Origin of the sequence: Pseudomonas sp. D4002, assembly GCF_013385665.1 — a bacterium.
Lineage (GTDB): Bacteria > Pseudomonadota > Gammaproteobacteria > Pseudomonadales > Pseudomonadaceae > Aquipseudomonas.
In genome coordinates, this window is record NZ_JACAPN010000044.1 from 134,097 (window position 1) to 190,687 (window position 56,591).

Here is a 56,591-nt window from a genome sequence, read left to right on the forward strand (position 1 = left end):
TGTGGGAGCGGGTTGTGAGTTAGAAGAAGCCCAGCGGATTGATGTCGTAGCTCACCAGCAGGTTTTTGGTCTGCTGATAGTGATCAAGCATCATCTTGTGAGTCTCACGGCCCACACCGGACTTCTTGTAACCACCGAACGCGGCATGCGCCGGGTACAGGTGATAGCAGTTGGTCCATACACGCCCGGCCTTGATCGCCCGGCCCATGCGGTACGCGCGGTTGATGTCGCGGGTCCACAGGCCGGCACCCAGGCCGAACTCGGTGTCGTTGGCAATCGCCAGGGCTTCGGCTTCATCCTTGAACGTGGTGATGCTCACCACCGGGCCAAAGATTTCTTCCTGGAACACCCGCATCTTGTTGGTGCCCTTGAGCAGGGTTGGCTGGATGTAATAGCCGGTGGCCAGATCGCCGGTCAGCTTCTCGACCTTGCCGCCAGTCAGCAGCTCGGCGCCTTCGCCCTTGGCGATTTCGAGGTAGGACAAAATCTTGTCGAATTGCTGCTCGGACGCCTGGGCGCCGACCATGGTGTCGGTGTCCAGCGGGTCGCCACGTTTGATCGACTCGACCTTCTTCATCACCACTTTCATGAAGTCGTCGTAGATCGACTCTTCCACCAGCGCGCGGGAAGGGCAGGTGCACACTTCGCCCTGGTTGAAGAACGCCAGCACCAGGCCTTCAGCGGCTTTCTCGATGAATTGCGGTTCGGCTTTCATGATGTCGGCGAAGAAGATGTTCGGCGACTTGCCGCCCAGCTCAACGGTGGACGGAATGATGTTCTCGGCGGCCGCGTGCATGATGTGCGAGCCCACTGGCGTGGAGCCGGTGAAGGCGATCTTGGCGATGCGCTTGCTGGTGGCCAGGGCTTCGCCGGCTTCTTTGCCGTAGCCGTGCACCACGTTCAGCACGCCCGGCGGCAGCAGGTCGCCGATCAGTTCCATCAGCACGTTGATACCCAGCGGGGTTTGCTCGGCAGGCTTGAGCACCACGCAGTTACCGGCGGCCAGGGCTGGCGCGAGTTTCCAGGCGGCCATCAGCAGCGGGAAGTTCCACGGGATGATCTGGCCGACCACGCCCAGCGGTTCGTGGAAGTGGTAAGCGGCGGTGTGTTCGTTGATCTCGGCGCTGCTGCCTTCCTGGGCGCGGATGCAGCCGGCGAAGTAGCGGAAGTGATCCGCGGCCAGCGGGATGTCGGCGTTCAGGGTTTCGCGCACGGCCTTGCCGTTGTCCCAGGTTTCGGTGATGGCCAGCAGTTCGAGGTTCTGTTCGATGCGGTCGGCGATTTTCAGCAGTACCAGCGAGCGGTCCTGGGCCGAGGTCTTGCCCCAGACGTCAGCGGCGGCGTGGGCGGCGTCCAGGGCCTTGTCGATATCCTTGGCAGTGGAGCGCGGGAATTCGGCGATGGGCTTGCCGTTGACCGGCGAGGTGTTGGTGAAATAGTTGCCATCGACCGGCGCGACAAACTCACCGCCGATGTAGTTGCCGTACTTGGCCTTGAACGAAACGATCGCGCCTTCAGTACCGGGGTGTGCGTAACGCATGGTGGGTATCTCCTGGCTTTTTGTGTTTATTGGAGGACGCACGGTTGTGCTTGTTAAAGCGTAGAGCAAAGGTCGGGCCAGTGCCTCGTAGAGCCTGTAAATCAAGGGTTTAGAGGTTGTTGCAAACCGTTGCTGTGGCAAGCTTGGTACAGCCTGGGTGACAGTTTGTGCCATAAGCGGTACAGCCTGTGACCGGTGGGTCTGCCCGGGATTGCATTGGTCGGGAGGCTGGAGGATGCTGGGCACTCGCGCGCGGTGTACTTCACGCAGGGAGAATAATAAGAACATGCAAAACGATCATTTCAGTCGCCATGCCCAACAAGTCCTGACGGTCACCCGTGGGCAGGACCCGCTGCATGGCCCCGGCAGCGATCCGTCCATCGCCCGCTCCTGGCTGCGTTGTCTTGAGGACTATCACCTCGACCCCGCACTGACCATCGCGCCCACGGTGCTCGAACATGGCCGCCTGCTGGAAAGCCGCGAACGCCTGCAACAAGTGCTGAGCATCGCCGGCAATGAAATGAACAGCCTGCATCAACAGCTCTCCGGCGCCGGCCATGCGGTGCTGCTGACCGACGCCCGTGGGGTGATCCTCAACTGCGTCACCGCCCCCAGCGAGCGCAAGATCTTCGAGGGTGCCGGGCTGTGGCTGGGTGCCGATTGGAGCGAGGCCTGCGAAGGCACCAACGGCATCGGCACCTGCCTGGTGGAGCGCCAGTCCCTGACGATTCATCGCGATGAACACTTTCGTGGCCGACATACCGGCCTGACCTGCTCGGCCAGCCCGGTGTTCGACCCTCATGGCGAACTGCTGGCGGTGCTGGATGTGTCTTCGGCCCGGGAGGCGGTGTCGCGCCAGAGCCAGTTCCACACCATGGCGCTGGTCAATCTTTCGGCGAAGATGATCGAGAGCTGTTACTTCCTGCGCCATTTTGAGCACCACTGGTTGCTGCGCTTTCATTTGCAGGCAGAGTCTGTGGGCCTGTTCAGCGAAGGGCTGCTGGCGTTCGATGGTGAAGGGCGCATTTGTGCGGTTAACCAGAGTGCGTTGAACCTGCTCGGGCAAATCCGTGGCGGGTTGTTGGGGCAGCCGGTCGAGGCGTTTTTCGATTGTTCGCTCGATGAGTTGCTCGGGCGTGCCAGCGCGAACGCCAGCGCCAGTTGGCCCCTGCGTACCCGCGATGGCCGTGGCTTGTTCGCGGTGTTGCGCGGCCAGCCACGCAGCGTACCGGTGCCGGTGGCCCACGCCTTGCCGGAGCGGCCGCGATTGCCGGGCATTTGCCTTGGAGACGCGGCGCTGCAAAACGATTTCCGCAGAGCCTTGCGGGTGTTCGAGCGTGATGTGCCTTTGCTGATCCAAGGGGAAACCGGGTCTGGCAAAGAGGCGTTTGCCAAGGCCGTGCACCATGCAAGCCTGCGCGCAGATAAAGCCTTTGTGGCCCTCAACTGCGCAGCCATCCCGGAAAGCCTCATCGAAAGCGAGCTGTTCGGTTATCGCGGCGGCAGTTTTACCGGCGCCCGCAAGGAAGGCATGCGCGGCAAGCTGCAGCAGGCAGATGGTGGCACCTTGTTTCTGGATGAAATCGGCGATATGCCGCTGGCTTTGCAAACCCGGCTATTAAGGGTGCTTGAAGACCGCTTGGTGGTGCCCATCGGCGGTGAACCGCAAGCGGTTGATGTCAGAATTATCAGCGCTACCCACCGTAATCTGCTTGATCGGGTGCAGGACGGTAGTTTTCGTGAAGACCTGTATTACCGGCTCAATGGCCTGGAAGTGGCCTTGCCGCCGTTGCGCGAGCGCAGTGACAAGTTGCAACTGCTGGACTTCCTGTTGGCCGAAGAAGCGGGAGATCAGGCGGTGCAGCTTGACGGCGAGGCCCGCCAGGCCCTGTTGGCGTTCGCGTGGCCGGGCAACGTGCGGCAGTTGCGCACGGTGTTGCGCACCCTTGCCGCACTGTGTGAGGACGGGCGGGTGAGGCTTGATGACCTGCCTGCACAGATTCGTGCCGTGCAAACCCTGCCGGTGGCGATGAGTGAACCGGCAAACTCATTGCTGGATGCTGCCGAGCGCCAGGCATTGCTGGCAACATTGGTGCAGCAACGCTGGCATATGACGCACGTGGCGACGGTGCTTGGAGTCAGTAGAAATACGCTTTATAGAAAGTTACGTAAGTATGGTATAGCGCGTCAGGTGTAATGATGACGTTACCTGTTCTGGCTGTGAGTGATCAATCTGTGTTGTGGGCGACTGTGCGTTAAATAATGGCGTCGCACCGTATTAATGTTTTGTCATGTATTTTCGTGTGTGGGTGACTGTCTTCTGGAACGTTCATTATCTGTTTAGTTACTAAGTTGGCGGTTGTCGATTGTCTCGATAACTCGCTAATAGCGCTTATGGGTAAATAGTAACAACAAGTGAGATAATAATCATGAATAGTATTAGAGTTCGGCCCAACACGGTCAATCTACCTCCAGTGAATAAACCACCGGCCCCGCGCAATGGCGGTGTAACGCCTCCGATAGTACGTCCCGGTGGCCAGGGCAGCTCCCCTCCAATAGCTCCCCAACCTAAACCCCGGTTAGGGAAAAATCCGGCCACAGACACCTCCACAACGCTACCCAAGCCCGAGAAACCCAATAATTTTCAAACGCTGACACAACAAAAATTGATGAACCAAGGGCCTGCCAACCGGCCGTTCAAGCCTCAGGCCAGCGCAGATCCTAAAGATTTGGCACAGGTGACTCAAAACCTGATGGTTGCTGATCGGCTGGTCAAGGCCGGGGTGTTCAACACCTCGCCCCAGGCGGCAACGGTAGCCCGCGACGCCTTTGTCAGTGCGGGTATAAGCGGATTGGTCAGCGCTCCCCTGAGTATTGGTACCTACGCAGGCTCGGTTTGGTCTGGCGAGACAATCAAGGCGCAGTTTACAAACAATACGCCACTGCTCCCTCCGGCTCACCAGCCGGCTCCAAGCACGCAGGTGCCTGCCGCGAAAACCGACGGAACAACATCGGTCGTCGCCACGCAGGACACCGACACGGGTGCCACGACCGCGCGCTTGGGCCTGGCCGAGTTGCGCATGGAAGTCATTGCCAACAATATTATGGCAATGCGTCAAGGAACGAATGCTCCGGCACTTAAAATGAGCGACTCCTCGTCGCGTACGCCAAGCGAGCGCCTGGAAACGCTTGAGGCCTTGTATAAAACTGCGGAGGAACAGCTTAAAAAACTGGCGGACGAAAACGACATGGTATTCCGGCCTTACATTGCCACTCCCGCAGACGGCACCGATGACAAAGGCCGTCTGGATGTTATTGATAAAAAATTCGACGCATTAAACAAGTTCATAGGGAAGTTGTTGCACATGGGAACGCTGTCATTACCGGCAGAGTCTGCCGAAACAAAAGTCGTGTGACATAACCCCGCGTAAACTTTCGAGTCATGGATGATGCTCAGTCAAACTGGCGATGGGTCCGATGCCATGCATGCATCCTGTGGCACCGGACTTATCGAATATTCCCCTACGCTCTGACAAACAATGGCGGCTACCCCCCAAGGCCTGCGTGCTACAGCTAAAGAGTGCGATTTTCCCTTCCCTGCGCTAACCTGCCTCGATGTTTTACGAGGTCGACTATGCACATTCATATTCTCGGTATTTGCGGCACGTTCATGGGCTCCATGGCGGTGCTCGCCAAAGAACTGGGCCATCATGTTACTGGCTCCGATGCCAACGTTTACCCACCCATGAGCACGCAACTGCAGGCCCAGGGCATTGAGCTGACCCAAGGTTATGACCCGGCGCAATTCGACCCGGTCCCGGACCTTGTCGTGATCGGCAATGCCATGGTGCGCGGTAACCCGGCAGTCGAATATGTACTGAATAAAGGTTTGCCGTACGTGTCTGGCCCGCAATGGCTGGCCGATCATGTGTTGCAAGGCCGTTGGGTACTCGCCGTTGCCGGTACCCATGGCAAGACCACTACCAGCAGCATGCTGGCCTGGGTGCTGGAGCATGCGGGCATGAGCCCGGGCTTCCTGATTGGTGGCGTGCCGCAGAATTTCTCGGTGTCGGCGCGCCTCGGCGACACCCCGTTTTTTGTCATCGAGGCCGATGAGTACGACAGCGCGTTCTTCGACAAACGCTCCAAGTTCGTTCACTACCGCCCGCGTACGGCGATCCTGAACAACCTGGAGTTCGATCACGCGGACATCTTCCCTGATCTGGCGGCCATCGAGCGGCAGTTCCACCACTTGGTGCGCACCATTCCCAGCGAAGGCCTGGTGATTCACCCCACCACCGAGCCTGCCCTGCAGCGAGTTATCGAGATGGGCTGCTGGACCCCGGTACAAACCACCGGTGCTGGCGGCCAATGGCAGGTCAAGCTGCTGAGCGAAGATGGCTCCAAATTTGAAGTACTGTTCGAAGGCGTCGCCCAAGGCATCGTCGATTGGGACATGACCGGCCAGCACAACGTCGCCAATGCCTTGGTCACCCTGGCGGCTGCGCGGCATGTCGGCGTGGTGCCGTCCATGGGCATTGCGGCCTTGAGCGCGTTCAAAAGCGTCAAGCGCCGGATGGAAAAGGTCGCCGAAGTGAATGGGATTACCATCTATGACGACTTTGCCCACCACCCGACGGCCATCGCCACTACCCTGGATGGCTTGCGCAAGCGTGTGGGTGATGCCCAGGTGATCGCGATTATCGAGCCGCGCTCCAACTCCATGAAGCTGGGCGCCCACCGTGATGGTTTGCCGGAAAGCGTCAACGATGCCGACCAGGTTGTGTGGTACGCGCCGGCCAACCTCGGTTGGGACCTGCCTGCCATCGCCGCGTTGTGCACGGTGCCGTCGATTTGCCGCGACTCACTGGAAGGCATCATCGAACACGTGAAACACCAGGCCAGGCCCGGCACTCACGTGGTGATCATGAGCAACGGCGGCTTTGGCGGCCTGCATGGCAAACTCGCCGAGGCCCTGAAGTGAGCGGCCCGGAACGCGTCACCCTGGCGATGACCGGCGCGTCCGGCGCGCCCTATGGCTTGCGCCTGCTGGACTGCCTGGTGCGCGAAGACCGCGAGGTGCACTTCCTGATCTCCAAGGCCGCGCAACTGGTGCTGGCCACCGAGACCGATGTGGCGTTGCCGCCCAAAGTGCAGATGATGCAGGCCTTCCTCACCGAGTACACCGGTGCGGCGGCGGGGCAGATAAAGGTCTATGGCAAGGAAGACTGGATGTCACCGGTGGCGTCGGGCTCTGGTGCACCGGCCGCGATGGTGGTGGTGCCGTGTTCCACCGGGACCCTGTCGGCGATTGCCACGGGCGCCTGCAACAATCTGATCGAGCGCGCGGCGGACGTGACCTTGAAGGAGCGTCGCCAGTTGATTCTGGTGCCGCGCGAAGCGCCGTATTCGAGCATCCATCTGGAGCACATGCTCAAGCTGTCGAACATGGGCGTGACTATCTTGCCGGCGTCGCCGGGCTTCTATCACCAGCCGCAGACCATCGATGACCTGGTGGACTTTGTGGTGGCGCGGATTCTCAACCTGCTGAACATTCCCCAGGACATGCTGCCGCGCTGGGGCGAGCACCATTTGAGCAGTGATGAATAAACTATTGATGGTGCTGCTGGCGCTGCAACTGACCGGGTGTGCGACTGCGCGAACCCTGGACGCCGCCCAGCCCGGCGCGCCGGTGGTGTATGCCGGCACGCGGCTGGACATGTATGCGATTCAGGGCGGGTGCTGCGCGATGGACCGTTTTGGGGCCGAGGCGCCGAGCTATCCCCATGTCGACCTGCCGGCCAGTGCCTTGCTCGACACGCTGCTGTTGCCGCTGTCGGTGCTGACGGTGCTGGGGGTTGGGTTTAACGCGACGGGCGGGCTTTAGTACTTATCCCAGTATTAACAGAAATCCAATGTGGGAGCGGGCTTGCTCGCGAATGCGGTGGATCAGTCACTGTATCATTGACTGATCCACCGCATTCGCGAGCAAGCCCGCTCCCACATTTGGATGGTGTCCTGCCTGGAATTACGTGTTATTTGCCGAGCTTGCGCAGCTCGTCCGACTCTATAACCCGCACCCCATCCTGCTCTTCCAGCGCCAGTCGCCACATCGCCCGCGCCAGTTCGCACACTTCAATGCCGTGGTACTTGCCCGGAATCAGCCGCGACAATGGCCCGGCCAGTTGCTCGGCCAGCCGCGGTTCCAATCGCTCACCCAACAACAGCGAAGGTCGGACGATGGTCAACTGCGGCCAATCCTGGGCTTTCAACGCCTGTTCCATCTCGCCCTTGACGCGGTTGTAGAAGATCGAAGATTTCGGGTCGGCGCCGATTGCGCTGATCACGATCAGGTGCCGCGCCCCCATTTCCCGGGCGCGCTTGGCAAAGGCCACGACCATGTCCAGGTCGACGGCGCGGAACGCTTCTTCGGAGCCGGCCTGCTTGATGGTGGTGCCCAGGCAGCAGAAGGCGATGTCCACCTGGCCGCTCAGTTGCGGCAGGAATACTGCCGGGTCGCCCACCGGGTTTTCCAGGTGTGGATGCTCGGCCAGAGGCTTGCGGCTGGGTGCCAGCACGCGGGTCACGGTCGGCTCGTTGAGCAGGCGGTCCAGCAGATGCTCCCCGGTCAGGCCGGAGGCTCCGGCGAGCAAGATATGCTGAGGCGTCAGGTACATGATGTTTCCCCCTTGATACAGATTCAGCTTAGTTGCTCTTGGCTTCCTTGCTATTCATTGAGACGCTTTCGAGCGCCTTTCGTGCCTGCTGTTTGCGTAATAATTGCCAATGGGCGATTACGCCTTTGGGGGCCCAGATCTGCGGTTCGGAGGCTTCGAAGTTGTCCGCCTGTTCGCGTTCGGCCACGTGGGTCTGTGCCAGCTTGAAGGCTTGCTGCAGGTCGTCGGTCTGGTTGAAGGCCTGGGCAAAGAGGGCGTCGCCGAAGTAGGTGAAGTCGGCCTCTTCGGAGCAGCCGAACGACACCCGATCGGCGCGCGAGGCGGTCATGATCAGGGTGTGTTCGTCCTTCAGGGCCGGGATGAACCCGCCGGAGTAGCAGGCCGAAATCACGATGATCTTGTCGCGGTTCTTCAGCGGTGCCAGCACGGCGGCCAGCTCATCGGCCGGCAGGTCGGCCAGCTCCATGCGCGGCTGGTCGAGCACCAGTTCGTGCTCGTGGGTGCCGTGGCTGGTCAGGTAGATAAACACCAGGTCTTGCGGGCCACTGCGTTCGGCCAGGGTTTGGACTGCGCGGCGCAGGCTTTCGCGAGTGGCCATCGGGCGGTCGGCAATATGGTCGCGATGGTTCACCAGGCGGATCTGGCCGTAGGCGCCGAAGCGCGTGGCAAGCATGTTGCTGACGTAGTCGGCTTCGCGCAGGAACACGCTTTGTTTGCCGTCGCCGGCCACCACCAGGGTGTACAGCTCCACCCCCGATTTGGACGCGGGCACGGCGGCGAGGGCGGCATCCAGCAAGTGGCCCTGGGCAAACAGGCCGATTTCCAGCGGGTCAGGCAACAATTTGCCCTCGGCGTCGCGCACGCGCATGCCGTTGACCCAGGTGCCTGCCTGCACGGTGCCGTCGGTGAGCACCAAAGTGCCACGACCTTGATAGCTGTCGCTGTCGAAGCCGCCAATATAGAAGCTGCCGTCGGTGAGGTTCAGGCGGCCTGTGCCTGTGAAGCGCCAGTCGACGAACTGGCCGACGTAGTGGCTGCCATCGACGCCGATCAGTTCGCCCTTGCCGCTGAGGGCGCCTTCCTTGAATTCGCCGATCCATACGTCGCCGTCGGCGTTTTCGTAGCGGCCCTTGCCGTTGAGCTGGTTTTGTTTGAAATGGCCGATGTACATGTCGCCGTCGGCGCTGTTGAAGGTGCCGTTGCCCTCCAGCTGGCCATCGACGAAGCGGCCGCTGAACTGGTTGCCGCTGTCGTCGTTGCGCTGGCCTTCGCCGTTGGGCTTGCCGTGGGCGAACTGGCCCTGGTACTGGCTGCCGTCGGCCAGCTCGAGGCGGCCGAGGCCGGAATACTGGTCGTCCTTGAATTCGCCGCGATAGGTCATCTGCCCCTCTTTGAGGGTGCCTTCGCCGTTGCGCTTGCCTTGTTTGAAACCGCCGACGTAGCTGTTGCCCGACGTGGTCAGGCTGCCCTGGCCGTCGAACAGGCCCTGCTGGAACTGGCCTTTATAGACCTCGCCGTTGCTGCCATGCCATTCGCCCTGGCCGTGCCACTGGCCTTTATCGAACTGGCCCGCGTACCAGCTGCCATTGGGGTAATCCACCCGGCCCTGGCCTTGCAGCAAGCCATTGACCACGTCGCCACGGTAACGACCGCCATCGGGCAGCCGCGCATCGGGCGGCAACAGCGATTCGCCGTCGCCGCACGCGGTGAGCAACAGGACAAGAGCAAGGGGAGCGAGTGGGCGCATAGCGGGATCCGGATAATTGAGCGCCGAGTATGCCGCAGCTGCGAGATCTATACATAAATTTACATGAATTGTGGTGAGCGGACGGGCTCACCACAGCCAGGCTTCATACGAAGCAGAGTGACAACGATTCTGCAATGTAGGCCGGTTTGTCCTGGCCATCGATTTCCAGGGTGCAGGTGGCTTTAAGCAACCATTGCCCAGGTTTTTTCTCGGTGGCGTCGGTCAGGGTCACGGCCAGGCGCACCCTGGAGTCGACCTTCACGGGCTGGATGAAGCGCACGCTGTCCAGGCCATAGTTGACCGCCATCTTCAGGCCTTCGGGCATGATCAGGATGTCTTCGATCAGCTTGGGTATCAGCGACAGCGACAGGAAACCGTGGGCGATGGTGCCGCCAAACGGGGTCTGGGCGGCTTTCACCGGGTCGACGTGGATGAACTGAAAATCGCCGGTGGCTTCCGCGAACAGGTTGATACGTTCCTGGTCGATGGTGAGCCATGCAGAACGTCCCAGTTCCTTGCCGACATATTCTTTGAGTTGCGCTACGGGTACTGAGGGCATTGCGACTCTCCTTCTTTGCTCGGTTGGCTTCATCGTTTTTGTAGTTTTGGACAGGTCCAGAGAACCAATGTAGATCATCACGGGCACTTGGCCCGGTCAACCCACCATGCTTTTGGCGAATGCCGCTCCATAGAGGCAGCGTGCTTATAATGCCGACACGCTTTTGGGGGGAAGAACGGATGCTGTTACGCGGTCTGACATGGCTGGTGCTGTTTCAATTACTCGGCACGGCGATCAATCATTTGTTTGTCCCGGTGCTGCCGGGGCCGATTATCGGGCTGCTGCTGATGCTGGCCTTCCTGGTGTGGCGCGGCGAAGTCGGTGAACCCCTGAGCCTGGCGGCCAGCAGTCTGCTGCGTTATTTGCCATTGCTGCTGGTGCCGCCTGCGGTCGGTGTGATGGTGTATGCCAAGGACATTGCCGCCGACTTCTGGGCCATCGTCGGCGCGCTGGTGCTGTCGCTGGTGATCGCCATGGGCTTTGTCGGCGTGCTGATGCAGAAACTGGTCAAGCGCCAGGCGCAGCGGGAGGACGGCCAATGACACTGGACTGGCAGGGCGCCTGGGCCGCCGTGATTCATCACCCGTTGTTCGGCATCGGCATCACCCTCGGCGCCTATCAGCTGGTGCTGGCCGGTTTCGAGAAAACCCGCTGGATTTTCCTGCAACCGGTGCTGGTGTCGATGCTGTTGGTGATCGGTGTGTTGCTCGGCTGTGGCCTGACGTACGTCGAGTACCGCAAGAGCACCGAGATCATGAGCATCCTGCTGGGCCCGGCGACGGTAGCCCTGGCGGTGCCGCTTTACCTGAATCTGCGACGAATTCGCCAATTGTTCTGGCCGATTTTTACTACGCTGGTGGTGGGAGGCGTATTGGCCACCGGCCTGTGCGTGCTGTTGGGCTGGTGGTTTGGCGCCGAACACATGATGCTGATGACCATGGCACCCAAGTCCGTGACCTCACCGATTGCGATGCTGGTGGCCGAGCAGATCGGCGGCGTGGCGGCACTGGCGGCGGTGTTCGTGCTGATCACCGGGGTGATCGGCGCGATGATCGGTCCGGCGTATCTGTCACGGCTGGGCGTGCACAGCCCCGAAGCGCGCGGTATGGCGCTGGGCATGACCGCCCACGCTGTAGGTACGTCGGTGGCCTTGCAGGAAAGCGAAGAGACCGGCGCCTTTGCGGCGCTGGCCATGAGTCTGATGGGCGTGGCCACGGCGGTGTTCCTGCCGTTGGCCGTGTCGCTGGTTATTTAAGTCGGGTTTAAGGAAACCTTTATGAGTCTGGCGCTTTTCCCGCTCAATACCGTGCTGTTTCCCGGGTGCACCCTCGACCTGCAGCTGTTCGAGGCGCGTTACCTGGACATGATCAGCCGCTGCATGAAAAAGGGCGAAAGCTTTGGCGTGGTGTGCATCCTCGACGGCAAGGAAGTGGGGCTGGCGCCGGATGGCTATGCGTTGATTGGCTGCGAGGCGCTGATCCGCGACTTCAAGCAGCAGGACAATGGCCTGCTGGGGATTCGGGTCGAGGGTGGCCGGCGTTTCCGCGTGCGTGATGCCGGTGTGCAGAAGGACCAGTTACTGGTGGCCGAGGTGCAATGGCTGCACGAGCATCCCGAGCAACCGCTGGAAGAGGAAGACGCTGACTTGCTGGCGTTGCTTCATGCCCTGGCCGAGCATCCGATGGTGGCGTCCCTGGATATGGGCACCCACGCCGATGGCCAGCAAGCCCTGGGTAATCAGTTGGCCTATCTGCTGCCCTTTACCGAGGCCGACAAGATCGACCTGTTGCAACTCGATGACCCGCAACAGCGCCTGGACGCGATCCAGTTGCTGCTGGATGAGTTGCAGGGCGAGCTGTTCACCTGACCCGCGAGTGTCACTCGGACTTGTCCTTCCCGGTCTTCAGATTTTCCGTGGTTGTCCTGATCCCGTTGCCTGAAATAGTTGGCAGTCACGTAACGATGATCAGGGGGAAAGGATGATTCGGCTTTCGCAATCGGAGCAAGTCGTGTGGGATGCGTTTTTTATGGCCGTCACCACGCAAATTCTTCATATGAACGACGGTCGCGGCGCGGAGTACATCGCCGAACGCGCCGCGGAGATTGCTGACGAAATGCTTCTGGAGCGGCGCGAGCGCAGCGTCGAACGCCGCGCTGCACCCCTGGATTGGCTGGGGCCTGCCTAGTAGGCATACCTCAGCAGCGCGTGGGAAGTGCCGGTAAACGCAATGAACCCGAGCACCGCGCCACACACCGGCAGGATCAGCCACCAGACTCTCGGCGGCATCGGTGGCAACAGGCTGCGGTGCTGGCTTAACGTCAGGCTGAAGGCGCACACCGTCATTGCCAGCAGGGTGCCGGCCAGGATGTCCGTCGGCCAGTGTGCACCCAGGTACACCCGGGAAATCGCGATGGTGGCGGCGGGAATGCAGCCAAGCACCAGCCAGGTCAGGCGCAGTCGTGTCGGTTGACCGCGACCGGCAAGCACTGCCAAGGCCAGGAAGAATGCAAACGAGCCGGACGCATGGCCGCTGGGCATGCTGAAGCTGGTGAGTGGGTCGGTCAGCACTTCGGGGCGCATCCGCGCAAAAAACAGCTTGGTCCCGGTATTGATCAGCGCCGCGCCCAGCAGGGTGGCGCCGACAAAGATTGCCTGGCGCCATTGCCGCGCCACCACCAGCAGGCCGGTCAGCACCGCGCTGGCGACAAACATCTTCTTGAACTCGCCGAGCTGGGTCACCATCACCATTGCCCGGTCGATCGCCGGGCCGCGGTGTTCCTGCACCAGTGCCATCAAGCCCTGGTCAAAGTCGTTGAGGTAGGGATAGCCGATAAACAACGCGATCAACAGTGTGCCGCCAATGCAGCCAATCCATAGGGTGGCGCGCCGATGGCCGCGCAGGCTGCTGTTGAGGCTTACGCCGATCAACACTGCGAGACAGGCGGCGACAATCCCGGCCTCCGGCCAGAAGCCTTCGGGCAATGGCAGGCGGAAGGCCGCGCCGGTGGCCCAACCCGGCAACAGATACGCCACCGACCAACCTGCGCCGGCCAGCAGGCTCACGGCGGCAAAACGTGGGAAGGGCATGTCGCACATGCCCGCAACCATCGGCAACATTGGCCGCAGCGGGCCAATGAAGCGGCCTACCAACAGGCTGGCGATGCCGTACTTCTGGAAGTAGGCCTCGGCGCCGCTCATCCATTCCGGGTGATGCCGCAGGCCGGGAAGGCGCCGGATGTTCTGGTGGAAATGGCGACCGAGGAAGTAGGAAACAACATCGCCCAGCACGCCGCCGAGGAAGCCCAGCAACAGGGTTTCTCCCAGTGACAGTGCGCCGCTGCCGGCCAGGGCGGCGATGGCAAACAGCAATACCGTGCCAGGTACGATCAGGCCGGCAATGGCCAGGCACTCCACGCACGCCACGATAAACACCGCCACGGCCAGCCATTGCGGGTTCAGGGTCAGCCAGCCGGTAATGCTATCGAGCCATGGGCCCATACAATCAACTCCCTTTTGTAGATCGTCCTTGTGGGAGCCCGGCTTGCCGGCGATGGCGTCCTTGAGTCCGCTATCGCCGGGCAAGCCGGGCTCCTACAGGTTTATGTATGTTTTCAAATCAAAAAATAGTCGCGGCCTTCGACCTGGCCCCGGCGCAGCGGGTTCCGTGTGCAATACGGCGCATAACCGGCATCGACGAAGCGGTACATCAGGTGTTCATCGCGCCCACCGGGAATGCCCAGGCGGGTGGTCTGGATGATCTGCGCTGGCGCCACCCCTACGTCTTCCACGTAGAGCAGTTCCTGGTCAAAGCGCTTGGCGTCCCACATCGGCACCTTCAAACCCAGCGCCTTGCACAGCAAGGTCTGGCCGGCGCACAGCTTTTGCGAGGGTCGTGGCCTGCCGCTGGCGTCCGGGTTATTCAGCAGCATCTGCGCCAGGCTGGCCGGGCCGGAGACTTCGTCGACCCACGGATAGGCTGATTTGATCAGCACCGCATTGCCCGGACCGTGGGCGCTGAAGTTCAGCGAATCACCGCCGCGGGCGTAGTACATATAGATGTGCCCGCCATCCAGAAACAAAGCCTTACGCTTTTCTGTGTAGCCCAAGGACGCGTGGCTGCCTTTTTCGGCGAGGTAATACGCTTCGGTTTCGATAATTCGTGCCGACAGCCACAAATCACCAACACGATGGCGAATGACTTTTCCGAGCAATTCGCGCGCGAGCAGTTGCGCGTCACGGTCGAAAAAGCCGTCGGGCAGGGCGTTGGCGGGGATCAGCGGCGAGAAACTGGACATGGCGATCAAAGGTAATACGGCTAAATGTGACAGGATGATAACAACTCCAGCCTTAATTCCCGCTGAACGTCGGGTTTTTACAGTTCATTTCGACCATCCGCCCCTCACCGCTGTCCGTAGGACGGCGTCACAGCTATAATCTGCCGCTTTCCTCTTTGCCAAGACCCCACCAGACCATGACTGAGTCCGTTCTTGACTACATGACCCGCCTGGGTCGCGCTGCCCGTCAGGCCTCGCGGTTGATCGCCCGTGCGAGCACTGCGCAGAAGAACCGCGCCTTGCTGGCAGCCGCCGACGCTCTGGATGCTTCGCGCTCCGAGCTGAGCGCCGCCAATGAACAGGATTTGGCCAACGGTCGCGCCAATGGCCTGGAGCCTGCATTGCTGGATCGCCTGGCGCTGACGCCGGCGCGGATCGACGACATGATCGAAGGCTTGCGTCAGGTGGCCAAGCTGCCTGACCCCATCGGTGAAATCCGCGACATGCGCTACCTGCCATCGGGTATCCAGGTGGGCAAGATGCGCGTGCCCCTGGGCGTGATCGGCATCATCTATGAGTCGCGCCCGAACGTGACCATCGACGCCGCAAGCCTGTGCCTCAAGTCGGGCAATGCCACCATCCTGCGGGGCGGTTCCGAGGCCATCAATTCCAACCGTGCCATCGCTGCGTGCATTCAGCAGGGCCTGGCCGTGGCCGAACTGCCGGCCGAAGTGGTGCAAGTGGTCGAGACCACTGACCGCGCTGCCGTTGGTGCGCTTATCACCATGCCTGAGTTCGTCGACGTGATCGTGCCACGGGGTGGCAAGAGCCTGATCGAACGCGTGAGCCGTGATGCCAAGGTGCCAGTTATCAAGCACCTGGACGGCGTCTGCCACGTGTTCATCGACATCGCCGCCGACCTCGACAAGGCGATCCGCATTGCCGACAACGCCAAGACTCACCGCTACGCCCCGTGCAACACCATGGAAACCCTGCTGGTGCACGTCGGCATTGCCGATCGCGTGCTGCCGCCGCTGGCTGCCATCTACCGCGACAAGGGCGTTGAACTGCGTGGTTGCGAGCGTACCCGGGCGATCCTCGGCAGCGACGTGATCGAGGCCACCGAGCAGGACTGGTACACCGAATACACGGCGCCGATCCTGTCGATCCGCATCGTCGACGGCCTGGACCAGGCCATCGAACACATCAATCAATACGGCTCCAAGCACACCGACGCCATTGTCACCGAGCATTTCAGTGATGCCCGGCGTTTCCTCAACGAAGTGGATTCCGCTTCGGTGATGGTCAACGCCTCGACGCGCTTTGCCGACGGCTTCGAGTACGGCCTGGGAGCGGAGATCGGTATCTCCACCGACAAGCTCCACGCACGCGGCCCGGTTGGCCTGGAAGGGCTGACCAGCGAGAAGTACGTGGTGTTCGGTGACGGTCATGTGCGCACTTGATGGGTAAACGCATCGGGCTGCTCGGCGGCACCTTCGACCCCGTGCACATCGGCCATTTGCGCAGTGCACTGGAAGTCGCGGACGCCCTCGGGCTGGATGAACTGCGCCTGGCACCGAATGCCCGGCCGCCGCATCGCGATACGCCGCAGGTGTCTGCGCAGCAGCGCCTGGAGATGGTCCGCCTTGCTGTGGCCGGCATTGCACCGCTGGTGGTGGACGACCGCGAACTCAAGCGCGACAAACCGTCCTACACTGTCGACACCCTGGAACTGATGCGGGCCGAGTTGGCCGCGGATGACCAGTTATTTCTACTTTTGGGCTGGGACGCGTTTTGCGGCCTGCCCACTTGGCATCGCTGGGAAGAGTTGCTCCAGCATTGCCACATCCTGGTGCTGCAACGCCCGGATGCCGACGCAGAATCGCCGGATGCCTTGCGCAACCTGCTGGCGGCGCGGTCGGTAAGTGACCCTTTGGCCCTGACCGGGCCGAGCGGGAATATTGCATTCGTCTGGCAAACCCCGCTTGCGGTGTCTGCCACCCAGATCCGTCAACTGCTGGCCAGCGGGAAGTCGGTACGTTTCCTGGTGCCTGACGCGGTCCTGGCCTACATCGATGCGCACGGGCTTTACCGTGCGTCGAACTGAAAAGGCGCGCTTGAACGCACGAACAGTCGTGCAGCGAGCGCCCGAACATACGAGCAAAACGAGTTTTATATGACGAACAAAGACGTAAGCAAAGTTAAGCGCAAAGGCACGTTCAAGAGCGCTCCTCTGCCAGTAGAAGCCCACACCGGCCCTGAGCTGGCCGGCGAAGAGCTGGTGAAGGTTGCCGTGGCTGCCCTGGAAGACGTGAAGGCCCAGGACATCCAGGTCCTGGACGTGCGCGACAAGCAGAGCATCACCGACTTCATGATCATCGCCACCGGTACCTCCAACCGCCAGATCGGCGCGATGCTGGACAAGGTTCGCGAAGCGGTCAAAGCCCAGGGCGTCAAGCCATTGGGTGAAGAAGGCAAGGGCGACAGCGACTGGGTACTGCTGGACATGGACGACGTGATCGTTCACATGATGACCAGCAACGCCCGTCAGTTCTACGACCTGGAGCGTCTGTGGAAAGGCGCCGAGCAGAGCCGTGCCGCCGATGGCAAGCACCACAGCCCTGAAGTCGGCCACGCGCACTTCGACAAGCTCAACAAAGACCAGGAATAAGGAACGGCTGTGCGCCTGCGTCTGATCGCTGTCGGTTCACGCATGCCCAAGTGGGTGGAAGAAGGCTGGCATGAATATGCCAAGCGCCTGCCATCCGAATTGGCGCTGGAACTGGTGGAAATACCGCTCAATACCCGGGGCAAGAACGCCGACGTGGCCCGCTTTATCCGTCAGGAAGGCGAAGCCATGCTGGCCAAGGTCGGGCCCAACGAGCGGATCGTGACCCTCGAAGTGCACGGCAAGCCTTGGAGCACCGAGCAGTTGGCGGTGGAACTGGATCGCTGGCGCCTGGATTCGCGCACGGTCAACTTCATGGTCGGCGGCCCCGAGGGGCTGGCGCCGGAAGTGTGCGCGCGTGCGGACCAGCGCTGGTCGCTGTCGCCCCTGACACTGCCGCACCCGCTGGTAAGAATTCTGATCGGTGAACAGCTGTATCGCGCCTGGACAGTTCTGTCCGGGCACCCTTACCACAAATAATCTGCGCCCTGCCTGATGACCCAGCCGATCCGCATCAAGGACCACGAGAAAGACGCACGTCTTGTACGCGCGCGGGTGGTGTTTGGCGCGATTTTGGTGGTGGCATTGCTGGGGGTGCTGATTGCGCGCCTGTATTTCCTGCAGGTGATCCAGTACGACTATCACTCCACATTGTCGGAAAACAACCGGGTGCACGTGCAGCCGATTCCGCCGACCCGTGGGCTGATTTTCGACCGCAATGGCGTGGTGGTAGCGGATAACCGGCCCAGCTTCAGCCTGAGCATGACCCGCGAACGCTCCGGCGACTGGCAGCAGATCCTCGATGTGATCGTCGAGGTGCTGCAACTGACGCCGGAAGACCGGGTGATTTTCGAAAAGCGCATGAAACAGGGGCGCCGGCCGTTTGAGCCGGTGCCGATCCTGTTCGAGCTGACCGAAGAGCAGATCGCCCGGATCGCGGTGAACCAGTTCCGGCTGCCGGGTGTGGAAGTGGTGGCGCAGTTGGTGCGGCACTACCCGCAAGGGGCGCACTTTGCGCATTCGGTCGGCTACATGGGCCGGATCAACGAGAAAGAGCTGAAGGCCCTCGACCCGGTCAACTACAGCGGCACCCACCATATCGGCAAGACCGGCATCGAGCGTTTCTACGAGCCGGAACTGCACGGCCAGGTGGGTTACGAGGAAGTCGAGACCAACGCCCGTGGCCGCGTGCTGCGGGTGCTCAAGCGTACCGACCCGGTGCCCGGCAAGGACATCGTGCTGAGCCTGGACATCAAGTTGCAGGAAGCGGCGGAGATGGCCCTGGGCGGGCGTCGGGGTGCCGTGGTGGCACTGGATCCGAGCACTGGCGAAGTGCTGGCGATGGTCAGCCAGCCAAGTTTTGACCCCAACCTGTTTGTCACCGGGATCAGCTTCAAGGCCTACGCCGAGCTGCGTGATTCCATCGACCGGCCGCTGTTCAACCGCGTATTGCGCGGCCTGTATCCGCCGGGCTCGACCATCAAGCCGGCGGTGGCGATTGCCGGCCTGGACTCGGGCGTGGTCACGGCGTCGAGCCGGGTGTTCGACCCCGGCTACTACATGCTGCCCAACTACGATCACAAATACCGTAACTGGAACCGCACCGGCGACGGCTATGTGGACCTGGATACGGCGATCATGCGTTCCAACGACACCTACTTCTATGACCTGGCCCACAAGCTGGGGATTGATCGGCTGTCGGCCTACATGGGCAAGTTCGGCCTTGGTCAGAAAGTCTCCCTGGACATGTTCGAAGAATCCCCTGGCCTGATGCCGTCCCGCGAGTGGAAGCGTGCGACCCGGCGCCAGGCTTGGTTCCCGGGCGAAACCCTGATCCTGGGGATCGGCCAGGGCTACATGCAGGCCACGCCGCTGCAACTGGCCCAGGCCACCGCGCTGGTGGCCAACAAAGGGGTGTGGAACCGCCCGCACCTGGCCAAGACCATCGAGGGCGAACGCCCGGTGGACGAAAACCCGATTCCCGACATTGTGCTGCGCGACCCGTCCGACTGGACCAAGGTCAACCACGGCATGCAGCAAGTGATGCACGGCGCCCGGGGTACCGCTCGTAAAGCGGCAGCCGGTGCGCAATACCGGATTGCCGGCAAGAGCGGTACGGCCCAGGTGGTCGCGATCAAGCAGGGCGAGAAATACGACCGCTCCAAGGTTCAGGAACGCCACCGTGACCACGCCTTGTTCGTCGGCTTTGCTCCGGCCGACAACCCGAAGATCGTCGTGGCGGTGATGGTCGAGAACGGTGAATCCGGTTCCGGCGTAGCAGCGCCCGTGGTGCGTCAGATCATGGATGCCTGGCTGTTGACCGAAGACGGCAAGCTCAAGCCCGAATATGGCGGCACCCCATCCAGTGTGGAGGCTACGGCCCGTGAAGAGTAATTTTGACCGCATCCTCTCCAGCGAGGATGTGATGCGCCGCCGCGCCACTTTGCTGCAGCGCATGCACATTGATGGCCCGTTGCTGATCCTGCTGCTGACCCTGGCCGCCGGCAGCCTGTTCGTGTTGTATTCGGCCAGTGGCAAGAACTGGGACTTGCTGATCAAACAGGCGTCGTCGTTTGGCCTGGGCCTGTTGTCGATGGTGGTGATCGCCCAGCTGGAGCCGCGTTTCATGGCGCGCTGGGTGCCGCTGGGGTATGTCGCCGGGGTGTTGCTGCTGGTGGTGGTGGATGTCATGGGCCACAACGCCATGGGTGCGACGCGCTGGATCAACATCCCGGGGGTGATTCGCTTCCAGCCGTCGGAATTCATGAAGATTTTGATGCCTGCGACCATCGCCTGGTACCTGTCAAAACGCACACTGCCGCCCCAGCTCAAGCACGTGGGCATCAGCCTGATATTGATCGGCGTGCCGTTCATCCTGATCGTGCGCCAGCCCGACCTCGGCACCTCGCTGCTGATCCTGGCGGGCGGCGCGTTCGTGCTGTTCATGGGGGGGCTGCGCTGGCGCTGGATCCTCAGCGTGCTGGCCGCGGCCGTGCCGGTGGCCGTGGCCATGTGGTTCTTCTTCATGCACGACTACCAGAAGCAGCGAATCCTCACGTTCCTCGACCCGGAGAGCGATCCGCTGGGCACCGGCTGGAACATCATCCAGTCCAAGGCGGCCATCGGTTCCGGCGGCGTATTCGGCAAGGGCTGGCTGCTGGGCACCCAGTCGCACCTGGACTTTTTGCCGGAAAGCCACACCGACTTCATTATCGCGGTGATGGGCGAGGAGTTCGGCCTGGTGGGCATCTGCGCACTGTTGCTGATTTACTTGCTGCTGATCGGGCGCGGCCTGGTGATTACTGCCCAGGCGCAAACCCTGTTTGGCAAATTGCTCGCCGGTAGCCTCACCATGACGTTTTTTGTTTACGTTTTCGTCAACATCGGTATGGTCAGTGGCCTGTTGCCGGTGGTTGGGGTGCCGTTGCCGTTCATTAGCTACGGCGGAACTTCGCTGGTGACATTGCTGTCAGCGTTTGGGGTTTTGATGTCGATCCATACCCATCGTAAGTGGATCGCACAGGTTTGAATAAGGTGAAGATGTCAATGCAAGTAATGCGCGGCTGGGCTGCCCGGCACGTGTCCTGGATGGGCCTGTTGGGCCTGCTGGGAGCCGCTGTGCAGGAAGCGCAGGCCGGCGACTACGACGGTTCGCCCCAGGTCGCCGAGTTTGTCGGTGAGATGACCCGTGACTATGGTTTCGCCGGTGAACAGCTGATGGGCGTGTTCCGCGAGGCCCAGCGCAAGCAGGCGATCCTCGACGCCATCTCCCGGCCCGCCGAGCGCGTGAAGCAGTGGAAGGAATATCGCCCGATGTTCCTGACCGACGCCCGCGTGGCGCGGGGCGTGGACTTCTGGCGCCAGCACGAAGCGGTGCTGGCCCGCGCCGAGCAGGAATACGGCGTACCGGCCCAGGTGATCGTGGCAATCATCGGCATCGAAACCTTCTACGGCCGCAACACCGGCAGCTACCGGGTGATCGACGCCTTGTCGACCCTGGGTTTTGACTACCCGCCACGCGCCGAATTCTTCCGCAAAGAGCTGCGCGAGTTCCTGTTGTTGGCCCGTGAAGAGCAGGTCGACCCGTTGACCCTCAAGGGCTCCTACGCCGGGGCCATGGGCTTGCCGCAGTTCATGCCGAGCAGCTTTCGCGCCTACGCCGTGGATTTTGACGGCGACGGCCATATCAATATCTGGAGCAACCCCGATGACGCTATCGGCAGCGTCGCCAGCTATTTCAAGCGTCACGGCTGGGTAGCCGGCGAGCCGGTGGTGATTCGCGCCGATGTGACCGGTGAGCGCGCCGATGAAGGCCTGACCCAGGGTATCGAGCCGGTCAAGACGGTCGGGGAGTTGCGGGCGCTGGGCTGGTCGAGTCAGAATGCGCCACGCGATGATATGCCGGTGACGGCGTTCCGCCTCGAAGGCGAAAATGGCCCCGAATACTGGATGGGCCTGAAGAATTTCTACGCAATCACGCGTTATAACCGCAGCGTGATGTACGCCATGGCCGTGCATCAACTGTCAGACATGCTGGTCCAAGCACGGGGCGTCAAGTAATGCCGGTATCACCGATGTACAAACCCCTGAAGCTGTTGGCGTACGCCGCATTGTCGTTATTGGTGGTCAGTTGCTCCACCAGTCGTGCACCGGTGCAAAAAACCGCTGGCACGGCGATCCGCTCCCAGCCGGGGCTGGATATCAACCGCGCCCACAAAGACGGCGCGCCGTGGTGGGATGTGGATGTTTCGAAGATCCCGGATGCCACGCCGACCCTGCACACCGGCCCTTACAAGGCCAACCCCTATACCGTGCTGGGCAAAAACTACTTCCCGCTGCAAGACTCCAAGACCTACGTGCAATCAGGTACGGCGTCCTGGTACGGGACCAAGTTCCACGGCCAGAACACCGCCAACGGCGAAGTCTATGACCTGTACGGCATGAGCGCGGCGCACAAGACCCTGCCGCTGCCCAGCTATGTACGCGTGACCAACCTGGACAACAACCGCTCGGTAATCCTGCGGGTCAATGACCGTGGGCCGTTCTATTCGGACCGGATCATCGACTTGTCCTACGCCGCCGCCAAGAAACTCGGGTATGCCGAAATCGGCACCGCCCGGGTGAAGGTCGAAGGTATCGACCCGGCCCAGTACTGGGCCCAGCGTGGCAAGCCGGCGCCGTTGATGCTCAACGAACCGCAAACCCCGCAACCGCAAGTCACGGCCTCGGCCGGCAAGATCGAACAGTGGACCCCGCCGCCGGCGCAGCACGCCCCGGACACGGTGGTCATTCCGCATGCAGCACCGGGAGCCTCTACCGTGGGCGGCCAGTACCTGCAAGTCGGCGCTTTCGCCAACCCGGACGCGGCAGAGCTGCTAAGGTCCAAGCTCAGCGGGATGGTCAGCGCGCCAGTCTTTATCAGCTCTATTGTGCGTAACCAGCAGACCCTGCACCGTGTGCGCATGGGGCCGATCGGCTCGCCGAGTGAAGTTGCGCAAGTGCAGAACAGCGTGCGCCTGGCCAACCTGGGGCAACCCAGCGTGGTCACCGCCGAGTAAGCAGTACAAAGGATTGATGGCTCAGGCTCGCATGCGGGTTTGAGCCCTGGTTGTTGGCTCGTTGAACAATAAAAACCCAGGGGCAAGGGGTGGGCATGCAACCGAACACGCGACAGTCTGGCGACGGGCTGTCTGAATAGTTTTGCCCGCGAGGGCAAGTTTCCATAAGCAATTTCGAGAGACGGATGAACATCACCACCTTAGCCAAACGCACGTGCCTGCTTCTTTCGCTGATCATCACCCCGGCCGCCTGGGCGGTTGAAATGGTGCCAGCTTCCCCGCAACTGGCTGCCAAGGCCTGGGTCCTGATGGACGCCGCCAGCGGCAACGTGCTGGTGGAGAACAACGGTGACCAGCGCCTGCCCCCAGCCAGCCTGACCAAGCTGATGACCGCCTACATCGCGACCCTGGAAATCCGTCGCGGCCAGATCGGCGAAAACGATCCGGTGACCGTCAGCGAAAACGCCTGGCGCACCGGCGGTTCGCGGATGTTCATCAAGGTCGGCTCGCAAGTGACCGTCAGCGACCTGCTGCACGGCATCATCATCCAGTCGGGTAACGACGCCAGCGTAGCCCTGTCCGAGCACATCGCCGGCAGCGAAGATGCGTTCGCCGACATGATGAACAAAACCGTGGCCGACCTGGGCATGACCAACAGCCACTTCATGAACCCGACCGGCCTGCCGAACCCTGAGCACTACTCGTCGGCTCACGACATGGCGATCCTGGCTCGCGCGATCATTCGTGTCGACCCGGTGCACTACGCGATCTACTCCCAGAAAGAGTTCTTCTGGAACAACATCAAGCAGCCTAACCGCAACCTGTTGCTGTGGCGTGACAAGACCGTCGATGGCCTGAAAACCGGCCACACCGAAGAAGCCGGCTACTGCATGGTGTCGTCCGCTGTCCGTGACGGCCAGCGCCTGATTGCCGTGGTATTCGGTACCAACAGCGAGCAGGCCCGTGCGGCCGAGACGCAAAAGCTGCTGACCTATGGCTTCCGTTTCTTCGAAACCCAGACCTTCTACCAGAAAGGCACCGAGCTGGCTCAGGCCCCTGTGTGGAAAGGCGCGACCCATCAAGTCAAGGCCGGCCTGGCTGAAGACCTGACCCTGACCATGCCTAAAGGCCAGCTCAAGAAGCTGGTTGCCAGCATGACCATGAACCCGCAACTGGTCGCACCGATCGCCAAGGGCGATGTGATTGGTAAAGTCGAAGTGAAGCTGGACGACAAGGTGGTGCACAGCGCCGATCTGATCGCTCTGGACGCCGTCGACGAAGGTGGTATCTTCCGACGCGTGTGGGATAGCATCCGTCTATTCTTCTACAGCTTGTTCAACTGATAGTGTGCACCTGCATGACCCCGCGCTGATCCGGCGCGGGGTTATGCCCGTCGCCACGGCTTACGCTTACGAGGCCGTTACGCCATGACCGATACCGAAGTAAAGGCGCCAAAGATCGAATTCCCAAACGTGGACTATCCCGTCAAGGTGATCAGCGATACGGGCGTGGGCAACAAGGACAAGATCATCGAGATCGTCAAGAAACACGCAACGATCAACCATGACCGTGTGGATGAGCGTCAAAGCACCAACGGCAAGTACACCACTATTCAGTTGCACATCGTGGCGACTGACCAGGACCAGCTCTACAACATCAACAGCGAACTGCGGGCTACCGGCTTCGTGCACATGGTGTTGTGATGTCACAGACCCTGGGCTTTCGCGAGCTCGGCCAAATGGCTTACGAACCGGTGTGGCACGCCATGCAGCGGTTCACCAACGAGCGCGGCACCGAAGCCCCGGATGAAATCTGGCTGGTGGAGCACCCGCCGGTTTTCACCCAGGGCCAGGCCGGCAAGGCCGAGCATTTGCTGCTGCCGGGAGAAATCCCGGTGGTGCAGGTCGACCGCGGCGGGCAGGTGACTTACCATGGCCCAGGTCAATTGGTGGCTTATCTGTTGCTGGACGTGCGCAGGCTGGGTTTTGGCGTACGTGAGCTGGTCAGTCGCATGGAGTCATGCCTGATCGAGCTGCTGGCCAGCTACGGTGTGACCGCCGCGGCCAAGCCGGATGCACCGGGGGTTTATGTTGATGGCGCGAAAATCGCCTCCCTGGGCTTGCGGATTCGCCACGGTTGTTCCTTTCATGGCCTGGCCTTGAATGTGGACATGGACCTGGCGCCGTTTCGACGGATCAATCCCTGCGGCTACGCCGGTTTGGCGATGACCCAGTTGAGCGATCACGCAACACCACTAGAATTTGCCGAGGTAAGTGCCCGGCTGCGCGCGCAGCTCGTCAAACACCTCGACTATGCTGAGCAGACGACCCTAACGGGCGGAATCGACTGATTATGACTACTGATGCAGTGCAAACCATGATCCCGACGCTGGATGTTACCGAGCGTCCGGCCCCGCGTGCCAAGGTAGAAGCCGGCGTCAAGCTGCGCGGCGCCGAGAAGGTTGCACGCATCCCGGTGAAGATCATTCCGACCACCGAACTGCCGAAAAAGCCTGACTGGATTCGCGTGCGTATCCCGGTTTCGCCGGAAGTCGACCGCATCAAGGCCCTGCTGCGCAAACACAAGCTGCACAGCGTGTGCGAAGAGGCGTCCTGCCCGAACCTGGGCGAGTGCTTCTCCGGTGGCACCGCGACCTTCATGATCATGGGTGACATCTGCACCCGTCGTTGCCCGTTCTGCGACGTTGGCCACGGCCGGCCGAAGCCACTGGACGTCAACGAGCCGGAAAGCCTGGCCATCGCCATCGCCGACCTGAAACTCAAGTATGTCGTGATTACCTCGGTAGACCGCGACGACCTGCGTGACGGCGGTGCCCAGCACTTTGCCGACTGTATCCGCGAGATCCGCAAGCTGTCGCCGAACGTGATGCTCGAGACCCTGGTGCCGGACTACCGTGGCCGTATGGACGTGGCGCTGGAAATCACTGCCGCCGAGCCGCCTGACGTGTTCAACCACAACCTGGAAACCGTGCCGCGCCTGTACAAGGCTGCGCGTCCGGGTTCGGACTACCAGTGGTCGCTGACCCTGCTGCAGAAATTCAAGCAGATGATGCCGCACATTCCGACCAAATCCGGCCTGATGCTGGGCCTGGGCGAAACCGACGAAGAAGTCATCGAAGTCATGAAGCGCATGCGCGAACACGACATCGACATGCTGACCCTCGGCCAGTACCTGCAGCCGTCCCGCAGCCACTTGCCGGTACAGCGTTTCGTGCACCCGGATGTGTTCGCCTGGTTTGCCGAAGAAGGCTACAAGATGGGCTTCAAGAACGTCGCTTCCGGCCCGCTGGTACGTTCCTCGTACCACGCCGACGAGCAGGCGAAACTGGTCAAGGCCAGCCTGGTGTCCTGATACGCGGAACGCCGGACACTGCAGGACCCATGTGGGAGCCGGCTTGAGTGGGAGCGGGCTTGTTCGCGAATGCGTTGGATCAGTTGACCTGTCCGGTGACTGACTGACCGTCTTCGCGAGCAAGCCCGCTCCCACCCAGGCCCGCTCCCACATTTGCTACTGACTCTTCCTCTTCTGTTTGCAACCATTGCTGTTTAGAGTGCCTTGGGCAATCCACACGAGGAGAACCATGGATGACGACTCAATTGACCACTTGTGCGGTACCTGCGCTGCGCGCCGAAGGCGTGATCGGGCTGATTGCCCCTGCCGGGCCGGCCGAGCTGGATATCGACACGGCCACGCAATGGATGCGCGCCCGAGGCTACACACTGCGGATCTTTCCGGGCGTGAGCCAGCGTGATGGCTATCTGGCCGGCAGTGATGAGGTACGCCTTGATGACCTGCACGCGGCGTTCGCCGATTCGACCATCGACGCAATTTTCTGCCTGCGCGGCGGCTACGGCACGCCACGCCTGCTGGACCGCCTGGACTTTGACCTGCTCCGGGCCAACCCCAAGCCATTCGTAGGCTACAGCGATATCACCGCCCTGCACCTGGCGATCAACCGGTATGCCGGTTTCGTCACCTTCCATGGTCCGATGTTCAACGCTGACCTGTTAGGTGAAAAGCAACAGCCTACCGAGTCGTCGCTGTTCAGCATGCTGCGTGGGCAAGTGAAGGCCGGCAGCCAGCTGGTTCACCCTGTGGCCTACCCGCTGACCACCGTCGAGCCAGGCATCGCCTGTGGGCGGCTGCTGGGCGGCAATCTATCGATGATCGCAGCAGTGATGGGCACGGATTACGAGATTGATGCCGAGGGCATCATTCTGTTTATCGAAGATGTGAACGAGCCGTTGTACCGCATTGACCGGTTGCTCACCCATTTGCGCCTGGCGGGCAAGCTGGCCCAGGTGGCGGGCGTGGTGGTGGGGGATGTGGCTGGGGTTGATAGCCTTGCGCTTGAGCGCTTGCTGAAGCAGACCTTCGAGCCGTTGTGCATTCCTGTGCTGTCCGGCTGGCGCAGCGGGCACTGCAACCCGAACCTGACCTTGCCGTTGGGCGCCAGGGTGCGGCTGGATGCGGGGGAGAAGCGGTTGGTGTTGGAGCAGGATGTGGTGTTTAAGGCCTGAACTTTGTAGCGCCGATAAAGGCCTATTCGCGAGCAAGCCCGCTCCCACATTTCGATCGCGTTCCTTCAGGAAGTGCACGGTCAAAATGTGGGAGCGGGCTTGCTCGCGAATGCGGTAGCAGCCATACGCCGATCTATCGGCTTTGCAGCGACTCCAGCAACTTCACCGTCGGATACCCATCCGCCGGCCAGCCCAGGGACTGCTGCGCGGCACGAATCGCCTTGCGGGTATTTGCACCGATGATCCCGTCCGGGTTGCCTGCGTCGTAACCATTGGCACTGAGCACCGTCTGCAAGTCAATTCGCTGCGAGCGAGTCAACGGCAGCTCATCTTTCGGCCAGCTCCCACGAATCAAGCCACCGCCCCCGAAGCGTTCCGACAACAAGCCAACTGCCAACGCGTAGGACGACGAGTTGTTGTACTTGAGGATCGCGCGGAAGTTATCCAGCACCAGGAACGCCGGGCCACGATAGCCGGCCGGCAGCAACAGGGCGGCGGAAAGCTGGTCGACGTTGGCCGGGACACTGGCGCCCGGCGGCACCTGGATTCCCAGTTTCAGCCACTCGCCAACGGTCTTGCGTACGCTGCCATCGGCCAGGGCGTAATCAAAATTCAACGGCAGTTGCTGCACCTCGAAGCCCCAGGGCTGGCCTTTCTGCCAGCCGGAGCTTTGCAGGTAGTGCGCGGTGGAGGCGAGGGCGTCGGCCGGGCTGTTCCAGATATCGCGGCGGCCGTCACCATCGAAGTCTACGGCGTGGGTGTTATAGGTGGTCGGGATGAACTGGGTCTGGCCCATGGCCCCGGCCCAGGAGCCTTTCATCTGGTCGGCGGCGATATCGCCATGCTGGATGATTTGCAGCGCCGCCAGCAGCTGCGCCTGGGCGAAGGCCGGGCGACGGCCTTCATAGGCCAGGGTCGCCAGTGAGCGGATCACCGAGTTGTTGCCTTGGAATTGGCCGAAGTTACTCTCCATGCCCCACACCGAGACCAGCGCCTGGCGGTCGACGCCGTAACGGTCCTCAATGCGTTGCAGAATGTCGGCGTACTTCACCAGCAGCGACTGGCCATTGCGCACCCGCAGCGGCGACAGCGCGCCATCGAGGTATTCCCATACCGGCCGGGAGAACTCCGGCTGGCTGCGGTCGGCGCGGATCACCGCCATGTCGGGTACGACATTGGCAAAGGCCGTGTCGAAAACCTGCGGCGTGATACCGGCCTTCAAGGCTTCCACGCGAAACCCCGCCTGCCATTCGGCAAAGGTCTGGGTCGGCTGGATATCAAGATTGTCTGCCACCAGTGGCGCAACGACGGCAGGCGCAGCTACCGGTGCAGTCTGGAGCGGGGGCAGGGGTTGGGCATCGGCAGCGGTGGGTTTTTCCGCGCAGGCGACTAACAGAATGAGGCTGGAGGCAGCGATCAGTTGGCGAAGGTGCCAACGACGGGAAAGACTAGAGGGCATGCACAGGTCCAGGGAATACGAATCAGGTACAGACCTTATCATGCCGGAGGGGCGCTTGCCTTCAGGCAGCCAGAAAGTAAGAAGCCTCCCAGCTATTAGACTGGAAGGCTTCGCGGCGGTAGCTGCCTTTGCCTTTGCCGGCTCGTTCCTGGCGACTGCGGAACAACGGCTGGGCGATGATGGATTTGGCCTTGTTGGGGCCATGCTTGGATGGCTTTTTGCTCATGATGGGTACTCTCTGGCAGGTTGATGATGCGGTGCGAATCATCTGCCGAAGTTTGGATTCTGTCCAGCCCAGCGATACGTAGGACTATTCAGCAGGCAGCGCCAAGCGCTGTCCTGACATCAAAAGTGACAAACGACTCAGGCTCATCCACGGCGATCCAGCCGCCTGCCCCTTGATCTGCGCGTCAATGCGTTGGGCTTCCATCAGCAATTGCGCCCAGCGTTGCGCCGAGTGCCGTTGCAGGGCTTTGCTGATCAGTGGTTTGCGCTTGTCCCATACCGGTGGCCGCGCCTGGCTGAAGGCCTTGTCCAGTGGGATGCCCTGGCTGTACTGCAGGGCAATATTGGCCAGCAGCCGTAATTCTCGCGCCAGGGCCCAGAGAATCACCGGCGGCTCGACGCCTTCGCCGCGCAGCCCTTCGAGCATGCGCAGGGCGTGGGCGGGTTCGCCGTTGAGGATCGCATCCACCAGGCCAAATACGTCAAAGCGCGCGCTGTCCGCCACGGCGCCTTGCACGGTTTCGACGGTGATCTGGCCACCCTCGGCCATCAGCTTGAGCTTTTCGATTTCCTGGGCGGCGGCCAGCAGGTTGCCTTCCACCCGCGCCGCGATCAGCTCCACCGCATCCTGGCTGGCACTCAGCCCGGATTGCGACAGGCGCTGACGAATCCACTGCGGCAGTTGGCTGCTGTCCACCGGCCAGATCTGTATGAACTGAGTCTGGCCGCCTTCCACCAGCGCCTTGCCCCACTTGGTTTTCTGCGCACTGCCATCAAGCTTGGGCAGGCTGATCAGCAGCAGCGTGTCTTCGGCAGGGCGTGCGCAGTATTCCATCAAAGCCGCCGCGCCTTTGTCGCCGGGCTTGCCCGAAGGCAGGCGCAGTTCCAGCAGGCGTTTTTCGGCGAACAGCGACATGCTCGCCCCGGCTTGCAGCAGCGTACCCCAGTCGAAACTGGCGTCGGCGCTGAATACCTGGCGTTCATCGAAGCCCTGTTGGCGGGCGGCGGTGCGAATTGCGTCCGCAGCCTCCTGGCACAGCAGCGGGTCATCACCGCTGACGATGTAGACGGGCGCAAGGCTGCCTTGCAGGTGCTTGGCGAGTTGGGCGGGGGCGAGTTTCATAGGCAGGGCGAACGGGGCGCCTGGGGCGCCCCGTCTGGCTTACTCGACAGGAACTTCGACAGGCGACTGTTTAGGTTGGCTGTCTTCATACTCTTGCGCCGCTTTCAGCGCATCGGCATCTGCCTTGGCCTTGGCATCCGCGGTTTGCTGCAGCTTATCCAGTTGCTCCGGCGTGATCAGTTGCAGGCGCAGGACCATGCGCTGCACCAGTTCACGACGCATTTCCTTGCGCACCTGGATGGTTTCGGAGTCCGAACCCACCAGGTTGTTGCCGTCGTGGCTCACGACTTTCTGTATCTGGATCTTGTCGCCCATCAGCGGCAGGTGGTCATGGCCCTGGATTTCGAAGAAGAGCGTGGTGCTCAGCTCAATGTCCGAAGCACGCCCGGCACTGGCATAGCTGAGGTTGCGCTGCTCTTCTTTCTCATCCAGCAGGTTCAGCTTGTAAGCCGCGCCTGAATAGACTTTGACGCCACTGTTTTCCAGGACCTGGCGCAGCTGTTGCACGGTCTCGCCGTAGGAGTTGCGGGCGGTGACGTCCAGTTCCTTGATCGCCAGTTCGGTGGTGCCGGTGCCGCGCAGCTGGAAGCCGCAAGCGCTCAGCAGCACGGCAAGGCCCATAACCAGCAGATTGCGTTTGATCATTTTGATGCTCCCCTTGAAACCATGTGGGCCTTATCGAGGCCCTGGAGGTTTTGTTCGGCGCCAGGGTTATTCCCTCGGCGCCCGATCCGATTAGCTAGCGACGATATTGACCAGTTTGCCGGGCACCACGATCACTTTGCGGATCGTCAGGCCTTCGGTGAAGCGCAGCACGTTCTCATTGATACGGGCGGCGGCTTCGACGTCTTCACGGCTGGCGCTGGCCGGCATGTCGATCTGGCCACGCAGCTTGCCGTTGACCTGAATCACCAGTTGCAGCGTGTCCTGTACCAGGGCGCTGTCATCCTGTACCGGCCAGCCGGCATCGATGACGGCACCGCTGTGGCCCAACTGGTTCCACAGTTCGTGGCTGATGTGTGGCGTGATCGGCGCCAGCAGCAGGGTGACCGTTTCCAGGCCTTCCTGTACCAGTGCGCGGTCCTGTTCGGTGGCCTGCGGCGCTTTCTCCAGCACGTTCATCAGCGTCATCACCTGGGCGATGGCGGTGTTGAATTTGTGGTGCTGGCCCACGTCCTGGCTGGCGTGCTTGATGGCCAGGTGGGTGCTGCGGCGAATGACTTTTTGCTCATCGCTCAGGGTCGCCACGTCCAGCTTGCCCGGCAAGCCTTGGCTGACATGGGCGTGCGCCAGGCGCCAGACGCGCTTGAGGAAGCGATGCGAACCTTCGACGCCGGAGTCCGACCATTCCGCGCTCATGTCAGGCGGCGAGGCGAACATCATGAACAGGCGGCAGGTGTCCGCGCCGAACTGGTCGATCATCGACTGTGGGTCGACGCCGTTGTTCTTCGACTTGGCCATCTTCTCGGTGCCGCCGATTTCCACCGGCAGGCCGTCGGATTTCAGCTTGGCGCTGATCACCTTGGCCTTGCTGTCACGCTCCAGCTCGACATCTGCCGGGTTGAACCAGGTGTAGGCGCCATTGGCTTCGCGGCGGTAATAAGTCTCGGCAATCACCATGCCCTGGGTCAGCAGGTTCTTGAACGGCTCGTCGGAACTCACCAGGCCTTCATCACGCATCAGCTTGTGGAAGAAGCGCGCGTACAGCAGGTGAAGGATGGCGTGTTCGATACCGCCGATGTACTGGTCTACCGGCAGCCAGTGGTCGGCCGCGGATTTTTCCACCAGGCCGCCTTCATAGTGCGGCGAGGCGTAGCGGGCGTAGTACCACGAAGACTCCACGAAGGTGTCCATGGTGTCGGTTTCGCGTTTGGCCGGGGCACCGCAGTTCGGGCAGGTGCACTCGTAGAATTCGGGCATGCGCGCCAATGGCGAGCCAGCACCGTCCGGCACCACGTCTTCGGGCAATACGACCGGCAGTTGGTCTTCCGGTACCGGCACGTCACCGCAGGTTTCGCAGTGGATGATCGGGATCGGGCAGCCCCAGTAGCGTTGGCGGCTGATGCCCCAGTCACGCAGGCGGAACTGGGTGCGCGAGGCACCGAGGTTTTTCTTGATCAGCGCGACTTCGATGGCGTCGAAGGCGCCTTCGAAATCCAGGCCGTCGAACTCGCCGGAATTGATCAGTGTGCCGTGTTCGTTGTACGCGTCCTGCCACGGAGCCGGGTTGGTGTCGCCCGAACTGGTGCGCACCACGGACTTGATCGGCAGGTTGTACTTGACGGCAAATTCGAAATCGCGCTCGTCGTGGGCCGGCACAGCCATTACTGCGCCATCACCGTAGTGCATCAGCACGTAGTTGGCGACCCACACCGGCAGCTTCTCGCCGGTCAATGGGTGCTCGACGAACAACGAGGTCGGCAGGCCTTTTTTCTCCTGGGTGGCGACGTCGGCTTCGGCGACGCTGCCGCCCTTGCATTCGGCGATGAACGCCTGCAGCTCGGGGTTGTTCTGTGCAGCCTGGGTGGCCAGCGGGTGTTCGGCGGCCACGGCGACGTAGGTCGCGCCCATCAGGGTGTCCGGACGGGTGGTGAAGACTTTCAGTACACCTTCTGCGCCGATGGAGTCGACGTTGTAGGGGAACTGCACTTCCATGCCACGGGACTTGCCGATCCAGTTGCGTTGCATGGTCTTGACCTGCTCGGGCCAGCCCGGCAAATCGTCGAGGCTCGACAGGAGTTCATCCGCGTAGGCGGTGATCTTGAAGTAGTACATCGGGATTTCGCGCTTTTCGATCAGCGCGCCGGAACGCCAGCCGCGGCCGTCGATCACTTGTTCGTTGGCCAGTACGGTCTGGTCCACCGGGTCCCAGTTCACGGTGCCGCTCTTCTTGTAGATCACGCCTTTTTCGAACAGGCGAGTGAACAGCCATTGTTCCCAGCGGTAGTAATCAGGCTTGCAGGTGGTCACCTCGCGGGACCAGTCCACCGCCAGGCCCAGGCTGCGCAGCTGGGTCTTCATGTAGGCGATGTTTTCGTAGGTCCACTTGGCGGGCGCTACGTTGTTCTTCATCGCGGCGTTTTCCGCCGGCATGCCGAAGGCGTCCCAACCCATGGGTTGCAGGACGTTCTTGCCCAGCATGCGCTGGTAGCGGGAGATGACGTCGCCGATGGTGTAGTTGCGCACATGCCCCATGTGTAGCTTGCCGCTGGGGTAAGGGAACATCGATAGGCAATAGAAAGTCTCCTTGCCTGGCTGTTCACTGACTTCAAAGGACTTTTGCTCATCCCAGAACGACTGGGCGGCATTTTCTATTTCACGGGGCTGATATTGTTCGTGCATGGCTACTTTTGAACTGAATAGGGGTGGCCTAATCCTCTTCGGTGCAACGTTCAGGTTGATCGACACCAAAAAGCGGCGCGTCCGTGCCCAAACCCTGCGGGAAGTGGAGTTACAGGAAGCGCCGTAGCATACATGACCCCACTCTATCGAGGGAAACCCTGATTGCGCCGCCGAGGCCGTTGGTCGCGGCGCCAGGCAGGCAGGGCAAGCAGGACTACGCTGTTTAGTGGGGAGTGAGTCTTATCTTCAATGAGGTGAGGGATGGTTGATTCGCAGCGAACTTTAACGAAACCGCAGGTGTACGAAGGACTGATCGACCGTTTGGGTCGAGCACTGGATGCAGCAAAAACCGCAGGCCGATTGTGTGATGAACGGCCTCTGGAGTTGGAACTGCGTGGCTTGAGCCAGGCAGAGCTGGACGTGATCAGGGTGTATCTGGAGTTGAATGAGCATCGCGCGTCCCATGGCATGGCCTCCCCGCCAGCCCAGGAGTTTTCGCGATCGGGCAAGGTGGTATGGCTCAAGGATTTTTCGGCCGGTCGCAGCCCGGAAAAACTCCGGTCCGTGCGTTTCAAGTGAAGTACCGCGTTAGTGATCTGTAGCCTTCTCAGCGTCTGTTCCTGTAAAGATTGTCGCTTAACCCCGTTACACCTTAGGCTTCGGGCATCTTTGGAGATGCCCGATGCCTATTCGCTATTTCATTAAACAATTGTTGTTGCCGCCCGGCATCCTGTTGCTGTTGCTGGCCCTTGCCTGGTGGTTTCGTCGCAGCCGACCGCGGCTGGCGGCCGTGTGCTTTGCCCTGGGGTTTGGCGGGATGTGGCTGATGAGCCTGCCGGTGGCGGTTCAATGGGGCGCAAAGGCCCTGGAGACCGAGCCGCCTCTGGCCCGTGATGAATGGGCGACCCTGGCGCAGCGGGCTGATGCCATCGTGGTGTTGGGCTCGGGGCGTGAGCGCGGGGATCCGGCGTGGGGCTCCGATCAGCCGACGGGTATCGGCCTTGAGCGCCAGCGCTATGCAGCCCGCCTGGCCAAGGCTTCGGGCTTGCCGGTGCTGACCACCGGCGGCTTGCACTACGGCACACCGCCCAGCGAGGCGGAGTTGATGGCGGTATCGATGCAGGATGACTTTGGCGTGAGCGTGCGCTGGAAGGAAGAGCGCAGCCGTACCACGTGGGAAAACGCGCAGATGAGTGCCGAGATTCTGCTGCCGCAGGGGATCAAGCGTGTGGTGGTCGTGACTCAGGCCTGGCATATGCCGCGCTCGCGCTGGAGCTTCGAAAAGGCCGGGTTCACGGTTGTTCCGGCGCCAGTGGGGTTTCTTGGTTTGGACAATGCCCGGCCATTGGGGGGCTGGATGCCGGAGTTCAAGTCGGTATGGCAGAGCGGGCAGTTGCTGAATGAAGCGGTGGGGCAGGTGGGTTACCGGATGTTTTACAGGTAATACCGCAGGTCAAATGTGGGAGCGGGCTTGCTCGCGAATGCAGTGTGTCAGTCACTGGTGCTTTAACTGACAGATCGCATTCGCGAGCAAGCCCGCTCCCACATTGTTGTCCGAGTATTTCTGTTAAACCGTTTTGGACATCCGGCCCGCCAACAGCGCCCAGCCAAACAGGCCAAGGCACAGGATGATCAACGGCCACGAACGCCATTCCAGGTACGGGGTGAGGTTGTGCATCGGCACGACCTCGCCGTAGAGAATCCCGCGTTCAAACTGCGGGATCTGCACGGTGATCTGCCCGTACGGGTTGATCAGGCCAGTGACGCCGTTGTTGGTGGCGCGGATCATCCAGCGCCCGGCTTCCAGGGCGCGCATCTGGGCCATCTGCAAATGTTGCAGCGGGCCGATGGAGCGGCCGAACCAGGTGTCGTTGCTGATGGTCAGCAACAAATCGCTGCGGGCCGACAGGCCGGCGGCGAACTCCGGGTACACCACTTCATAGCAAATGAACGGCGCAATCTGATAGCCCTTGGCTTGCAGCAGTGCCTGGTCTGACGGCCCGCGGGCGAAGTCCGACATCGGCAGGTCAAAGAACGCGATCAAGCCGCGCAACATGTCCTGCAGCGGCACGTACTCGCCAAACGGCACCAGCTTCTGCTTCAGGTAGGTGCCGTCGCCTTCGCCCACCACCGTGATGCCGTTGAAGAAGCGCTTGTGGTGATGCACTTCCTGGCGGATCGGTACACCGGTGATCAGCGCAGTGTGCCGGTCAGCGGCGAACTTGCCCATCATGCCCAGGTAACCCTCCACGGATTCCTTGAGCACCGGCACGGCGGTTTCCGGCCATACCAGCAGGTCGACAGGCTTGGAGCTGAAGCTCATGTCGCGGTACAGCGCGAGCTGCGCATTCAACTGCTCGGGGTCCCACTTCATGCTTTGTTCGACGTTGCCCTGGACGGCGGCCACGGTCAGCGGCGCGCCGGCGGGGGTGGTCCATGCATGATGCTTGAGTGCCAGGCCGATGGCCCATGGCGCCACCAACAACAGCAAGCCGGCACCGATGAACAGGTTGCGCTTAGCCGCCAGCAGACGCGGCAGGTTGCAGATCAGTGCGGCGGTCAGCGCCAGGGCAAAGGATATCAGCCACATCCCGCCCAGCGGCGCGAGGCCGGTGAGAGGGCCGTCGAGCTGGCTGTAACCGGAATAGAGCCAGGGAAAACCGGTGAGGAACCAGCCGCGAAACGCTTCCTGGCCAACCCACAAGGCCGCGAAGGCCAGGGCATCGGCCAGTGGCGCTTCGTTGCGGCGCAGCCAGCGCGCCCACAGCCAGGCGGGCAGGGCAAAGAACCAGGCAATGGCCGCCGTAAACGCCAGCATCAGCATGCCCGCCAGCAGCACCGAAGCGCCGCCGAAGTGGTGAATGCTGTAGTAGATCCAGCTGGTACCGGCGCCAAACAGGCCGAAACCGAAACACCAGCCGCGCCACAAGGCCTGGCGCGGTGTCAGTTCACGCAATCCCGCATAAAAGAACCCGGCCGCCACCAGCGCAAACGGCCAGAGGTCGAACGGCGCCAGCGCCAGGGTGGTGATGGCGCCGGCCACCACGGCCAGCAAGTTACCGGGCCAGCCGGGTGCAATCATACGGCGCATGTCAGTCCTTAGCGGGCAATAGGTGTCAAACGGATCAAGTGAATACGGCGGCTGTCAGCATTCAGGATGCGGAAGCGATAGGCACCGATTTCCGTGGTCTCGTTACGCTTGGGCAGGTGCCCGAACGCACTCATCACCAGGCCGCCAACCGTGTCGAATTCATCGTCGGAGAATTCGCTGTCGAAGAACTCGTTGAAGTTCTCGATCGGCGTCAGGGCCTTGACCAGGAAATCACCGCTGGGCAGCGGCTTGATGTAGCTGTCTTCTTCGACGTCGTGCTCATCTTCGATGTCGCCGACGATCTGTTCCAGCACGTCTTCGATGGTCACCAAACCCGCTACACCGCCGTATTCGTCAATCACGATGGCCATGTGATTGTGGTTCGCACGAAATTCGCGCAACAGCACATTCAGGCGCTTGGATTCAGGGACGAAGGTGGCAGGACGCAGCAGGTCCTTGATGTTGAAGCTGTCGCCGTTCTCCTTGAGGATCAGCGGCAGCAGGTCCTTGGCCAGCAGGACGCCCATGACGTCGTCATGGCTTTCGCCGATCACCGGGTAGCGCGAGTGCGCCGAGTCGATGACGGCCGGGAGGAATTCCCGAGGGGTCTGGGTCGCCTTGATGCTGACCATCTGCGAGCGCGGAACCATGATGTCCCGCACTTGCAAGTCAGCGACCTGGATAGCGCCTTCGACGATGGCCAGCGCTTCGCTGTCCAGCAACTTGTTCTGATGCGCCTCGCGCAGCAGCTCCAGCAGCTCCTGGCGGTTTTTCGGCTCGTGGGCAAAGGCCTGGGTGAGTTTCCCCAGCCATGACTTTTGCCCGTTGCTCGATCGGTCTTCGCTCATAGCGATTACTCTAAATCCTTTATTGTTTCAGTTAGGTGTAGTTGCAATTTCGTCGTCTGCATACGGGTCACGATGACCCAGTTCTGCAAGCAACGTTCGTTCCAGTGCTTCCATTTCTTCGGCTTCGTCATCGTCTATATGGTCGTAACCCAAGAGATGCAAGCAGCCGTGGATGACTAGATGGGCCCAATGGGCCTCAAGTTCCTTGCCCTGTTCTTTTGCTTCACGCTCGACCACTTCGACGCAGATCACCAGGTCGCCCAGCAACGGGATATCCAGCAGCTCATCGGGTACGTCGGCGGGAAACGACAGCACGTTGGTCGCGTAGTCTTTTTGTCGCCAGGTGTGATTCAGTTCACGGCCTTCGGGCTCGTCCACCAGGCGAATGGTCAGCTCCGAGTCGGCGGTGCGCTGGCGCAGGGCCAGGGTGCACCACTGGCGGAACTGTTCTTCGCTGGGGGCGGGCGCTTCGGTGGCCAGCTGCAGGTCAAGCTCAAGCATCGCGGCGAGTGTCCTTGGCCGGTTGGTCGTCGCGGTGTTCGAAGCGCTCGTAGGCTTCGACAATGCGCTGCACCAACGGGTGACGTACCACGTCTTTGGGCATGAAGTGCGTGAAGCTGATCCCCGGCACGTCCTTGAGTACGTCGATCACCTGGGCCAGGCCCGACTTGGTGCCTTTGGGCAGGTCGACCTGGGTGACGTCGCCGGTGATCACGGCGGTGGAGCCGAAACCGATCCGGGTCAGGAACATCTTCATCTGCTCAACGGTGGTGTTCTGGCTTTCGTCGAGAATGATGAAGCTGTTGTTCAGCGTACGGCCACGCATGTAGGCCAGCGGGGCGATCTCGATCACCTGGCGCTCGATCAGCTTGGCCACGTATTCGAAGCCGAGCATCTCGTAGAGCGCGTCGTAGAGCGGGCGCAGGTACGGGTCGATCTTCTGGGCCAGGTCGCCGGGCAAAAAGCCCAGCTTCTCGCCGGCTTCCACCGCCGGACGCACCAGCAGGATGCGTCGCACCTGCTCGCGCTCCAGGGCATCGACCGCGCAGGCCACGGCCAGGTAGGTCTTGCCGGTACCGGCAGGGCCGATGCCGAAGTTGATGTCGTTGCCCAGGATCTCTTTGACGTAGCGCTGCTGGTTCAAGCCGCGAGGGCGAATCATGCCTTTCTTGGTGCGCAACGCGACGCTGGCTTCGGCTACCGGGTTATTGGCCAGGTCCTCCACGGCGGATTCCTGCAGGTACAGGTGCACCGTTTCCGGCGACAGCTCGCTACCTTTGGTTTCCCGGTAGAGGCGGCGCAGAAGGTTTTCTGCCGAGGTGGTGTGCTGGGGTTCACCAATCAGCTCGAATTGATTGCCGCGGTTGCGGATCTCGATGCTCAGGCGTTGTTCGATCAGGCGCAGGTGCTCGTCGAACTGTCCGCACAGATTGGCGAAACGGCGAGCCTCAAAGGGCTCGAGGAGAAAACGATGTGGTTCTATGGGTGCGTTCAAGGTCGTTTTTAGCCGCCCTGGGGCAATTAAGATGAAATCAAGGATAACGCCAGCAGGCTGCGTGCGAAAGCACTTATATAGCCCGAAGCTGGTACCGTTCTAATGTGGGAGCGGGCTTGCTCGCGAATGCGATGGGGCAGTCAGCCTGTTCGTTGCCTGATACACCGCCTTCGCGAGCAAGCCCGCTCCCACATTGGTTCCCGGTGGCCAAATTATTGTTACACCAGCGAACCGCGCAGCGAGTGCGGTTGTGCCGCGTCGATGTGCACGTCGGCGAACTGCCCGATCAGCGTCGGATTATCACAGCGGAAGTTGACGATCCGGTTGTTCTCGGTCCGGCCCTGCAATTCGCCAGGGTCTTTTTTCGAGTAGTCGGTCACCAGGATGCGCTGGGTCGAGCCCACCATCTGTCGGCTGATCTCGAAACCCTGTTGGTTGAGGCGATGTTGCAGGGCGTTCAAACGCTCCTTCTTCAACGCTTCCGGGGTTTCGTCGAGCAGGTCTGCCGCGGGGGTGCCCGGGCGCTGGCTGTAGACGAAGGAGTAGGAGAAGTCGAAGCCGACGTCTTCAATCAACTTCATGGTCTGCTGGAAGTCTTTCTCGGTCTCGCCCGGGAAGCCGACGATAAAGTCCGAGCTGATGCAGATCCCCGGCACCGCCGCACGCAATTTGCGCAATTTGGATTTGTATTCCAGGGCGGTGTGGTTGCGCTTCATCGCCGAGAGAATGCGGTCCGAGCCCGATTGCACCGGCAAGTGCAGGTGCTTGACCAGCTCCGGCACTTCGGCGTGGGCCTGGATCAGGCTGTCGGAGAACTCCAGCGGGTGCGAAGTGGTATAGCGAATCCGCTCGATCCCGTCGACGGCGGCCACTACCCGGATCAACTCCGCGAGGTCCGCCAGGCGCCCGTCGTGGGTCTGGCCACGGTAGCCGTTGACGTTTTGTCCCAGCAGGGTCACTTCACGCACGCCGTTCTCGGCCAGGTGAATGATCTCTGCCAGCACGTCGTCGAACGGGCGGCTGACTTCTTCGCCGCGGGTGTAGGGCACCACGCAGAAGGTGCAGTACTTGCTGCAGCCTTCCATTACCGACACATAAGCGCTTGGGCCGTCGATGCGCGGCTCGGGCAAATGGTCGAATTTTTCGATTTCCGGGAACGAGACGTCGACTTGCGGCAGCTTGGTGATGCGCGCGGCGTCGATCATTTCCGGCAGGCGGTGCAGGGTCTGCGGGCCGAATACCACGTCGACGTACGGTGCGCGGTCGCGAATGGCTGCGCCTTCCTGGCTGGCCACGCAACCGCCGACGGCGATCACCATGTCCGGGTTGGCCAGTTTCAGTTCACGCCAGCGGCCCAGCTGCGAGTAGACCCGGTCCTGGGCCCGCTCGCGGATCGAGCACGTATTGAGCAGGATCACATCGGCGTCTTCAGCGCGAGCGGTGACTTCCAGGGCCTGATGTTCACCCAGCAGATCGACCATGCGCGAGCTGTCGTACTCGTTCATCTGGCAACCGTGGGTTTCGATGTAAAGCTTCTTGGCCATGGGGATCGTCAACTGGTGGTAAAGAACCGCGCATTATAGGGGGCATGCCGATAGGTTCCTAGCACTGTGCATCGGACGCCATGCTATAGTTCGCGCCCTCTTTTAAATCCCCCGATGTGTTACCCGCCCACCATGACCAAACGTGAAGCTCCAATCTACAAGGTGATTTTCCTTAACCAGGGCCAGGTGTTCGAAATGTACGCCAAGCAGATCTATCAAAGTGATCTGTGGGGCTTCCTGGAAGTGGAAGAGTTCGTCTTTGGCGAGCGCACGCAGCTGGTCGTCGACCCGGGCGAGGAAAAACTCAAGGCTCAGTTCGAAGGCGTGGTGCGCAGTTTTGTGCCGATGCATTCGATCGTGCGCATCGATGAAGTCGAGCGCCTGGGCACGCCGAAAATCAGCGAGGCCCGGGGCATGAGCAATGTCATGCCGTTTCCGATGCCGATGCCTGAGAAGTGACGTTCAACTATTTTGTAGGGTATTTCTGATTCTTGCCTCTCGTGCATGGACATTCTGTTTAAAAAACAGCAGATTTTGTTTATGCAGAGAGGGCGCCATGAATACATCAATAATAAAAAGCCTGTTTCAATGGGACGTGAGTTCCACTTTTTTAATTAACTCTCCATCAAAAAGGCTCTGCCCTGGAATACAAGGGTATTAGCGTTTTATCGCCTGGCATTAGTTAACACCGAATTTCTTATGACGCAGTCATCAACGGACTTATCTGTTCGGGAGTAGCCCTGTGCGCGATCCTCGTTATGACATTTTGTTTGAGCCGGTACAAATAGGCCCGGTTCGCACCCGTAACCGCTTTTATCAAGTTCCCCACTGCAATGGCATGGGCCATGTGCATCCTTCCGCCATGGCACGCATGCGCGGGATAAAAGCCGAAGGTGGGTGGGGCGTAGTCTGCACTGAAGAATGTGAGATCAGCCCGCTGAGCGAGTTCTCTCCCTACATAGAGGCGCGCTTGTGGGATGAGCGCGACATCCCGGCGCTCGCGCGAATGTGTGAGGCCGTCCACCAGCACGGGTCACTGGCCGGCGTAGAGTTGGCATTCAATGGTTACTCGGCCCCCAACCGCTACAGTCGTGAGATTCCCTGGGCGCCCTCCAATACGCCGGTGCGTGGTTATGACCCGGTACAGGCCCGGGCCATGAGTCGTGCCGATATCCAGCAACTGCGCGCCATGCACCGTGCCGCCGCACTGCGGGCGCGGGACGCGGGGTTTGACATCATCTATGTCTATGCCGGGCATGACCTCGGCGTGCCGTTCCATTTCCTCACGCCACGCAACAACCGCCGTACTGATGAGTATGGCGGTGTGCTGGAAAACCGCGTGCGGCTGTTGCGCGAGTTGATTGAAGACACCCGCGATGCGGTGGGTGATCGGTGTGCCGTGGCGGTACGCCTGGCGGTAGACGAGCAGAGGGTCGACGGCCTGTCTCGCGATGGAGAGGGCGCTGAAATATTCTCGATGCTGGCGGACTTGCCGGATTTGTGGGACGTCAACGTCGCCGATTGGTCCAACGACAGTGTAACGGCGCGCTTTGCCTCGGAGGGTTATCAAGAGACCTTCCTGTCGGGTCTGAAGGCTCTGACCCGCAAGCCGGTGGTGGGCGTCGGGCGGTTCACCTCGCCAGACACCATGGTCTCGCTGGTCCGCCGTGGCGTCCTGGACTTGATTGGCGCGGCCCGCCCTTCGATTGCTGACCCGTTCTTGCCGAAGAAGATTGAAGAGGGTCGAGCGGATGAGATTCGCGAATGCATTGGCTGCAATGTCTGTGTCAGTGGCGACCACACCAGCACGCCGTTGCGCTGCACGCAAAATCCGACCATGGGCGAGGAGTGGCGGCGCGGCTGGCACCCCGAGTCGGTCAATCGTGCGTATCACCCTGGGCGGGCGCTGGTGGTCGGCGCAGGGCCCGCAGGGCTGGAGTGCGCGCGAATACTGGGCGTTCGGGGCATGGAGGTGGCGCTGGTGGACAGCTTGCGCACCCTTGGCGGACGGGTGGCGCTGGAGTCCCGGCTTCCAGGGTTGGCGAGCTGGGGGCGGGTAATCGACTATCGGTTGGACGCCTTGAGTCGCCTGGCGTCGGTTGAGATTTATCGGGAGAGTCGATTGCAGGCCCAGGACATCCTGGACTTCGCCGCAGAGCATGTATTTATCGCCACCGGCTCCCGCTGGCGGCGGGACGGGTTGGGACGAGCCCTGCGTCGCCCGTTACCGGGCCTGGAAAGCCTGCCCGTCATCACGCCGGATGATTTGATGGCCGGTGTCCTGCCGGCGTCACCGGTGCTGCTGTTCGATGACGATCACTATTACATGGGCAGCGTATTGGCTGAGCACCTGGTGGCGCGGGGCGTGCAAGTGATATTCGTCACCCCGGCGTCGGATGTGGCGGCCTGGACCCACAACACCCTTGAGCAACACCGCATCCAGCGCCGCCTGCTGGAGCTGAACGTCACGATCGTCCCGTCCCATACGTTGGTCAGGTGTATGCCTGAAGGCCTTGTCGCAGGGTGCGTCTACACCGAGCGGACACGCTTCATTCCCGCCGCTTCCTTGCTGTTGGTCACCTCACGCGAACCCGAGCAGGCGTTGTATCAGGCGTTGAACAGCGCACCCGAACAGGTGCGCGCGGCCGGGATCGGCACGCTGACGTTGATCGGCGATTGCGTGGCGCCCGGCACGATTGCTGCGGCGGTGTATTCGGGGCATCGAATGGCACGGGAGTTTGATGCACCCGTTGATTCTTTATTGGTCCGGCGAGAGATTCCGCTTATCGAGGTGTAGTCAGTCTCGCTGTTTATTTAATAACGAGGAATACAATAATGAAAAAAACAATCCTGATGTTATTCGCTGTTCTTTTATTAAACACGCCACTGTTTGCCAATGACTATGCCGTCATCCGTTTTGGTGTTGATCCCAATTACGCGCCTTTTGCCTATAAAGATAACAAAGGCACGTTGACGGGGTTCGAAGTTGATATCGGTAACGCCCTCTGCACTCAGTTGCGTGTTCGCTGCCAATGGGTTGAAAGTGATTTTGACGGGCTGATTCCCAGTCTGAATGCCGGCAAGATCGACGCCATCCTCGCCTCAGTGACGGTCACCGCCGCACGAGAAAAGGTGATTGATTTCTCCTCGGAGGTATTTTCCAGCCCCACCGCCATGGTGCTCCGCCCCGGCGCTGAGCTGGCCAAGGGTACGGCTGTTGGCTATCTGCAAGGCAGTACCCAGGAAGTCTATGCCCGCCAAGTGCTCGCCGGGCAGGGCATAAAGATCGTGGCTTATGCCGATCAGGAACAGGTGTATGCCGATCTCGTGGCAGGGCGGCTGCAAGCCTCATTGCAGGATGCACAGCAAGCGCAAAGCGGATTTATGCGCACAGCCCAGGGTGCGGGGTTCGTCCTCGGGCCGCCGATCAAAAGTGCATTGATGCCCTCCAAAAGCGCCATCGGCATCGCCAAGGGCAATCATGCCCTGAAAGCCCTGCTGGATAAGGGCCTCGCGGCACTGCACGCCGAGGGTACCTACGCTCGGCTGCAAGACCAGTATTTTCCGGGTGTGAACATGTTCAGCGGTCAATGACCGTCCTTCAATGGCGAGCGAGAGCGCAAACATGTTGCCCACCTTCACTCAATTCACCTCGACCCTGGACAGTTTTGCGCCACTCTTGTTGGGCGGTGTCTGGGTCACACTGCAACTGGCGCTACTGTCACTGCTGCTGGGGCTGGCGTTCGGCCTGCTCGGTGCTGGCGCCAAGTTGTCCAGGGTCAGGGCCTGGCGCCTCTGCGCACAGCTCTACACCACTCTGATTCGCGGGGTGCCCGACCTGCTGTTGATGCTGTTGATTTTCTATGGGGTGCAAACCGGTTTGAGTCGTCTGACGCAGGAACTGGGCATGGCCTACATCGAAATCGACCCATTCAGCGCAGGCGTACTCACCTTGGGGTTTATCTACGGCGCCTATTTCACCGAAACCTTTCGTGGTGCCCTGCTGGCTGTACCTCGCGGCCAGTTCCAGGCCGCCAAGGCCTTGGGCATGACCTTCAGTCAGGGCTTCGTGCACGTGATATTCCCGCAAATGATGCGGTTCGCCCTTCCGGGGCTGGGCAATAACTGGATGGTTTTACTCAAGGCGACTGCGCTGGTGTCGATCATTGGCTTGGCGGATTTGGTCAAGGTCGCCCAGGTAGCGGGCAAAAGTAGCCAGCAGTTATTGGCCTTTTTGCTGATGGCCGCATTGATCTACCTGTTGCTCAGCAGCGTTTCAAACCTTGCCTTGCGCTGGCTGGCGCGTCGTTACGGCGTCGGTGCGCAGGAGTCGTCACCATGATCGAGTTGATCCAGGAATACTGGCGGCCGTTCATCTATTCCGACGGTCAACAACTTACCGGCCTGGCCATGACCCTATGGCTGACCAGTGCCTCGCTGTGTCTTGGCCTACTGCTGGCACTGCCCTTGTCCATCGCCAGGGTGTCATCCAGATGCTGGCTGCGTTGGCCGGTGCAATGCTTCACCTACCTGTTTCGCGGCACGCCGCTGTATATCCAGTTGCTGATCTTTTATACCGGGATCTACAGCATTGCCGCCGTGCGTGAACAGCCCGTGCTGGATGCGTTTTTCCGTGAGGCGCTGAACTGTACGCTGTTGGCATTTGCCCTGAATACCGGCGCCTACACCACGGAAATTCTCGCGGGCGCCATTCGGGCGATGCCTCGTGGTGAAGTCGAAGCCGCCCGATCCCTGGGGTTCGGCGGCTGGAAGCTGTATGTCCACCTGATCATGCCATCCGCATTGCGCCGCTCATTGCCCTACTACAGCAATGAGGTGATTTTCATGTTGCATTCCACCACGTTGGCGTTCACCGCCACGGTGCCGGATATCCTGAAAGTGGCACGGGATGCCAACGCCGCAACCTTCCTGACCTTTGAATCATTCGGCTTCGCAGCAGCCCTTTACCTGTGCATTACCTTTGCCTTGGTAGGTTTGTTTCGCCTGGCTGAACGGCGCTGGCTGCGTTTTCTGGATTCGGCCCGATAGGAGATCGAAATGCAGACCCACGTGCATGAGTTGTTGGAGGTCGTACCGGGGACGACGCGACAGATTCGCAGTTTTCATTACGGCCCGGCCAGTGCAGCCGGCAAGGTTTATATCCAGGCGTCCCTGCACGCCGATGAACTGCCGGGCATGCTGGTCTTATGGCATCTGAAGCAGCGGCTGGCGCACCTGGAGGCAGCAGGGTTGATGCGTTGGTCGGTTGTGGTGGTGCCGGTGGCCAATCCGCTGGGGTTGGAGCAAGTGTTGATGGATGTGCCCCAGGGGCGCTTCGATAACGACAGTCGGGAAAACTTCAATCGTTTCTTCCTCGACGTCAGCCAGCAGGTCGGTGATCGCGTCGAAGCCCTGTTGGCGGATGAACCGGGCGCCAATCTGCAACTGATCCGTGGCGCCTTGCTGCAAACACTGGCCAGCCAGGAGCCGGCGACACAGTTGCAATCCATGCGCTTGACCCTGCAAACGCTGGCCTGCGATGCCGATATCGTGCTGGACCTTCATTGCGATTTCGAGGCCGTGCAGCATTTGTATTTGTCGCCGGATTTCTGGTTGCACGTGGAGCCTTTGGCCCGTTACCTGGGAGCCAGGGCGTGTTTTTTGGCCAAAGAGGCCGGCGGGCAATCGTTCGATGAGTGTTTTACGTTGTTCTGGGCGCACATGCAGGCGCGTTTTCCCGGGCGCTTTTCGGCACCGGGGTTTGCTGTGACTGTAGAGCTGCGGGGTGTTGCCGATGTGGATCACGGACTGGCGCGTCAGGATTGCCAGGCGTTGATCGACTACTTGATTCAACGGGGAGCCATTGACGGCCAGGCACCACCGCTACCGCCATTACTGAATGCGCCAACGCCGTTGGCGGGAGTAGAACCGGTGGTGAGCCCAGTGGGAGGCTTAATTGTGTTTTGCGCGAAGGTGGGGGATTACCTGGCGGCCGGGCAAATCCTCGCCGAAGTCATCGATCCGATCACTGATCGGGTGACACCGGTTGCTTGCACCCGAGAAGGGCTTTTGTATGTTCGATCAGTGCGGCGAATGGCGAGTGCCGGTATGACGATTGCCCATGTAGCTGGCCCGAAGGCGCATCGACAGGGTTATCTGTTATCACCTTGAAGGATCCGGCAGCGGCGAAAACGGCGAGCTGCCATCTGCGCTCTGCAGTTCCTGCAGGTAGTTGCGGAAAATCTGTCCCAGCACTTGGGTAGCCACTTCCAGTTCGTCGCGCTGCATGTGTTCGGCCACTTCGTCGGCCGTGTCCAGTGCATCTTCGGCGCCGTTCACCGCCGCCATTTTCAGCACGATGTACGCCTGGACGTTATTGGCCGGTACGCCTTCGCCGTGGAAAAACATGGTGCCCAGCTGGAATTGCGCCTGCGCGTGGCCCTGCAACGAGGCTTTCTCGAAGTAGCTCAAGGCTTTGTTGAGGTCGCGTGCGGGGTTTTTACTGTCGTAGAAGTACTCGCCCAACTCGTATTGCGCCTGCGCATCCCCGCCTTCGGCCTGTTTCTGGCACGCGCTCAGGGCTTCGGCCTGGCTTTCCGGCTGGGTATTGAGGGTGCAACGACCCATCGCTGGGATTAACAACGAGTTGCCGCCTGCCTGGGCAAACGCCAGCAGCGGCTGAAGGAGCAACAGGCAGCCCAGAACCAGGGTGCGGCCGGTGCGTTTCATGGGAATCGACTTACCTCTGACGGGGCGCGGGACCCACGGGGGGATCCAATAAGCGCGCATTATGAAATAAGCAGGCACCTGCTTACAAAGTCTTTACTCGTTTTTCTGCTGCGTGGGCAAGTTATCTGCCGGATTGCAGGTGAATTCTCGAAAAAAGACGGAAATGCCTGTAAGCAAAGTAGCAAATCTGACGCCGCCAGGGGCGGCGTCGGATTTTTGATCCGCTTATTTCAAGGCGGCGAAGGCGCGCTCGGCGGCATCGAGGGTCAGTTTCAGCTCGGCGTCGCCATGGGCGATCGAGGTGAAGCCGGCCTCAAAGGCGCTCGGTGCCAGGTACACGCCCCCTTCCAGCATCAGGTGGAAGAAGCGCTTGAACAGGTCGGCATCGCTGCCCATCACGTCGTCGAAGGTGACGATGTCGTCGGCGCCGCTGAAGTACAGGCCGAACATGCCGCCCGCCTGGGTGGTCACGAACGGAATGCCGGCGGCATCGGCGCGCTGTTGCAGGCCGTCCAGCAGGCGAGTGGTGTAGTCGGTCAGCTCGGCGTGGAAGCCCGGGCGGCTGATCAGGCGCAGGGTGGTCAGGCCGGCGGCCATGGCCAGCGGGTTACCCGACAGGGTGCCTGCCTGGTACACCGGGCCCAGCGGCGCGATGTGTTGCATGATTTCGCGCTTGCCGCCGAAGCAGCCCACCGGCATGCCGCCGCCGATGATCTTGCCGAAGGTGCTCAGGTCCGGCGTGACGCCGTAGTAAGCCTGGGCGCCGCCGAGGGCAACGCGGAAGCCGGTCATCACTTCATCAAAAATCAGCACTACGCCGTGCTTGTCGCACTGTTCCCGCAGGCCTTCCAGGAAGCCCGGCGCCGGCGGCACGCAGTTCATGTTGCCGGCCACCGGCTCGACGATGATGCACGCCACTTCCTGGCCGACTTCGCTGAGCATCTGCTCGACGGCAGCGATGTCGTTGAACGGCAGGGTCAGGGTGTGTTTGGCGAACGCGGCCGGCACCCCGGCGGAGCTCGGTACGCCCTGGGTCAGCGCACCGGAACCGGCCTTGACCAGCAGGCTGTCGGAGTGGCCGTGGTAGCAGCCTTCGAACTTGATGATGCTGTCGCGGCCGGTAAACCCACGGGCCAGGCGAATCGCGCTCATGGTGGCTTCGGTGCCGGAGCTGACCATCCGCACCATCTCCATGGAGGGCACGATGGAGCACACCAGGTCAGCCATCTCGGTTTCCATGGCGGTTGGTGCGCCATAGGACAGGCCGTGTTGCAGCTGCTGGCGCACCGCGTCCAGTACTTCCGGATGGCTGTGGCCGAGGATCATCGGGCCCCACGAACCCACGTAGTCGACGTAGCGCTTGTCATCTTCGTCGGTGACGTAGGCGCCTTCGGCATGCTTGAAGAACAGTGGGGTGCCGCCAACGCTCTTGAACGCTCGCACGGGAGAGTTCACACCGCCGGGGATGTGTTTCTGGGCATTGGCAAACAGGGTTTCGGAACGGGACATGATCGTGTTCTCTGAATTCAAGATTTTAGAAGATCGTTGAAAGCGCGGGCGCGGCGCGTGACTTCCTGGGTGCTTTCGGCACCAAACAGGCCGTGGACCACTGCCAGCAAGTCGGCACCGTGGGCCACCAGCGGCTTGGCATTTTCCAGGGTGATGCCGCCGATCACGCAGATCGGCAGGTGCAACCGCGTGCGGGCCTGGGCCAGCAGTTCAACGGTGGCTGCCGGCGCGCCGGGCTTGGTGTTGGAATTGAAGAAGCGGCCGAAGGCGACATAACTGGCACCTTCGCGGGCAGCCTGCTCGGCCAGTTCGATCTGGCTGTGGCAGGTGGAGCCGATGATCGCCTTGGAACCGAGCAGCGCACGGGCCGGGGTCAGCGGGCCGTCGGTCTGGCCCAGATGCACGCCGACGCCGAGGCGTGCGGCCAGTTCGGCGTCATCGTTGATGATCAGTTGGGTCTTGTAGCGCGAGCACAGCTCCCGCAGTTTTTCGGCTTCCCGCAGGCGGCGCGCTTCGTCGCTGCTTTTATCGCGGTATTGCAGCAGGGTCACGCCACCGTCCAACGCCGCTTCGACGTAGGCCAGGAACTTGCCGGCCAACAGTTGGCTGTCGGTAATGGCATAAAGGCCACGTAGTTTCATCGGGCAGGCCTCTTGGTGTTACGAGCAGAAATCCAACGGCAGACGACGAGGCACGAATTGCCCCTGGCCGAGTTGTTCAGCGTCACGCAGGGTGCGCCAAGTGTAGTTGAGGGCCGATTGCACCGCGCTGACCAACCCTTCGCCTTGTGCCAACCGACCGGCCAGCGCGCTGGCCAGGGTGCAGCCCGAACCGTGATAACTGCCGGGCAGTCGCTGGCAGGTAAAGGTCTGGTGCGTGCCGTCGCGGCTGTAGAGGCGGTTGTGCACTTCGTGCTCGTCGCCATGGCCGCCGGTGATCAGCAGGTGCTTGATGAACGGCAGCAGTTTCGCTGCGCATTCGTCCGCCGTGCCCTCGGGCAATTCGGCGAGGATGCGTGCTTCAGGCAGGTTGGGGGTGGCGATCAGCGACAGCGGCAACAGCCGCTCGCGCATGGCGTAGCCGACCTCGTCCTTGCCCAGGCTGCCGCCGCCGCCGGCACGCAGCACCGGGTCGCAGACCACCGGCAAATGCGGGTGCGCCTTGAGCAGTTCGACCACGGTGTCGACCATCTCCAGGGAACCGAGCATGCCCAGTTTCACCGCGGCCACTTCGGAGTCACCGAGCACGGCGTTGGCCTGGGCCAGCACCCACTCGCGATCCAGCACGCGGAAATCGCTGACGTTGACGGTGTTCTGCACAGTCAGCGCGGTGACGGCCGGGGCCGCATGACAGCCCTGGGCGAGCAGGGCTTCGATATCTGCCTGCAAGCCGGCGCCACCACTGGGATCATGGCCGGAGAGACAGAGGACAACGGGGCGAGAGCTGTAGATATTCATGGTGCGCGAGCTTACCACCAAACGCTTTTTGGGTGGCTGTCGGGCGATGGTTGAATTTTTAGCGGAGGGGACGGCGGAAGTGGCTGTTTGCTATCATCGTGAAATACAGGTCAAATGCCCTGTAATGCCCGCTCTAGAGCCTTTCAAAAAATTATTTCAATGGTGTCTTTTGGCCTGTAATGGCTATGCTAGAGTGGATTCAAACCAATAACTGTATCGCCGGTTTACGTCTGCTCAAAAGGAATGGAGGCTTTTGACATAACCGGACAGGTCACGCTGGGGCTCTATGCGCTATTTGCTGATGTTACTGTTGACCGGGCTGCCGATGCTGGCCGGCGCAGTCGAGTTCAACGAGACCACCACGCGGTTGCCCCTGGGCCAAGTGATGCAAGTCCTTGAGGACCCCAGTGGCGCCCTGACCATTGGCGATATCAGCTCGCCGGTCCTCGCCAGTCGTTTCAAGACCCACGACAAAGCCACATTGAATGCCGGCTATTCGCGCTCGGTGTTCTGGCTCAAGGTTGATTTGCATTACCGTGCACAGCGCCCGGATGCCCCGCGCCGCTGGCTGCTGGAACTGGCTTACCCGCCGCTGAACCAACTGGAGCTGTACGAGCCTGACAGTGTCGGCAACTATCGACTGGTGTCGCGCACCGGCAGCATCCTGCCGTTTTCCAGCCGCGAAATCCGCCAGAGCAACTACCTGTTCAAGCTCGACTTCGTCCCTGGCCAGCAGGAAACCCTGTACCTGCGCCTGCAAAGCCAGGGCTCGATCCAGGCACCGCTGACCCTCTGGTCCACCACCGCGTACCTCGAAGAACAGCCATTGCGCCTGTACGTGCTGGGTGTGATCTACGGCGTGTTGCTCGGCATGCTGATCTACAACCTGTTCATCTACCTGAGCGTGCGCGACACCAGCTACCTCTATTACATCCTCTATATCGCCTCGTTCGGCCTGTATCAGCTGTCGGTGAACGGCGTGGCCGTGCAGTATTTCTGGCCGAATAACCCGTGGTGGGCGAACGCGGCGGTGCCCTTCCTGATCGGCTCGGCGGCGCTGTTCGGCAGCCTGTTTGCCCGCAGTTTCCTGCACACCGCGCTTTACAGTCGCTGGATCAACCGGCTGTTGCTGGCCCTGGCGGTCAGCGGCGGGGTGGTGATGGTGCTGGCATTGTTCACCAGTTATGCGCTGGCGCTGCGCCTGGCCACCGCCCTTGCGCTGGTCTTTACCGTGACCATCTTCGTCGCGGCCATCAAGGCCTGGTATTGCGGCCAGCGCATGGCGCGCTACTTCATCATCGCCTGGACCGCGTTCCTGCTGGGCGGTGTAGTCAATACGATGATGGTGCTGGGCTACCTGCCCAATGTGTTCCTCACGATGTACGCCAGCCAGATCGGCTCGGCACTGGAAGTGGCCTTGCTGTCCCTGGCGCTGGCCGACCGGATCAATTCGATGCGCGAGCAACAGGCGCAAATCCTGCTCGACGCCAGCCAGAAACTCGAAGTGCTCAACACGCAACTGGCCCACAGCAACCAGCTCAAGGATGAATTCCTCGCCACCTTGACCCACGAGCTGCGCACGCCGATGAACGGTGTGATCGGCTCCCTGGAATTGATGCAGACCGAGCCGCTGCCAGGCGACCTCGCGCAGTACCATCAAACCGCCTCCGGTGCGGCCCGCGAGATGATGCGCATGGTCAACGGCATCCTCACCCTCACCGAATTGCAGGCCGGGCGCCTCAGCCCGCAACCCCAAGTGTTCAGCCTGCGTGGGCTGCTCGACACCTTGCGCCAGCAGTTCGCGGCCAGCGCCCAGAACAAGGGGTTGGCGTTCTCCATTGATCTGGCAGAAGACCTGCCGGACCGCATCAACGGTGATCCTGGCAAGCTGGCGCAATGCCTGGATTGCCTGTTGGACAATGCCTTCAAGTTCACCCACGAGGGCTCGGTGCGTGTACGGGTGGTCGGTGTACCCCAGGCGGATGGAACGCTGCGCCTGACCTTCATTGTCACTGACACCGGCATCGGCTTCGCCTACCTCGATGAGGCGACCCTGTATCAGCGCTTCTTCCAGCTCGATGGCTCGACCACTCGCCAATACGGCGGCATGGGCATCGGCCTGGCGATCTGCCGGCAATTGATCGAGTTGCTCGGTGGGCGCCTCACCCACAATTCCGAGCCGCGGCGCGGCAGTCGCTTCCAGCTGGAGCTTGCGGTCAGCCCCGTCCAGCCAGAACCGGCTGCCGTGCGGCGAGTACCGCAAGCGCAACGCACGCCGCAGGAGTGCACGGTGCTGCTGGTGGACGACAACAGCGTGGCGCAACTGGTGGTGCGCGGCATGTTGCTCAAGCTCGGTTATCGGGTGAAAACCGTCGACAATGGGCCGGCCGCCCTGGCGTTGCTGCAGAGTCAAACCTTCGACGCAGTGTTGCTGGATGTGCCCGAGGGCGGCTTTTCGCTGTGCTGCCAGATCCGTGCGTTGCCCGGCTGTGGTGAGCTGCCGGTGATCGCCTTGAGCACCTCGTTACAAGCCCCGGAACGCGAGCGCTGCCACGGCGTGGGTATCACCGACCGAGTGGCCAAGCCGGTACGTTTCGAGGCCCTGCAACGGGTGCTGCAACTGCGGTTGTTGCATATGGTTGAGGGTGAAAGCGCCGCCAATTAGGCGTTTATGCCACTTTTTTAACCCGGGTGACGGTGCTTAACTGAAATTCAGGCCTCAATGAACGTGGCCTTTTTTCAGGAGGCCCGTCATGCACCTGCACCAGTTCGCCGAAACCCACGACGTCACCAACCAGCCACCGTCCCTGGACGGCACCAATCTGTACCGTATCGACTTGCCTCTGCAAGACTGGTCCCGGCGCTTCGGCGCCGGCTGGGCCGAGCAGCGCATCGACACCTATGGTGCGCTGGCGGGCGGGCCGCTGATGGAAGCCGGGTTCCTGGCCAATCAGAACAAACCGGTGTTCAACAGCCATGACCGGTTTGGCCATCGCATTGACCTGGTGGAGTTTCATCCGGCCTACCACGAGCTGATGCGCACCGCCGTCGAACACGGCCTGCCGTCGTTGCCGTGGGCCCATCCGCAATCCGGCGCCCATGTGGCCCGCGCGGCGATGACCTACCTGCACAGCCAGGCCGAAGCCGGTACCGGCTGCCCGCTGACCATGACGTTCGCCTGCGTCCCGGCCCTGCGCCTGCAGCCAGACCTGGCTGAAACCTGGCTGCCGAAAATCCTCGCCACCGAATACGACCCGCGCAACGTCGGCATCGCCCACAAGGCCGGCGCCACCATCGGCATGGCCATGACCGAGAAACAGGGTGGCACCGACGTGCGCGCCAACACCACCCGCGCTTACCCGGTGGGCGCCGGCGGCCCGGGCCAGGCGTATGAGCTGGTGGGGCACAAGTGGTTCTGCTCCGCGCCGATGTGCGATGGCTTCCTCACCCTGGCCCAGACCGACAAGGGCCTGACCTGTTTCCTGCTGCCCCGGCACCGCCCGGATGACACCCGCAACGAGTTCTACATCCAGCGCCTGAAAAACAAGCTCGGCAACTGCTCCAACGCTTCCAGCGAAGTGGAGTTTCGTGGCGCGCTGGCCTGGATGATCGGCGAAGAAGGGCGCGGCGTACCGACCATCATCGAGATGGTGGCGATGACCCGCTTCGATTGCATGGTCGGCTCCAGCGCCCTGATGCGCCAGGCGCTGACCCAGGCCAGCCATCATTGCGCTCACCGCCTGGTAGGTGGCCGGGTGCTCAGCGAGCAACCGTTGATGCAGAACGTACTGGCCGACCTGGCCCTGGAAAGCGAGGCGTCCCTGGCCTTGAGCATGCGTATGGGGCGCGCGCTGGACCATCTGGATAACGAACAGGAAGCCAAATTCGCCCGGCTGGTGACGGCGGTGGGCAAGTACTGGATCTGCAAGCGCGCGCCCGCGATGATCAACGAAGCCGCCGAGTGCATGGGCGGTGCGGGGTATGTCGAGGACAGTATCCTGCCGCGCTTGTACCGTGAGGCGCCGGTCAACTCGACGTGGGAAGGTTCCGGTAATGTGCAGTGCCTGGATGTGCTGCGGGCCCTGTCCAAAGAACCGGGCGTATTGGAGGCGCTGTTTGTCGAGCTGGGGGATGGTCATGGCCACAAGCACCTGGCGCGGCATATCGAGCAGTTGAAGTCGGCGTTCATGGACACTCAGGACATCCAGTACCGTGCCCGCCAACTCACCGAGGACATCGCGGTGGCGTTGCAGGCCAAGCTGCTGCTGGAGGCGGGCAATGCCAGTGTGAGTGATGGCTTTATCGCCAGCCGACTGGGCGAGTCGTCGGGCCGGGTCTATGGCACCTTGCCGCGCGGTGTGGATGTGGAGGCCATCGTCGCCCGGTCGACGCCTCAAATTCTCTGAATGAATGCGGGCAAAATGTGCGAGCGGGCTTGCTCGCGAAGGCGGTGGATCAGCCAATACATGTGCTGACCTACCGCTTTCGCGAGCAAGTCGAATCGTCGCACCGCCGCTCCCACATTATTGATCGCATTCCAATTCCGGTGTTCCAGTGCGCCAGGGATACAGGCAAGATGAAGGCCTGCAAGTCAGAACACAGGATGCTTACCGTGACCGAAGCTTTTGTTGTCGTTCAAACCGCCGAAGAAGCCGTGGATCGGCTGGCGGCTCTCCATGAGCGTGCCACTGGCGCGCTCAATCAAGCCCTCAAGCGCTACCTCAAAGACCGCGTCGAACCCGACGCTGAACAACGTGCGATGTTTCGCTACCCGGAACTGCGCCTGACCTACCTGGTGCAGGGCGAAGTCCCACAGACCACCCGGGCGTATGCCAAGGTTCAGTTGCCGGGGACCTACAGCGTCACCGTCACCCATCCGTCGGCCTTCCGCAAATACCTGCTGGAGCAACTGGTGCCGTTGATGCACGACTTCACCGTGACGGTGGAAGTGGGCGTCAGCCAGCAGAACATTCCCTACCCGTACGTGGTGGAGCAGGGTGACGAACTGGCCGGCTCCGGTGTGACTGCCGCCACGCTGGCGCGGGTGTTCCCGAGTACCGACCTGTCTGCCGCCACCGATGGCATCGCCGACGGGCTGTACGACTGGGAAAACACCGACCCGCTGCCATTGGCATTGTTCGATGCCGCCCGCGTCGACTTCTCCCTGCGCCGCCTGGTGCACTACACCGGCAGCGACTGGCGCCATGTGCAGCCGTGGATTTTGCTGACCAACTACCACCGCTACGTTGACCAGTTCATCGTGCATGGCCTGGAACAGTTGCGCAGCGACCCGCGCTTTATCCGCATGGTGCTGCCGGGCAATGTGATCATCGACAAGAGCATGGACCACGGCGAAGCGTCTGCCATTGCTGCCGGCGTGGTCTGGCACCGTTATCAGATGCCGGCCTACCACTTGCAGGCGAGCGACGGCCATGGTGTGACCCTGGTGAACATCGGCGTCGGCCCGTCCAATGCCAAGAACATCACCGACCACCTCGCCGTATTGCGTCCGCATTGCTGGCTGATGATTGGTCACTGCGGCGGGCTGCGCCAATCCCAGACCATCGGTGACTACGTGCTGGCTCACGCCTACATGCGTCGCGACGGGATTCTCGACCGGGTAGTGCCGCCGAACATTCCGATCCCGGCCTTGGCCGAAGTGCAGATGGCCTTGCAGCAAGCCGCGGCCAACGTCACCGGCGAGAAAGGCGAAGAGCTGAAAAAGCGCCTGCGCACCGGCACCGTGCTGACCTACGACGACCGCAACTGGGAGCTGCGCTGGGCCCAGGAACGGCCGCTGATCAACCTGTCCCGCGCCGTGGCCGTGGACATGGAAAGCGGCACCATCGCCGCCCAGGGCTACCGCCTGCGGGTGCCGTACGGCACGTTGCTGTGTGTGTCGGATAAACCGCTGCACAGCGAGATCAAGCTGCCGGGATCGGCCAACGCGTTCTATGAGCGTGCGGTCAGCCAGCACTTGAAGATCGGCATCGAGGCGGTGGATCTATTGCGCACCGAACTCAACTCGCTGCACTCGCGCAAACTGCGCAGCTTCGACGAGCCGCCGTTCCGCTAAACGGTTGGGATGGTTATTTAACGGTCAGGCCACTAGCATTGTCGGTCCTGACCGTTAGATGTTCCTTTGCCATGTCCCGTCCTGCCCGTCCTGTTTCCCGCCGCCCCGGTGTGAAAAGTCCGCAAACC

54 protein-coding genes (1 of these 54 only partly in view) are annotated in these 56,591 nt (G+C 61.3%); 34 read left to right on the forward strand and 20 right to left on the reverse strand.

The annotated features are described in order from the left end of the window. Positions 1-19: 19 nt before the first annotated feature. A complete protein-coding gene (locus HX824_RS27420) occupies positions 20-1,540 on the reverse strand; it encodes an aldehyde dehydrogenase family protein (RefSeq protein ID WP_177055619.1) in 1,521 nt (506 codons plus the stop codon). A gap of 286 nt (positions 1,541-1,826) precedes the next feature. Here HX824_RS27420 and HX824_RS27425 point away from each other — a divergent pair, with 286 nt between their 5' ends. From HX824_RS27425 to HX824_RS27445, 5 genes are all read left to right on the forward strand, one after another. Further along, complete coding sequence (locus HX824_RS27425) at positions 1,827-3,737, forward strand: sigma-54-dependent Fis family transcriptional regulator (protein ID WP_008436524.1); 1,911 nt, start codon at positions 1,827-1,829, stop codon at positions 3,735-3,737. 232 nt (positions 3,738-3,969) lie between these two features. After that, positions 3,970-4,956 (forward strand): hypothetical protein, encoded by a 987-nt coding sequence (locus HX824_RS27430; protein ID WP_256347054.1) that lies wholly within the window; start codon positions 3,970-3,972, stop codon positions 4,954-4,956. 218 nt (positions 4,957-5,174) lie between these two features. After that, complete coding sequence (mpl, locus tag HX824_RS27435; protein WP_003219401.1) at positions 5,175-6,524, forward strand: UDP-N-acetylmuramate:L-alanyl-gamma-D-glutamyl-meso-diaminopimelate ligase; 1,350 nt, start codon at positions 5,175-5,177, stop codon at positions 6,522-6,524. Next, the gene (gene ubiX / locus HX824_RS27440; RefSeq protein WP_003219402.1) at positions 6,521-7,150 is read left to right on the forward strand and encodes a flavin prenyltransferase UbiX; all 630 of its coding nucleotides are present in this window, start codon (positions 6,521-6,523) and stop codon (positions 7,148-7,150) included. The genes mpl and ubiX overlap by 4 nt, the downstream gene beginning before the upstream one ends. After that, positions 7,143-7,427 carry a YceK/YidQ family lipoprotein gene (locus tag HX824_RS27445; protein WP_023659172.1) on the forward strand — a complete coding sequence of 95 codons (285 nt, stop codon included), beginning with the start codon at positions 7,143-7,145 and terminating at the stop codon, positions 7,425-7,427. The genes ubiX and HX824_RS27445 overlap by 8 nt, the downstream gene beginning before the upstream one ends. 148 nt (positions 7,428-7,575) lie before the next feature. Here the strand turns inward: HX824_RS27445 and HX824_RS27450 are convergent, their stop codons facing one another. The 3 genes from HX824_RS27450 to HX824_RS27460 all read right to left on the reverse strand — a co-directional run bounded on the left by HX824_RS27450 (position 7,576) and on the right by HX824_RS27460 (position 10,523). Continuing rightward, positions 7,576-8,217, reverse strand: coding sequence for an oxidoreductase (locus HX824_RS27450; protein ID WP_003215421.1), 642 nt, complete (start codon positions 8,215-8,217; stop codon positions 7,576-7,578). A 28-nt stretch (positions 8,218-8,245) separates the two neighbouring features. After that, positions 8,246-9,964, reverse strand: a complete 1,719-nt coding sequence (locus tag HX824_RS27455) for a C13 family peptidase (protein WP_008436527.1) — start codon at positions 9,962-9,964, stop codon at positions 8,246-8,248. Positions 9,965-10,067: 103 nt separating this feature from the next. After that, positions 10,068-10,523, reverse strand: coding sequence for a MaoC family dehydratase (locus HX824_RS27460; RefSeq protein WP_177055621.1), 456 nt, complete (start codon positions 10,521-10,523; stop codon positions 10,068-10,070). A 179-nt stretch (positions 10,524-10,702) separates the two neighbouring features. On the opposite strand from HX824_RS27460, the gene HX824_RS27465 reads away from it, so the two are divergent. The 4 genes from HX824_RS27465 (at position 10,703) to HX824_RS27480 (ending at position 12,709) form a co-directional block, all read left to right on the forward strand. Continuing rightward, a complete protein-coding gene (locus HX824_RS27465) occupies positions 10,703-11,065 on the forward strand; it encodes a CidA/LrgA family protein (RefSeq protein ID WP_003215424.1) in 363 nt (120 codons plus the stop codon). Further along, positions 11,062-11,778, forward strand: coding sequence for an LrgB family protein (locus HX824_RS27470; protein ID WP_003215425.1), 717 nt, complete (start codon positions 11,062-11,064; stop codon positions 11,776-11,778). Before HX824_RS27465 ends, HX824_RS27470 begins: the two co-directional genes overlap by 4 nt. 21 nt (positions 11,779-11,799) lie before the next feature. Then, positions 11,800-12,390, forward strand: a complete 591-nt coding sequence (locus HX824_RS27475) for an LON peptidase substrate-binding domain-containing protein (protein ID WP_003215426.1) — start codon at positions 11,800-11,802, stop codon at positions 12,388-12,390. 112 nt (positions 12,391-12,502) lie between these two features. Next, positions 12,503-12,709, forward strand: coding sequence for a hypothetical protein (locus tag HX824_RS27480; protein ID WP_087694439.1), 207 nt, complete (start codon positions 12,503-12,505; stop codon positions 12,707-12,709). Here the strand turns inward: HX824_RS27480 and HX824_RS27485 are convergent. Both HX824_RS27485 and HX824_RS27490 read right to left on the reverse strand, forming a co-directional pair. Continuing rightward, positions 12,706-14,022 carry a bifunctional DedA family/phosphatase PAP2 family protein gene (locus HX824_RS27485; RefSeq protein ID WP_003215428.1) on the reverse strand — a complete coding sequence of 439 codons (1,317 nt, stop codon included), beginning with the start codon at positions 14,020-14,022 and terminating at the stop codon, positions 12,706-12,708. The two genes, HX824_RS27480 and HX824_RS27485, sit on opposite strands and share 4 nt — an antisense overlap. 113 nt (positions 14,023-14,135) lie before the next feature. Next, positions 14,136-14,819: a DNA-3-methyladenine glycosylase gene (locus tag HX824_RS27490; RefSeq protein WP_177055623.1), complete on the reverse strand. Its 684-nt coding sequence runs from the start codon at positions 14,817-14,819 to the stop codon at positions 14,136-14,138. A gap of 176 nt (positions 14,820-14,995) precedes the next feature. On the opposite strand from HX824_RS27490, the gene HX824_RS27495 reads away from it, so the two are divergent. The 13 genes from HX824_RS27495 to HX824_RS27555 all read left to right on the forward strand — a co-directional run bounded on the left by HX824_RS27495 (position 14,996) and on the right by HX824_RS27555 (position 27,565). Then, positions 14,996-16,261 carry a glutamate-5-semialdehyde dehydrogenase gene (locus HX824_RS27495; protein WP_177055625.1) on the forward strand — a complete coding sequence of 422 codons (1,266 nt, stop codon included), beginning with the start codon at positions 14,996-14,998 and terminating at the stop codon, positions 16,259-16,261. Beyond that, the gene (gene nadD / locus HX824_RS27500; RefSeq protein ID WP_003215431.1) at positions 16,261-16,905 is read left to right on the forward strand and encodes a nicotinate-nucleotide adenylyltransferase; all 645 of its coding nucleotides are present in this window, start codon (positions 16,261-16,263) and stop codon (positions 16,903-16,905) included. Before HX824_RS27495 ends, nadD begins: the two co-directional genes overlap by 1 nt. 69 nt (positions 16,906-16,974) lie before the next feature. Then, positions 16,975-17,469 carry a ribosome silencing factor gene (gene rsfS, locus HX824_RS27505; protein WP_003215432.1) on the forward strand — a complete coding sequence of 165 codons (495 nt, stop codon included), beginning with the start codon at positions 16,975-16,977 and terminating at the stop codon, positions 17,467-17,469. Positions 17,470-17,478: 9 nt separating this feature from the next. After that, entirely contained in the window at positions 17,479-17,946 is a 468-nt protein-coding gene (gene rlmH, locus HX824_RS27510) for a 23S rRNA (pseudouridine(1915)-N(3))-methyltransferase RlmH (protein ID WP_003185785.1), read from the forward strand. 15 nt (positions 17,947-17,961) lie between these two features. After that, complete coding sequence (mrdA, locus tag HX824_RS27515) at positions 17,962-19,860, forward strand: penicillin-binding protein 2 (RefSeq protein ID WP_177055626.1); 1,899 nt, start codon at positions 17,962-17,964, stop codon at positions 19,858-19,860. 31 nt (positions 19,861-19,891) lie between these two features. Further along, the gene (gene rodA, locus HX824_RS27520; protein WP_050442794.1) at positions 19,892-20,995 is read left to right on the forward strand and encodes a rod shape-determining protein RodA; all 1,104 of its coding nucleotides are present in this window, start codon (positions 19,892-19,894) and stop codon (positions 20,993-20,995) included. Positions 20,996-21,012: 17 nt separating this feature from the next. Then, complete coding sequence (mltB, locus tag HX824_RS27525; RefSeq protein ID WP_003215435.1) at positions 21,013-22,026, forward strand: lytic murein transglycosylase B; 1,014 nt, start codon at positions 21,013-21,015, stop codon at positions 22,024-22,026. After that, positions 22,026-23,024 (forward strand): septal ring lytic transglycosylase RlpA family protein, encoded by a 999-nt coding sequence (locus HX824_RS27530; protein WP_003215436.1) that lies wholly within the window; start codon positions 22,026-22,028, stop codon positions 23,022-23,024. Before mltB ends, HX824_RS27530 begins: the two co-directional genes overlap by 1 nt. A gap of 185 nt (positions 23,025-23,209) precedes the next feature. Continuing rightward, the gene (locus tag HX824_RS27535; RefSeq protein ID WP_003215437.1) at positions 23,210-24,367 is read left to right on the forward strand and encodes a D-alanyl-D-alanine carboxypeptidase family protein; all 1,158 of its coding nucleotides are present in this window, start codon (positions 23,210-23,212) and stop codon (positions 24,365-24,367) included. An 84-nt stretch (positions 24,368-24,451) separates the two neighbouring features. After that, positions 24,452-24,727 (forward strand): DUF493 domain-containing protein, encoded by a 276-nt coding sequence (locus tag HX824_RS27540; protein ID WP_003215438.1) that lies wholly within the window; start codon positions 24,452-24,454, stop codon positions 24,725-24,727. Further along, entirely contained in the window at positions 24,727-25,374 is a 648-nt protein-coding gene (gene lipB, locus HX824_RS27545) for a lipoyl(octanoyl) transferase LipB (protein ID WP_003215439.1), read from the forward strand. The genes HX824_RS27540 and lipB overlap by 1 nt, the downstream gene beginning before the upstream one ends. Before the next feature lie 2 nt (positions 25,375-25,376). Continuing rightward, positions 25,377-26,396: a lipoyl synthase gene (gene lipA, locus HX824_RS27550; protein ID WP_003215441.1), complete on the forward strand. Its 1,020-nt coding sequence runs from the start codon at positions 25,377-25,379 to the stop codon at positions 26,394-26,396. Between the two features lie 233 nt (positions 26,397-26,629). After that, positions 26,630-27,565, forward strand: coding sequence for an LD-carboxypeptidase (locus HX824_RS27555; RefSeq protein WP_177055628.1), 936 nt, complete (start codon positions 26,630-26,632; stop codon positions 27,563-27,565). A gap of 133 nt (positions 27,566-27,698) precedes the next feature. On the opposite strand, the gene HX824_RS27560 is transcribed toward HX824_RS27555, so the two are convergent. The 5 genes from HX824_RS27560 to leuS form a co-directional block, all read right to left on the reverse strand. Continuing rightward, positions 27,699-29,024: a lytic murein transglycosylase gene (locus tag HX824_RS27560; protein WP_003215443.1), complete on the reverse strand. Its 1,326-nt coding sequence runs from the start codon at positions 29,022-29,024 to the stop codon at positions 27,699-27,701. A gap of 61 nt (positions 29,025-29,085) precedes the next feature. After that, complete coding sequence (gene arfA, locus HX824_RS27565) at positions 29,086-29,250, reverse strand: alternative ribosome rescue factor ArfA (protein WP_003176285.1); 165 nt, start codon at positions 29,248-29,250, stop codon at positions 29,086-29,088. A gap of 84 nt (positions 29,251-29,334) precedes the next feature. Beyond that, complete coding sequence (gene holA, locus HX824_RS27570; RefSeq protein WP_177055630.1) at positions 29,335-30,372, reverse strand: DNA polymerase III subunit delta; 1,038 nt, start codon at positions 30,370-30,372, stop codon at positions 29,335-29,337. 39 nt (positions 30,373-30,411) lie between these two features. Further along, positions 30,412-31,017 (reverse strand): LPS assembly lipoprotein LptE, encoded by a 606-nt coding sequence (gene lptE / locus HX824_RS27575; RefSeq protein ID WP_177035962.1) that lies wholly within the window; start codon positions 31,015-31,017, stop codon positions 30,412-30,414. A gap of 90 nt (positions 31,018-31,107) precedes the next feature. Beyond that, the gene (gene leuS, locus HX824_RS27580; RefSeq protein WP_008436573.1) at positions 31,108-33,714 is read right to left on the reverse strand and encodes a leucine--tRNA ligase; all 2,607 of its coding nucleotides are present in this window, start codon (positions 33,712-33,714) and stop codon (positions 31,108-31,110) included. 261 nt (positions 33,715-33,975) lie between these two features. Here leuS and HX824_RS27585 point away from each other — a divergent pair, with 261 nt between their 5' ends. Both HX824_RS27585 and HX824_RS27590 read left to right on the forward strand, forming a co-directional pair. Beyond that, positions 33,976-34,293 (forward strand): hypothetical protein, encoded by a 318-nt coding sequence (locus HX824_RS27585; protein WP_177055632.1) that lies wholly within the window; start codon positions 33,976-33,978, stop codon positions 34,291-34,293. Between the two features lie 103 nt (positions 34,294-34,396). Next, complete coding sequence (locus tag HX824_RS27590; RefSeq protein WP_008436576.1) at positions 34,397-35,158, forward strand: YdcF family protein; 762 nt, start codon at positions 34,397-34,399, stop codon at positions 35,156-35,158. Positions 35,159-35,281: 123 nt separating this feature from the next. On the opposite strand, the gene lnt is transcribed toward HX824_RS27590, so the two are convergent. From lnt to miaB, 5 genes are all read right to left on the reverse strand, one after another. Continuing rightward, the gene (gene lnt, locus HX824_RS27595) at positions 35,282-36,805 is read right to left on the reverse strand and encodes an apolipoprotein N-acyltransferase (protein WP_003215450.1); all 1,524 of its coding nucleotides are present in this window, start codon (positions 36,803-36,805) and stop codon (positions 35,282-35,284) included. Positions 36,806-36,813: 8 nt separating this feature from the next. After that, a complete protein-coding gene (locus tag HX824_RS27600; RefSeq protein ID WP_003215451.1) occupies positions 36,814-37,653 on the reverse strand; it encodes an HlyC/CorC family transporter in 840 nt (279 codons plus the stop codon). Positions 37,654-37,680: 27 nt separating this feature from the next. Then, positions 37,681-38,154 (reverse strand): rRNA maturation RNase YbeY, encoded by a 474-nt coding sequence (ybeY, locus tag HX824_RS27605; protein ID WP_003215452.1) that lies wholly within the window; start codon positions 38,152-38,154, stop codon positions 37,681-37,683. Further along, positions 38,147-39,148, reverse strand: a complete 1,002-nt coding sequence (locus HX824_RS27610) for a PhoH family protein (protein ID WP_003215453.1) — start codon at positions 39,146-39,148, stop codon at positions 38,147-38,149. Before HX824_RS27610 ends, ybeY begins: the two co-directional genes overlap by 8 nt. A gap of 218 nt (positions 39,149-39,366) precedes the next feature. Beyond that, positions 39,367-40,692 (reverse strand): tRNA (N6-isopentenyl adenosine(37)-C2)-methylthiotransferase MiaB, encoded by a 1,326-nt coding sequence (miaB, locus tag HX824_RS27615; RefSeq protein ID WP_102369960.1) that lies wholly within the window; start codon positions 40,690-40,692, stop codon positions 39,367-39,369. Between the two features lie 132 nt (positions 40,693-40,824). Between miaB and HX824_RS27620 the strand changes: the two genes are divergently transcribed. From HX824_RS27620 to HX824_RS27645, 6 genes are all read left to right on the forward strand, one after another. Further along, on the forward strand, positions 40,825-41,151 hold the full coding sequence (locus HX824_RS27620; protein WP_003215457.1) for a DUF1820 family protein: 327 nt from the start codon (positions 40,825-40,827) through the stop codon (positions 41,149-41,151). 283 nt (positions 41,152-41,434) lie between these two features. Then, positions 41,435-43,489, forward strand: coding sequence for an FAD-dependent oxidoreductase (locus HX824_RS27625; protein ID WP_177055634.1), 2,055 nt, complete (start codon positions 41,435-41,437; stop codon positions 43,487-43,489). Positions 43,490-43,527: 38 nt separating this feature from the next. Continuing rightward, positions 43,528-44,286, forward strand: a complete 759-nt coding sequence (locus HX824_RS27630) for a transporter substrate-binding domain-containing protein (RefSeq protein WP_177055636.1) — start codon at positions 43,528-43,530, stop codon at positions 44,284-44,286. A 31-nt stretch (positions 44,287-44,317) separates the two neighbouring features. Continuing rightward, positions 44,318-45,034, forward strand: a complete 717-nt coding sequence (locus HX824_RS27635) for an ABC transporter permease (RefSeq protein ID WP_003215463.1) — start codon at positions 44,318-44,320, stop codon at positions 45,032-45,034. Next, positions 45,031-45,741, forward strand: a complete 711-nt coding sequence (locus tag HX824_RS27640; protein WP_177055638.1) for an ABC transporter permease — start codon at positions 45,031-45,033, stop codon at positions 45,739-45,741. The genes HX824_RS27635 and HX824_RS27640 overlap by 4 nt, the downstream gene beginning before the upstream one ends. A 9-nt stretch (positions 45,742-45,750) precedes the next feature. Then, entirely contained in the window at positions 45,751-46,863 is a 1,113-nt protein-coding gene (locus HX824_RS27645; protein ID WP_177055640.1) for a succinylglutamate desuccinylase/aspartoacylase family protein, read from the forward strand. Here HX824_RS27645 and HX824_RS27650 read toward each other — a convergent pair. The 4 genes from HX824_RS27650 to HX824_RS27665 all read right to left on the reverse strand — a co-directional run bounded on the left by HX824_RS27650 (position 46,855) and on the right by HX824_RS27665 (position 50,387). Next, entirely contained in the window at positions 46,855-47,421 is a 567-nt protein-coding gene (locus tag HX824_RS27650) for a tetratricopeptide repeat protein (RefSeq protein ID WP_003215468.1), read from the reverse strand. The two genes, HX824_RS27645 and HX824_RS27650, sit on opposite strands and share 9 nt — an antisense overlap. 225 nt (positions 47,422-47,646) lie before the next feature. Then, on the reverse strand, positions 47,647-48,930 hold the full coding sequence (gene hemL / locus HX824_RS27655) for a glutamate-1-semialdehyde 2,1-aminomutase (protein WP_003215470.1): 1,284 nt from the start codon (positions 48,928-48,930) through the stop codon (positions 47,647-47,649). A gap of 17 nt (positions 48,931-48,947) precedes the next feature. Continuing rightward, on the reverse strand, positions 48,948-49,571 hold the full coding sequence (gene thiE / locus HX824_RS27660; protein ID WP_134327360.1) for a thiamine phosphate synthase: 624 nt from the start codon (positions 49,569-49,571) through the stop codon (positions 48,948-48,950). A gap of 18 nt (positions 49,572-49,589) precedes the next feature. Further along, complete coding sequence (locus HX824_RS27665) at positions 49,590-50,387, reverse strand: hydroxymethylpyrimidine/phosphomethylpyrimidine kinase (RefSeq protein WP_003215474.1); 798 nt, start codon at positions 50,385-50,387, stop codon at positions 49,590-49,592. Between the two features lie 286 nt (positions 50,388-50,673). Here HX824_RS27665 and HX824_RS27670 point away from each other — a divergent pair, with 286 nt between their 5' ends. The 4 genes from HX824_RS27670 to HX824_RS27685 form a co-directional block, all read left to right on the forward strand. Next, the gene (locus HX824_RS27670) at positions 50,674-53,052 is read left to right on the forward strand and encodes a hybrid sensor histidine kinase/response regulator (protein WP_134327359.1); all 2,379 of its coding nucleotides are present in this window, start codon (positions 50,674-50,676) and stop codon (positions 53,050-53,052) included. Between the two features lie 88 nt (positions 53,053-53,140). Further along, positions 53,141-54,793: an acyl-CoA dehydrogenase family protein gene (locus HX824_RS27675; RefSeq protein WP_177008848.1), complete on the forward strand. Its 1,653-nt coding sequence runs from the start codon at positions 53,141-53,143 to the stop codon at positions 54,791-54,793. A 170-nt stretch (positions 54,794-54,963) separates the two neighbouring features. Continuing rightward, positions 54,964-56,463: an AMP nucleosidase gene (gene amn / locus HX824_RS27680; RefSeq protein WP_172834544.1), complete on the forward strand. Its 1,500-nt coding sequence runs from the start codon at positions 54,964-54,966 to the stop codon at positions 56,461-56,463. Positions 56,464-56,534: 71 nt separating this feature from the next. After that, positions 56,535-56,591 carry the 5' portion of a pseudouridine synthase gene (locus HX824_RS27685; protein WP_003215483.1) on the forward strand. The gene runs 585 nt beyond the window's last position, so only the first 57 of its 642 coding nucleotides appear in the window; its start codon is at positions 56,535-56,537; the stop codon falls past the right edge of the window.

Bases quoted from the DNA above. Each gene is read 5' to 3' on its own strand.
- HX824_RS27420 (WP_177055619.1), bottom strand. From the start codon at position 1,540: ATGCGTTACGCACACCCCGGTACTGAAGGCGCGATCGTTTCGTTCAAG.
- HX824_RS27425 (WP_008436524.1), top strand. From the start codon at position 1,827: ATGCAAAACGATCATTTCAGTCGCCATGCCCAACAAGTCCTGACGGTC.
- HX824_RS27430 (WP_256347054.1), top strand. From the start codon at position 3,970: ATGAATAGTATTAGAGTTCGGCCCAACACGGTCAATCTACCTCCAGTG.
- mpl (WP_003219401.1), top strand. From the start codon at position 5,175: ATGCACATTCATATTCTCGGTATTTGCGGCACGTTCATGGGCTCCATG.
- HX824_RS27445 (WP_023659172.1), top strand. From the start codon at position 7,143: ATGAATAAACTATTGATGGTGCTGCTGGCGCTGCAACTGACCGGGTGT.
- HX824_RS27450 (WP_003215421.1), bottom strand. From the start codon at position 8,217: ATGTACCTGACGCCTCAGCATATCTTGCTCGCCGGAGCCTCCGGCCTG.
- HX824_RS27455 (WP_008436527.1), bottom strand. From the start codon at position 9,964: ATGCGCCCACTCGCTCCCCTTGCTCTTGTCCTGTTGCTCACCGCGTGC.
- HX824_RS27460 (WP_177055621.1), bottom strand. From the start codon at position 10,523: ATGCCCTCAGTACCCGTAGCGCAACTCAAAGAATATGTCGGCAAGGAA.
- HX824_RS27465 (WP_003215424.1), top strand. From the start codon at position 10,703: ATGCTGTTACGCGGTCTGACATGGCTGGTGCTGTTTCAATTACTCGGC.
- HX824_RS27470 (WP_003215425.1), top strand. From the start codon at position 11,062: ATGACACTGGACTGGCAGGGCGCCTGGGCCGCCGTGATTCATCACCCG.
- HX824_RS27475 (WP_003215426.1), top strand. From the start codon at position 11,800: ATGAGTCTGGCGCTTTTCCCGCTCAATACCGTGCTGTTTCCCGGGTGC.
- HX824_RS27480 (WP_087694439.1), top strand. From the start codon at position 12,503: ATGATTCGGCTTTCGCAATCGGAGCAAGTCGTGTGGGATGCGTTTTTT.
- HX824_RS27485 (WP_003215428.1), bottom strand. From the start codon at position 14,022: ATGGGCCCATGGCTCGATAGCATTACCGGCTGGCTGACCCTGAACCCG.
- HX824_RS27490 (WP_177055623.1), bottom strand. From the start codon at position 14,819: ATGTCCAGTTTCTCGCCGCTGATCCCCGCCAACGCCCTGCCCGACGGC.
- HX824_RS27495 (WP_177055625.1), top strand. From the start codon at position 14,996: ATGACTGAGTCCGTTCTTGACTACATGACCCGCCTGGGTCGCGCTGCC.
- nadD (WP_003215431.1), top strand. From the start codon at position 16,261: ATGGGTAAACGCATCGGGCTGCTCGGCGGCACCTTCGACCCCGTGCAC.
- rsfS (WP_003215432.1), top strand. From the start codon at position 16,975: ATGACGAACAAAGACGTAAGCAAAGTTAAGCGCAAAGGCACGTTCAAG.
- mrdA (WP_177055626.1), top strand. From the start codon at position 17,962: ATGACCCAGCCGATCCGCATCAAGGACCACGAGAAAGACGCACGTCTT.
- rodA (WP_050442794.1), top strand. From the start codon at position 19,892: ATGCGCCGCCGCGCCACTTTGCTGCAGCGCATGCACATTGATGGCCCG.
- mltB (WP_003215435.1), top strand. From the start codon at position 21,013: ATGCAAGTAATGCGCGGCTGGGCTGCCCGGCACGTGTCCTGGATGGGC.
- HX824_RS27530 (WP_003215436.1), top strand. From the start codon at position 22,026: ATGCCGGTATCACCGATGTACAAACCCCTGAAGCTGTTGGCGTACGCC.
- HX824_RS27535 (WP_003215437.1), top strand. From the start codon at position 23,210: ATGAACATCACCACCTTAGCCAAACGCACGTGCCTGCTTCTTTCGCTG.
- HX824_RS27540 (WP_003215438.1), top strand. From the start codon at position 24,452: ATGACCGATACCGAAGTAAAGGCGCCAAAGATCGAATTCCCAAACGTG.
- lipB (WP_003215439.1), top strand. From the start codon at position 24,727: ATGTCACAGACCCTGGGCTTTCGCGAGCTCGGCCAAATGGCTTACGAA.
- lipA (WP_003215441.1), top strand. From the start codon at position 25,377: ATGACTACTGATGCAGTGCAAACCATGATCCCGACGCTGGATGTTACC.
- HX824_RS27555 (WP_177055628.1), top strand. From the start codon at position 26,630: ATGACGACTCAATTGACCACTTGTGCGGTACCTGCGCTGCGCGCCGAA.
- HX824_RS27560 (WP_003215443.1), bottom strand. From the start codon at position 29,024: ATGCCCTCTAGTCTTTCCCGTCGTTGGCACCTTCGCCAACTGATCGCT.
- arfA (WP_003176285.1), bottom strand. From the start codon at position 29,250: ATGAGCAAAAAGCCATCCAAGCATGGCCCCAACAAGGCCAAATCCATC.
- holA (WP_177055630.1), bottom strand. From the start codon at position 30,372: ATGAAACTCGCCCCCGCCCAACTCGCCAAGCACCTGCAAGGCAGCCTT.
- lptE (WP_177035962.1), bottom strand. From the start codon at position 31,017: ATGATCAAACGCAATCTGCTGGTTATGGGCCTTGCCGTGCTGCTGAGC.
- leuS (WP_008436573.1), bottom strand. From the start codon at position 33,714: ATGCACGAACAATATCAGCCCCGTGAAATAGAAAATGCCGCCCAGTCG.
- HX824_RS27585 (WP_177055632.1), top strand. From the start codon at position 33,976: ATGGTTGATTCGCAGCGAACTTTAACGAAACCGCAGGTGTACGAAGGA.
- HX824_RS27590 (WP_008436576.1), top strand. From the start codon at position 34,397: ATGCCTATTCGCTATTTCATTAAACAATTGTTGTTGCCGCCCGGCATC.
- lnt (WP_003215450.1), bottom strand. From the start codon at position 36,805: ATGCGCCGTATGATTGCACCCGGCTGGCCCGGTAACTTGCTGGCCGTG.
- HX824_RS27600 (WP_003215451.1), bottom strand. From the start codon at position 37,653: ATGAGCGAAGACCGATCGAGCAACGGGCAAAAGTCATGGCTGGGGAAA.
- ybeY (WP_003215452.1), bottom strand. From the start codon at position 38,154: ATGCTTGAGCTTGACCTGCAGCTGGCCACCGAAGCGCCCGCCCCCAGC.
- miaB (WP_102369960.1), bottom strand. From the start codon at position 40,692: ATGGCCAAGAAGCTTTACATCGAAACCCACGGTTGCCAGATGAACGAG.
- HX824_RS27620 (WP_003215457.1), top strand. From the start codon at position 40,825: ATGACCAAACGTGAAGCTCCAATCTACAAGGTGATTTTCCTTAACCAG.
- HX824_RS27630 (WP_177055636.1), top strand. From the start codon at position 43,528: ATGAAAAAAACAATCCTGATGTTATTCGCTGTTCTTTTATTAAACACG.
- HX824_RS27635 (WP_003215463.1), top strand. From the start codon at position 44,318: ATGTTGCCCACCTTCACTCAATTCACCTCGACCCTGGACAGTTTTGCG.
- HX824_RS27640 (WP_177055638.1), top strand. From the start codon at position 45,031: ATGATCGAGTTGATCCAGGAATACTGGCGGCCGTTCATCTATTCCGAC.
- HX824_RS27645 (WP_177055640.1), top strand. From the start codon at position 45,751: ATGCAGACCCACGTGCATGAGTTGTTGGAGGTCGTACCGGGGACGACG.
- HX824_RS27650 (WP_003215468.1), bottom strand. From the start codon at position 47,421: ATGAAACGCACCGGCCGCACCCTGGTTCTGGGCTGCCTGTTGCTCCTT.
- hemL (WP_003215470.1), bottom strand. From the start codon at position 48,930: ATGTCCCGTTCCGAAACCCTGTTTGCCAATGCCCAGAAACACATCCCC.
- thiE (WP_134327360.1), bottom strand. From the start codon at position 49,571: ATGAAACTACGTGGCCTTTATGCCATTACCGACAGCCAACTGTTGGCC.
- HX824_RS27665 (WP_003215474.1), bottom strand. From the start codon at position 50,387: ATGAATATCTACAGCTCTCGCCCCGTTGTCCTCTGTCTCTCCGGCCAT.
- HX824_RS27670 (WP_134327359.1), top strand. From the start codon at position 50,674: ATGCGCTATTTGCTGATGTTACTGTTGACCGGGCTGCCGATGCTGGCC.
- HX824_RS27675 (WP_177008848.1), top strand. From the start codon at position 53,141: ATGCACCTGCACCAGTTCGCCGAAACCCACGACGTCACCAACCAGCCA.
- amn (WP_172834544.1), top strand. From the start codon at position 54,964: ATGAAGGCCTGCAAGTCAGAACACAGGATGCTTACCGTGACCGAAGCT.